General features: G+C 57.8%; 53 protein-coding genes, 1 other RNA gene and 1 riboswitch (1 of these 55 running past the window's edge). Of the genes, 32 read left to right on the forward strand and 22 right to left on the reverse strand.

Going from position 1 to position 55,605, the window contains the following annotated elements; translation table 11 throughout:
- Positions 1-100, reverse strand: partial view of a pseudouridine synthase gene (locus Q0955_RS10805; protein WP_299424163.1) — the start only. 779 nt of this gene lie to the left of the window's left edge; 100 of the gene's 879 nt are visible here — the first part of the coding sequence; the start codon lies at positions 98-100; the stop codon falls past the left edge of the window.
- Positions 101-161: 61 nt separating this feature from the next.
- Here Q0955_RS10805 and Q0955_RS10810 point away from each other — a divergent pair, with 61 nt between their 5' ends.
- Positions 162-611 (forward strand): nucleoside deaminase, encoded by a 450-nt coding sequence (locus tag Q0955_RS10810; protein ID WP_299424165.1) that lies wholly within the window; start codon positions 162-164, stop codon positions 609-611.
- Positions 612-615: 4 nt separating this feature from the next.
- Here the strand turns inward: Q0955_RS10810 and Q0955_RS10815 are convergent, their stop codons facing one another.
- Positions 616-1,308, reverse strand: a complete 693-nt coding sequence (locus tag Q0955_RS10815) for a metal-dependent hydrolase (protein ID WP_299424167.1) — start codon at positions 1,306-1,308, stop codon at positions 616-618.
- A gap of 189 nt (positions 1,309-1,497) precedes the next feature.
- On the opposite strand from Q0955_RS10815, the gene gatC reads away from it, so the two are divergent.
- The 9 genes from gatC (at position 1,498) to Q0955_RS10860 (ending at position 8,795) form a co-directional block, all read left to right on the forward strand.
- A complete protein-coding gene (gene gatC, locus Q0955_RS10820) occupies positions 1,498-1,785 on the forward strand; it encodes an Asp-tRNA(Asn)/Glu-tRNA(Gln) amidotransferase subunit GatC (protein WP_299424168.1) in 288 nt (95 codons plus the stop codon).
- Positions 1,786-1,847: 62 nt separating this feature from the next.
- Positions 1,848-3,335, forward strand: coding sequence for an Asp-tRNA(Asn)/Glu-tRNA(Gln) amidotransferase subunit GatA (gene gatA / locus Q0955_RS10825; RefSeq protein ID WP_299424170.1), 1,488 nt, complete (start codon positions 1,848-1,850; stop codon positions 3,333-3,335).
- A gap of 35 nt (positions 3,336-3,370) precedes the next feature.
- Positions 3,371-4,213, forward strand: a complete 843-nt coding sequence (locus tag Q0955_RS10830; RefSeq protein ID WP_299424172.1) for a hypothetical protein — start codon at positions 3,371-3,373, stop codon at positions 4,211-4,213.
- A 2-nt stretch (positions 4,214-4,215) separates the two neighbouring features.
- A complete protein-coding gene (locus Q0955_RS10835; RefSeq protein ID WP_299424173.1) occupies positions 4,216-4,881 on the forward strand; it encodes an N-acetylmuramoyl-L-alanine amidase in 666 nt (221 codons plus the stop codon).
- 33 nt (positions 4,882-4,914) lie between these two features.
- Positions 4,915-5,290: RNase P RNA component class A (rnpB, locus tag Q0955_RS10840), an RNA gene on the forward strand.
- Between the two features lie 48 nt (positions 5,291-5,338).
- Complete coding sequence (locus tag Q0955_RS10845) at positions 5,339-6,037, forward strand: lysoplasmalogenase (RefSeq protein WP_299424175.1); 699 nt, start codon at positions 5,339-5,341, stop codon at positions 6,035-6,037.
- A 48-nt stretch (positions 6,038-6,085) separates the two neighbouring features.
- Positions 6,086-7,180 carry a signal recognition particle-docking protein FtsY gene (gene ftsY / locus Q0955_RS10850; protein ID WP_299424177.1) on the forward strand — a complete coding sequence of 365 codons (1,095 nt, stop codon included), beginning with the start codon at positions 6,086-6,088 and terminating at the stop codon, positions 7,178-7,180.
- A 79-nt stretch (positions 7,181-7,259) separates the two neighbouring features.
- Positions 7,260-8,165 (forward strand): DMT family transporter, encoded by a 906-nt coding sequence (locus tag Q0955_RS10855; RefSeq protein ID WP_299424178.1) that lies wholly within the window; start codon positions 7,260-7,262, stop codon positions 8,163-8,165.
- A 9-nt stretch (positions 8,166-8,174) separates the two neighbouring features.
- Positions 8,175-8,795 (forward strand): inner membrane-spanning protein YciB, encoded by a 621-nt coding sequence (locus Q0955_RS10860; RefSeq protein ID WP_299424180.1) that lies wholly within the window; start codon positions 8,175-8,177, stop codon positions 8,793-8,795.
- Positions 8,796-8,854: 59 nt separating this feature from the next.
- Here Q0955_RS10860 and Q0955_RS10865 read toward each other — a convergent pair whose 3' ends face one another.
- Positions 8,855-9,544: a glutathione binding-like protein gene (locus Q0955_RS10865; protein ID WP_299424182.1), complete on the reverse strand. Its 690-nt coding sequence runs from the start codon at positions 9,542-9,544 to the stop codon at positions 8,855-8,857.
- A gap of 37 nt (positions 9,545-9,581) precedes the next feature.
- Positions 9,582-10,493 (reverse strand): alpha/beta fold hydrolase, encoded by a 912-nt coding sequence (locus tag Q0955_RS10870; protein ID WP_299424184.1) that lies wholly within the window; start codon positions 10,491-10,493, stop codon positions 9,582-9,584.
- 119 nt (positions 10,494-10,612) lie between these two features.
- Positions 10,613-10,690: riboswitch (SAM riboswitch) on the forward strand.
- Positions 10,691-10,754: 64 nt separating this feature from the next.
- Here Q0955_RS10870 and metZ point away from each other — a divergent pair.
- From metZ to Q0955_RS10890, 4 genes are all read left to right on the forward strand, one after another.
- Positions 10,755-11,942 (forward strand): O-succinylhomoserine sulfhydrylase, encoded by a 1,188-nt coding sequence (gene metZ / locus Q0955_RS10875; RefSeq protein WP_299424185.1) that lies wholly within the window; start codon positions 10,755-10,757, stop codon positions 11,940-11,942.
- 181 nt (positions 11,943-12,123) lie between these two features.
- Positions 12,124-13,224: a GTP cyclohydrolase FolE2 gene (gene folE2 / locus Q0955_RS10880; RefSeq protein WP_299424187.1), complete on the forward strand. Its 1,101-nt coding sequence runs from the start codon at positions 12,124-12,126 to the stop codon at positions 13,222-13,224.
- A 127-nt stretch (positions 13,225-13,351) separates the two neighbouring features.
- Positions 13,352-14,800: a TrkH family potassium uptake protein gene (locus Q0955_RS10885; RefSeq protein ID WP_299424189.1), complete on the forward strand. Its 1,449-nt coding sequence runs from the start codon at positions 13,352-13,354 to the stop codon at positions 14,798-14,800.
- Positions 14,800-16,452, forward strand: a complete 1,653-nt coding sequence (locus tag Q0955_RS10890) for a thiamine pyrophosphate-binding protein (protein ID WP_299424190.1) — start codon at positions 14,800-14,802, stop codon at positions 16,450-16,452. Before Q0955_RS10885 ends, Q0955_RS10890 begins: the two co-directional genes overlap by 1 nt.
- A gap of 77 nt (positions 16,453-16,529) precedes the next feature.
- Here the strand turns inward: Q0955_RS10890 and Q0955_RS10895 are convergent, their stop codons facing one another.
- Positions 16,530-18,314, reverse strand: coding sequence for a serine protease (locus Q0955_RS10895; RefSeq protein WP_299424192.1), 1,785 nt, complete (start codon positions 18,312-18,314; stop codon positions 16,530-16,532).
- 164 nt (positions 18,315-18,478) lie between these two features.
- Here Q0955_RS10895 and Q0955_RS10900 point away from each other — a divergent pair, with 164 nt between their 5' ends.
- Complete coding sequence (locus Q0955_RS10900; protein WP_299424194.1) at positions 18,479-19,408, forward strand: glycine--tRNA ligase subunit alpha; 930 nt, start codon at positions 18,479-18,481, stop codon at positions 19,406-19,408.
- Between the two features lie 5 nt (positions 19,409-19,413).
- On the opposite strand, the gene Q0955_RS10905 is transcribed toward Q0955_RS10900, so the two are convergent.
- Positions 19,414-20,052: a MarC family protein gene (locus Q0955_RS10905; protein WP_299424195.1), complete on the reverse strand. Its 639-nt coding sequence runs from the start codon at positions 20,050-20,052 to the stop codon at positions 19,414-19,416.
- A gap of 107 nt (positions 20,053-20,159) precedes the next feature.
- Between Q0955_RS10905 and Q0955_RS10910 the strand changes: the two genes are divergently transcribed.
- From Q0955_RS10910 to glmM, 8 genes are all read left to right on the forward strand, one after another.
- Positions 20,160-20,687 carry a DUF6446 family protein gene (locus tag Q0955_RS10910; RefSeq protein ID WP_299424197.1) on the forward strand — a complete coding sequence of 176 codons (528 nt, stop codon included), beginning with the start codon at positions 20,160-20,162 and terminating at the stop codon, positions 20,685-20,687.
- Positions 20,688-20,692: 5 nt separating this feature from the next.
- Positions 20,693-21,904 (forward strand): sodium/glutamate symporter, encoded by a 1,212-nt coding sequence (gene gltS, locus Q0955_RS10915; protein WP_299424199.1) that lies wholly within the window; start codon positions 20,693-20,695, stop codon positions 21,902-21,904.
- Between the two features lie 9 nt (positions 21,905-21,913).
- Positions 21,914-24,139 carry a glycine--tRNA ligase subunit beta gene (glyS, locus tag Q0955_RS10920; protein ID WP_299424201.1) on the forward strand — a complete coding sequence of 742 codons (2,226 nt, stop codon included), beginning with the start codon at positions 21,914-21,916 and terminating at the stop codon, positions 24,137-24,139.
- A 137-nt stretch (positions 24,140-24,276) separates the two neighbouring features.
- The gene (locus Q0955_RS10925) at positions 24,277-26,769 is read left to right on the forward strand and encodes a putative PEP-binding protein (RefSeq protein ID WP_299424366.1); all 2,493 of its coding nucleotides are present in this window, start codon (positions 24,277-24,279) and stop codon (positions 26,767-26,769) included.
- Between the two features lie 147 nt (positions 26,770-26,916).
- Positions 26,917-27,561 carry a cell wall hydrolase gene (locus Q0955_RS10930; RefSeq protein ID WP_299424202.1) on the forward strand — a complete coding sequence of 215 codons (645 nt, stop codon included), beginning with the start codon at positions 26,917-26,919 and terminating at the stop codon, positions 27,559-27,561.
- Between the two features lie 128 nt (positions 27,562-27,689).
- Positions 27,690-28,622, forward strand: coding sequence for a dihydroneopterin aldolase (locus Q0955_RS10935; RefSeq protein WP_299424204.1), 933 nt, complete (start codon positions 27,690-27,692; stop codon positions 28,620-28,622).
- Positions 28,623-28,660: 38 nt separating this feature from the next.
- Entirely contained in the window at positions 28,661-29,680 is a 1,020-nt protein-coding gene (gene folP / locus Q0955_RS10940) for a dihydropteroate synthase (RefSeq protein ID WP_299424206.1), read from the forward strand.
- Positions 29,670-31,016 (forward strand): phosphoglucosamine mutase, encoded by a 1,347-nt coding sequence (gene glmM, locus Q0955_RS10945; protein WP_299424207.1) that lies wholly within the window; start codon positions 29,670-29,672, stop codon positions 31,014-31,016. Before folP ends, glmM begins: the two co-directional genes overlap by 11 nt.
- Positions 31,017-31,020: 4 nt before the next feature.
- On the opposite strand, the gene Q0955_RS10950 is transcribed toward glmM, so the two are convergent.
- From Q0955_RS10950 to ilvC, 3 genes are all read right to left on the reverse strand, one after another.
- Positions 31,021-31,941 (reverse strand): DMT family transporter, encoded by a 921-nt coding sequence (locus tag Q0955_RS10950; RefSeq protein ID WP_299424209.1) that lies wholly within the window; start codon positions 31,939-31,941, stop codon positions 31,021-31,023.
- Positions 31,938-32,291 carry a hypothetical protein gene (locus Q0955_RS10955; protein ID WP_299424211.1) on the reverse strand — a complete coding sequence of 118 codons (354 nt, stop codon included), beginning with the start codon at positions 32,289-32,291 and terminating at the stop codon, positions 31,938-31,940. The genes Q0955_RS10950 and Q0955_RS10955 overlap by 4 nt, the downstream gene beginning before the upstream one ends.
- 130 nt (positions 32,292-32,421) lie before the next feature.
- The gene (gene ilvC / locus Q0955_RS10960) at positions 32,422-33,444 is read right to left on the reverse strand and encodes a ketol-acid reductoisomerase (RefSeq protein ID WP_299424212.1); all 1,023 of its coding nucleotides are present in this window, start codon (positions 33,442-33,444) and stop codon (positions 32,422-32,424) included.
- A 131-nt stretch (positions 33,445-33,575) separates the two neighbouring features.
- On the opposite strand from ilvC, the gene Q0955_RS10965 reads away from it, so the two are divergent.
- The 3 genes from Q0955_RS10965 (at position 33,576) to Q0955_RS10975 (ending at position 35,701) form a co-directional block, all read left to right on the forward strand.
- Positions 33,576-34,031: an Lrp/AsnC family transcriptional regulator gene (locus tag Q0955_RS10965; protein WP_299424214.1), complete on the forward strand. Its 456-nt coding sequence runs from the start codon at positions 33,576-33,578 to the stop codon at positions 34,029-34,031.
- Entirely contained in the window at positions 34,028-34,483 is a 456-nt protein-coding gene (locus tag Q0955_RS10970) for an Lrp/AsnC family transcriptional regulator (RefSeq protein ID WP_299424215.1), read from the forward strand. The genes Q0955_RS10965 and Q0955_RS10970 overlap by 4 nt, the downstream gene beginning before the upstream one ends.
- Positions 34,484-34,582: 99 nt before the next feature.
- Positions 34,583-35,701 (forward strand): aminotransferase class V-fold PLP-dependent enzyme, encoded by a 1,119-nt coding sequence (locus Q0955_RS10975; protein WP_299424217.1) that lies wholly within the window; start codon positions 34,583-34,585, stop codon positions 35,699-35,701.
- 106 nt (positions 35,702-35,807) lie between these two features.
- Here Q0955_RS10975 and Q0955_RS10980 read toward each other — a convergent pair whose 3' ends face one another.
- The 4 genes from Q0955_RS10980 to Q0955_RS10995 form a co-directional block, all read right to left on the reverse strand.
- Positions 35,808-36,506, reverse strand: a complete 699-nt coding sequence (locus Q0955_RS10980) for a M50 family metallopeptidase (RefSeq protein ID WP_299424219.1) — start codon at positions 36,504-36,506, stop codon at positions 35,808-35,810.
- A 3-nt stretch (positions 36,507-36,509) separates the two neighbouring features.
- Complete coding sequence (locus Q0955_RS10985) at positions 36,510-37,712, reverse strand: UbiH/UbiF family hydroxylase (RefSeq protein WP_299424220.1); 1,203 nt, start codon at positions 37,710-37,712, stop codon at positions 36,510-36,512.
- Between the two features lie 62 nt (positions 37,713-37,774).
- Positions 37,775-37,981, reverse strand: a complete 207-nt coding sequence (locus Q0955_RS10990; protein WP_299424222.1) for a hypothetical protein — start codon at positions 37,979-37,981, stop codon at positions 37,775-37,777.
- Positions 37,982-38,195: 214 nt separating this feature from the next.
- Positions 38,196-38,840 carry a pyrimidine 5'-nucleotidase gene (locus Q0955_RS10995; RefSeq protein WP_299424224.1) on the reverse strand — a complete coding sequence of 215 codons (645 nt, stop codon included), beginning with the start codon at positions 38,838-38,840 and terminating at the stop codon, positions 38,196-38,198.
- Between the two features lie 126 nt (positions 38,841-38,966).
- On the opposite strand from Q0955_RS10995, the gene Q0955_RS11000 reads away from it, so the two are divergent.
- Complete coding sequence (locus Q0955_RS11000) at positions 38,967-39,605, forward strand: GntR family transcriptional regulator (RefSeq protein ID WP_299424225.1); 639 nt, start codon at positions 38,967-38,969, stop codon at positions 39,603-39,605.
- Here the strand turns inward: Q0955_RS11000 and Q0955_RS11005 are convergent, their stop codons facing one another.
- Together Q0955_RS11005 and carA are read right to left on the reverse strand one after the other, a co-directional pair.
- A complete protein-coding gene (locus Q0955_RS11005) occupies positions 39,606-41,561 on the reverse strand; it encodes a glycosyltransferase family 2 protein (RefSeq protein ID WP_299424227.1) in 1,956 nt (651 codons plus the stop codon).
- Positions 41,562-41,674: 113 nt separating this feature from the next.
- Entirely contained in the window at positions 41,675-42,829 is a 1,155-nt protein-coding gene (gene carA, locus Q0955_RS11010) for a glutamine-hydrolyzing carbamoyl-phosphate synthase small subunit (protein WP_299424229.1), read from the reverse strand.
- Positions 42,830-43,011: 182 nt separating this feature from the next.
- Between carA and Q0955_RS11015 the strand changes: the two genes are divergently transcribed.
- A complete protein-coding gene (locus tag Q0955_RS11015) occupies positions 43,012-43,482 on the forward strand; it encodes a GatB/YqeY domain-containing protein (RefSeq protein WP_299424230.1) in 471 nt (156 codons plus the stop codon).
- A gap of 61 nt (positions 43,483-43,543) precedes the next feature.
- Here the strand turns inward: Q0955_RS11015 and Q0955_RS11020 are convergent, their stop codons facing one another.
- From Q0955_RS11020 to Q0955_RS11035, 4 genes are all read right to left on the reverse strand, one after another.
- Entirely contained in the window at positions 43,544-44,134 is a 591-nt protein-coding gene (locus Q0955_RS11020; protein ID WP_299424232.1) for a hypothetical protein, read from the reverse strand.
- Positions 44,135-44,222: 88 nt separating this feature from the next.
- On the reverse strand, positions 44,223-45,029 hold the full coding sequence (locus Q0955_RS11025) for a phytanoyl-CoA dioxygenase family protein (RefSeq protein ID WP_299424233.1): 807 nt from the start codon (positions 45,027-45,029) through the stop codon (positions 44,223-44,225).
- A 64-nt stretch (positions 45,030-45,093) separates the two neighbouring features.
- Positions 45,094-45,918, reverse strand: coding sequence for an IclR family transcriptional regulator (locus Q0955_RS11030; RefSeq protein ID WP_299424235.1), 825 nt, complete (start codon positions 45,916-45,918; stop codon positions 45,094-45,096).
- A gap of 40 nt (positions 45,919-45,958) precedes the next feature.
- Positions 45,959-47,611, reverse strand: a complete 1,653-nt coding sequence (locus Q0955_RS11035) for a long-chain-fatty-acid--CoA ligase (protein ID WP_299424236.1) — start codon at positions 47,609-47,611, stop codon at positions 45,959-45,961.
- A gap of 191 nt (positions 47,612-47,802) precedes the next feature.
- On the opposite strand from Q0955_RS11035, the gene Q0955_RS11040 reads away from it, so the two are divergent.
- Genes Q0955_RS11040 through Q0955_RS11050 form a run of 3 tightly spaced genes read left to right on the forward strand, consistent with a single transcriptional unit; the run spans position 47,803 to position 52,151 of the window.
- On the forward strand, positions 47,803-49,887 hold the full coding sequence (locus tag Q0955_RS11040; RefSeq protein ID WP_299424237.1) for a 3-hydroxyacyl-CoA dehydrogenase NAD-binding domain-containing protein: 2,085 nt from the start codon (positions 47,803-47,805) through the stop codon (positions 49,885-49,887).
- 4 nt (positions 49,888-49,891) lie between these two features.
- Positions 49,892-51,079: an acyl-CoA dehydrogenase family protein gene (locus tag Q0955_RS11045; protein ID WP_299424238.1), complete on the forward strand. Its 1,188-nt coding sequence runs from the start codon at positions 49,892-49,894 to the stop codon at positions 51,077-51,079.
- Between the two features lies 1 nt (position 51,080).
- Positions 51,081-52,151, forward strand: a complete 1,071-nt coding sequence (locus Q0955_RS11050) for an acyl-CoA dehydrogenase family protein (protein ID WP_299424239.1) — start codon at positions 51,081-51,083, stop codon at positions 52,149-52,151.
- A 50-nt stretch (positions 52,152-52,201) separates the two neighbouring features.
- Here Q0955_RS11050 and Q0955_RS11055 read toward each other — a convergent pair whose 3' ends face one another.
- The gene (locus tag Q0955_RS11055) at positions 52,202-52,657 is read right to left on the reverse strand and encodes a YHS domain-containing (seleno)protein (protein WP_299424241.1); all 456 of its coding nucleotides are present in this window, start codon (positions 52,655-52,657) and stop codon (positions 52,202-52,204) included.
- Positions 52,658-52,912: 255 nt separating this feature from the next.
- Here Q0955_RS11055 and Q0955_RS11060 point away from each other — a divergent pair, with 255 nt between their 5' ends.
- On the forward strand, positions 52,913-53,677 hold the full coding sequence (locus Q0955_RS11060) for a transporter substrate-binding domain-containing protein (protein ID WP_299424243.1): 765 nt from the start codon (positions 52,913-52,915) through the stop codon (positions 53,675-53,677).
- Between the two features lie 71 nt (positions 53,678-53,748).
- On the opposite strand, the gene Q0955_RS11065 is transcribed toward Q0955_RS11060, so the two are convergent.
- Both Q0955_RS11065 and Q0955_RS11070 read right to left on the reverse strand, forming a co-directional pair.
- The gene (locus Q0955_RS11065; protein ID WP_299424244.1) at positions 53,749-54,951 is read right to left on the reverse strand and encodes an acetyl-CoA C-acyltransferase; all 1,203 of its coding nucleotides are present in this window, start codon (positions 54,949-54,951) and stop codon (positions 53,749-53,751) included.
- 75 nt (positions 54,952-55,026) lie between these two features.
- Positions 55,027-55,509, reverse strand: coding sequence for a MaoC family dehydratase (locus tag Q0955_RS11070; RefSeq protein ID WP_299424246.1), 483 nt, complete (start codon positions 55,507-55,509; stop codon positions 55,027-55,029).
- Positions 55,510-55,605 lie beyond the last annotated feature (96 nt).

The following is a 55,605-nucleotide window of genomic DNA, read 5'->3' on the forward strand; positions in this document are numbered from 1 at the left end:
AGGCAGGTTGCGCGGGCGCCTTGCGCGGCTTGGACGGGCGTGCCTTGGCGGCGTTTGGTTTCGCATTGGGGCGACGGGAGGAGGGGGGCTTTTGAGACATGTCTCCGTTTACCTGCGAAACGGGGATTGCGAAAGGGGGCTTGGCAGGGCAAGTCTTCGACATGACGTTCACCTCTTATATGGATCTTGCGCTTGAACAAGCGCGTGCGGCAGCCGAGCGAGGTGAGGTCCCCGTGGGGGCTGTGATTGTAGGGCAGGATGGCACTGTTCTGGCAGTGGCGGGAAATCGTACAAGGGAAGACTGTGATCCAACTGGGCATGCCGAGGTGCTGGCAATGCGCGCGGCCTGTGCCAAGATTGGCAGCGAACGCTTGGTCGGGTGTGATTTGTATGTGACGTTGGAGCCGTGCCCGATGTGTGCCAGTGCCATCAGTCAGGCGCGGATTGCGCGCGTGTACTATGGCGCGGCTGACCCCAAATCTGGCGGCGTGGCGCAGGGGCCGCGTGTGTTTGCTCATCCGCAAAGCCACCATGTTCCCGAAGTCTATGATGGCCTTGCGGCAGAAGAGTGTGAGGCGTTGTTGAAGGCGTTTTTTGCCAAGCGCCGGTGAGGCCTTAAAGGTCGATTGCTGTCATCACCTCAGGTTCAATCACGTCTACATTGGGAAGGGCTTCAATGAGAGTGTCGGCGGATTGCTCCAGCATTGGAAACGTCTTGTAGTGACAGGGAACCACGGTTTTGAAGTTGAAGAATTTGTTGGCTGCGTAGGCGGCGCGGCGCATGTCCATGGTGAAGTATCCGCCACAAGACAGCAGGCCGATGTCGGGGTTGTGAAGGTCGTTGAAGATTTCCATGTCGGCCATCACATCCGTGTCACCGCTGACATAGATGGTTTTGCCTTCACCTGAGATCATAAAGCCCGCTTCGGTCCCGATGTATTGCCGCGTTTCATTGTGGACCAGAGAGGATGAATGGGTCGCATTCACAAGCGTAACCGCAACATTGCCCAGGTGAATGGTGCCACCTTTGCCAAACCCAATCCCGGTGAGATCATGGGATTTTTCCATCCACTCGGCCAGCTCATAAACACCCGCCACCGGTGCCCCGGTTTCCGAAGCAATGGCGGGAATGTCTTCGATGTGGTCCGAGTGGCCGTGCGTCATGAGGATTGCGGTGGTTTTTTGGATGGCACGCTCCCGTTCTGCGTCCGGAAACGAGGGGTTGTTTGTGAGCCAAGGATCGATCAGCAACACTTGGTCTTCGATTTCGATGCGAAATCCCGAGTGGCCGAGCCAGATAATCTTCATATTCAATCTCCATATATCATGAGGTAAGCCTAGCGGCGCAGCCAAAATTGGCAAATGCACGCGCTGCGTTGCCTTTTCTGGCGGCAAGATAGTCGGGGGTAGGGGGCGAAACCACGTTGCGTGGCTTGCACCATATTCCCGTGCAGGATAAAGGCTGAGGGCACGTCCGCAACGAGAGAGTCTTGCCCCATGTCGATTGACGAAAGCACCGCCGCCAAAGTGGCCAAACTGGCCCGTATCAAGGTTGAAGAAGATGCCCTGCCTGCGCTGGCGCAAGAATTCAACGCTGTGCTGGGTTTCATTGAGCAACTGAATGAAGTTGACGTGGACGGCGTGGAACCAATGGTGTCCGTTACCCCGATGCGTTTGAAGCGTCGTGTGGACGTGGTGACCGATGGTGACCAGCAGGAGAAAATCCTGAGCAACGCGCCAGATGCGCGCGAAGGCTTCTTTGCTGTTCCCAAAGTGGTGGAGTGATCCGGCCCGTTTGCCGTTGATCCCCTGACAATAGATTTTGCCCCACATAGAGAGGCGCCGATATGACCGATCTGACCAAACTCACCCTGGCCGAAGCCCGCGACAAGCTGCGCGCCGGTGATGTGACATCCGTTGAGCTGACTGAGACCTTTTTGAAGGCGATTGATGAGGCGGACGCGCTCAACGCTTTTGTGCACAAGACGCCTGAGATTGCGCTGGAACGCGCCAAGGCGGCGGATGCGCGGATTGCCCAAGGTGACGCGCCGGACATGTGCGGCCTGCCGATTGGCATCAAGGACCTGTTTTGCACCAAAGGTGTGGCGTCTCAAGCGGCCAGCGGCATTCTGGAAGGCTTTACGCCGGAATATGAATCCACCGTGTCCCAGAAGCTGGAAGATTCCGGTGCGGTGATGCTTGGCAAGCTCAACATGGATGAGTTTGCGATGGGCTCCTCCAACGAGACCTCGGTTTATGGCAACGCAATCAACCCGTGGCGCCGTGGTAATGACGATGCGGCGTTGACACCTGGCGGTTCGTCTGGTGGGTCTGCTGCGGCTGTGGCGGCGGATCTGTGTCTGGCGGCAACCGGCACCGACACTGGCGGCTCGATCCGCCAGCCTGCGGCGTTTACTGGCATCACTGGCATCAAGCCGACTTATGGCCGGTGCTCGCGTTGGGGCGTTGTGGCTTTTGCCTCTTCGCTGGATCAAGCGGGCCCGATGACCAAAGACGTGCGCGACGCGGCAATCATGCTTGAGGCGATATGTGGTCACGATGAAAAAGACAGCACCAGTGTCGACTTGCCGGTGCCAAACTTTGAAGCCATGCTGACCGGCGACATTCGTGGCAAGAAAATCGGTATTCCAAAAGAGTATCGTATGGACGGTATGCCCGCGGAGATCGAAAAGCTCTGGTCCGAAGGTACTGAGATGCTGAAAGCGGCGGGGGCGGAGATCGTTGATATCTCCCTGCCGCACACCAAATACGCGCTGCCAGCTTACTATGTGATTGCGCCTGCGGAAGCGTCTTCGAACCTCGCGCGCTACGACGGTGTACGCTACGGCCACCGCGCCACTCTGGCGGCGGGTGATGGCATCACCGAGATGTATGAAAAGACCCGCGCCGAAGGCTTTGGTCATGAGGTGCAGCGCCGTGTGATGGTGGGCACCTATGTGTTGTCCGCCGGTTTCTATGACGCCTACTACAACCGTGCACGTCGCGTTCGGACGCTGATCAAGCAGGACTTCGAGAACGTCTTTGCACAAGGTATCGACGCGATTTTGACGCCGGCGACGCCGTCGGCGGCCTTTGGTCTGGGTGAAATGACCGATGCCGATCCGATCCAAATGTATCTGAACGACGTGTTTACCGTGACAGTGAACCTTGCTGGTTTGCCTGGTATTTCCGTTCCGACAGGCGTTGACAGCCAGGGTCTGCCGCTCGGTCTGCAGCTGATTGGCCGTCCTTGGGAAGAGGGCGATCTGCTGAACACCGCCTACGCGCTGGAGCAGGCGGCAGGTTTTGTGGCCAAACCGGGCAAATGGTGGTAAAGCTGCTGCAAAACTAAGAGCAGTTAAGGCAGATCATGAAACGTAGCATTGGGGCCATTTGTGCGCTGGTCGCGCTGAGCGCGTGCCAGCCAGCCGTGCCAGACAGCGCCGCGGGCGTATTTTACGACGAAAAAACCGGTGAACATCGGCGGACGGCATTGCCACCCGCCAATGCGGTATCCCAAGAGACTATTCCGGACGCACCGCAGATCGCGACGATTGAGCCGGCGCCTGTGGTTGCCACCGTGCCGCCCGCGCAATCTGTTGCTGCGACGCCCTTGATCACCACCACAACTGCACAGCCGCAAACTGCGGCAGCGGCGGCGGCCACTGTTCCTTCCACAAGCTCTACTGCGTCAGCAGCCAACGATGCGGCCAGCATTGCCAGCGAAACCACGGCCGCATTGGCGGCGGCATCGGCCAACTCTGGGGAGCAGCCGCTACACGCCAGTCCCAGTAATCCTGCGCCTCAAGTGTTCTCTAATCCCGGGATTTCGGACGAGAATGATTTTTCGGCGGTAGATGGACGGCGCTCAATTGAAGCGGACGCGGCACGGCGGGCGCAGAACAAAGCCAACTATACGGTGATTCAGCCAACTGCGGTGCCAGTGCGTACCGGCGACGGTGGGCCAAATATAGTGGCTTATGCACTTGAGACCAAGCACCCGCGTGGGACCAAGATGTACAGCCGTTTGAAAATTGGCGGCGCGTCACGTTATGAGAAAGCTTGTGCGAAGTTTAGCAGTGACGAGGCTGCGCAGCGGGCGTTTCTTGAGAAAGGTGGTCCTAAAAAAGACCGCCTTGGCGTCGACCCGGATGGCGATGGCTATGCCTGTAAGTGGGATCCCAGCCCGTTCCGCGTGGCCGCTGGCAACTAAGCGTGCTGTCCTCTTTCGAGATTCATCAGCGTCCCTCTCCGAATTTCGGGGAGCGGCGGGATGGACAGCGGCCTGAGCTGATTGTGATCCACTACACTGCGATGGACAGTGCACAGGCGGCGATTGACTGGCTGTGCACTCCTGAAGCCGAAGTGTCTGCGCACTACGTGATTGCTCCGGACGGACAGGTCACGCAGCTGGTGGACGAAGAGATGCGTGCCTGGCATGCGGGCGTTGGCAGTTGGCAGGGCCAAAGCGATGTGAATTCTCGCAGCATTGGTATTGAGTTGTCCAATAAGGGCGACCATCCGTTTGCTGCTCAGCAGATAGACGCGCTTGAGGTGCTGTTGGCTGGCATCATGAAGCGGTGGAGCATTGGCCCTGACGGCGTGATTGGGCATTCCGACATGTCGCCGGGGCGTAAGATTGATCCTGGTCCGAAGTTTGATTGGTTGCGGCTGGCGCGTCAGGGGCTGGCGGTTTGGCCGGATCAAGCGCCTGCCGAGGCGAATTGGGAAGGATGCGCCGCGCAATTTGGCTACGATCTGGAGAATCCGAATTGTTTCGCAGCTTTTCGCGCGCGGTTCCGGCCTTGGGCTGAAGGGGGCTGTGACGCTGAGGATGCGCGCATTGCGGCGCGGTTGGTACAGACCGCACAGAGAGATTGACGCTGTTGCGCCTAAGCCCTATTGCGGGGACGCGCAGAGAGTTGGATGGCCGCGGGGGCGTATGCCCGCGAGGAAAGTCCGGACTCCACAAAGCAACGGTGCCGGGTAACGCCCGGCCGGGGAAACCCGAGGGAAAGCGCCACAGAGAACAGACCGCTCTCGCTTGCGGGAGTAAGGGTGAAACGGTGGGGTAAGAGCCCACCGCGCGGCTGGCAACAGCGGCGGCACGGCAAGCCCCACCGGGAGCAATGCCAAATAGGGACCGCGTGTGCGCAAGCACAGGAGCGCTTTGCTCCGAGCAGGTCCGGGTTGGCAGCTTGAGGTGTCTGGTAACAGGCACCCTAGATGAATGGTCATTGAACCGGTTTCGGCCGGGGAACAGAATCCGGCTTATAGGCTCTCTGCGCGTCACTTACCCATTTTGAACAAGACAAACAGAGGTTTGGCACAATAGTGTGTGGGCAAAACATACGAGGCCTCCATGAGTATTGTCGAAGAAATTGCCCTGCGCCAAAGCATTCGGTTGGGATTGCTTGTGGTGGGACTGTTGGCGGCGTTGATTTATGCCGTCTCGTTTTGTCATCGCCCGCCAAGCGTCTGGAAAACATTGGTGAAGACCATTCCAATGCCGGCCTTTGCGGCGGCAGTGGCGGTGAGTTTCGGCTCTTGGGCGGTAGTTGTAGCGCTCCTGCTGTCGGCGCTAGGAGATCTGGCGTTGTCACGGGATGGCGAGAAGGCCTTTTTGGTCGGCTTGATCTCTTTTGCAGCGGCGCATGTGGCGTATGTGGTGTATTTCTGGGACATCGGAGCCGGGCCGCTGGCGGTGCCGGTCTTGTTGGCTGCTTTGGTGCTGTTTGCTCTATCGACTGAACGTTGGTTAAGCCCTTTTGCCGGCGATCTGCGTTGGCCGGTTAGGGCCTATGTGGTGATCATCTGTGCCATGGGGGCAACGGCCTTTGGGCTGGTGGATCGTTCGTTGGCGGTGGCTGGTGCAGTGGCCTTCATGGCGTCTGACACACTGTTGGCGATCCAGCTCTTCCGCATGAAACCGGATGCGTCCCTGCAACGTATGGTGTCTGTTGCGCTGTGGGTGCTTTATGCGGGCGGACAGTTTCTGATTGTGGCGGGCGTGGGCTGGGCGACCCCGCTCTTTTAAATCCCGCAAAATCAGACTAACTGGAGGCAAGCAGTTCCGGAGACCACCATGGCGTTTTTCTCAAAACTCAAAGACAAGCTGTTCAAATCGTCGTCCAAATTGGACGAGGGGCTTGAGGCGATTGTCGAAGATGGTGGCGAAGAGACTGAGGCGGTTGCGGTTGAGAGCCCTCCTGTAGAGCAGCCTGCGCCTGCGGCTGATGAGGTGGACGCGGTGCCTGTCGTGGAAGACAAAGCACCTGTTGAGGCGGCCAAGACCGGCATCTTGGCGCGCTTGACCGGGCAGAACCAAAGCGGTCCGGTTGTGAAACGCGTGCTCGACGACGATATGCTTGAGCAGCTCGAAGAGCTGCTGATTGCTTCGGATATGGGGGTAGACACCGCGCTGCGTGTGACAGCGAACATCGCAGAAGGTCGATTGGGGCGACGTGTCTCCACTCAAGAGATCAAGGATATTCTGGCCACCGAAGTGGCCCGCATCATGGAGACGGTGGCGCGTCCAATGCCGCTTTACCCGTCCAAGCCACAGGTTGTTCTGGTTGTGGGCGTAAACGGCTCCGGCAAGACCACCACCATCGGCAAGCTGGCTAGCCAGTTCCGGTCGGCAGGTAAGTCCGTGGTGATTGCGGCGGGGGATACGTTTCGGGCTGCAGCGGTGGAGCAGCTGCAGGTGTGGGGCGAACGCGCAGGCGTGCCGGTTTTGACAGCGCCAGAGGGCTCCGATCCCGCGAGCCTGGCCTTTGATGCGATGACCAAGGCGGAAGCCGAAGGGGCGGACCTGTTGATGATCGACACCGCCGGGCGTTTGCAGAACCGTCAGGACCTGATGGAAGAACTTGCCAAGATTGTGCGCGTGATCCGCAAGAAAGACCCGGATGCGCCGCACAACACTTTGCTGGTGTTGGATGCGACAACTGGGCAGAATGCGATCAGCCAAGTTGAAACTTTCCAGAAGCTGGCTGATGTGTCTGGCTTGGTGATGACCAAACTCGATGGCACGGCGAAGGGTGGTATTCTCGTGAGCTTGGCGGATAAGTTTGGCCTTCCGATCCATGCAATTGGTGTGGGCGAGCAAATTGATGATTTGCAGCCGTTTGACCCGGAAGAGTTTGCTGCGGCCTTAACAGGCTTGGAGCAACGGTGAGCTTCATTTGGCCCCAAATATCCTCCAGGGGGGCGGGGGTGGAAACCCCCCGGAGCTACCTAACCAATAAGGGTGACAAATGAGTGCGTGGCTGGTGTCCTTGGAGGGCACGGCCTCTGGTCAGCAACTGGCTTTAGTCTTGGCCTTGCTTGCCGCTTTTTTGCATGCCGTGTTCGGCGCGCTGCAAAAAGGCCGGCATGATCCCTGGCTGACGCGCGGGGCGATCGATTTCAGCTATGCGGCTATGGCGGCACCGTTTGCGTTATTTGTGGTGCCTTGGCCTGAGCCTCATATGTGGCTGATATTCTTGGGTGCCTTTGTCATTCATACCGGTTACAAGCTCTTGCAAAGCTGGGCCTACACCAAAGGCGCGTTCACGGTTGTCTATCCTGTGGTGCGCGGGGTGGGGCCATTTTTCACGGTCATTGGCGCCTATCTGATTTTTGGCGAGACCTTCAGCGGGTTGCAGTGGTTTGGCGTGGCGGTGTTGATGGCGGGTATTCTTGGACTGGCCGTCTACAACATGGTGTTCATGACCGACGGGCGCGAGACCTTGGTGGCGGCGATGGTAATTGCCGTGTTCACCGGTTTTTTTGTCGCGCTATACACCACCTATGACGCTTACGGCATTCGCGCGACCGCGGATCCGTTCACGTTCCTTGCGTGGTTCTTCTTGATTGACGGGCTGGTGTTTCCGGTGTTGGCGACGATGAAGTATCGCGCCATGGTCACCCCGCCCACACTTGGCCCATTGATGACACGTGGATTTATAGGTGGGCTGGTGGCCTTTGCCAGTTTTGGCTCCGTGATGTTGGCCACACGATTGGACAACGTGGGGGAGGCAGCGGTGCTGCGGGAAACCTCACCGGTGTTTGCCGCGTTGATTGGCTGGCTGGTGTTGAAAGAGACTGTTGGTCCGCGCCGGATTGCCTTGATGGCATTGATTGCGCTGGGCGCTGTGATAGTGGAAGTGGGCAGGCAATAGGGGCGCGACATGGCTGAGAGTACTTCTGAGAAAAAGATCAATCCGATGCTGAAGATGGGGTTGGAGTTGGGACCCATTGTGGTGTTCTTTGTCGCCTATCTGCGGTTGCGGGACCAAACCATTGAGATAGGCGGCACCGCCTATGATGGGTTCATTGTTGCCACCGCCGGGTTTATTCCGCTGCTGATTCTGACCACGGGAATTTTGTGGAAGCTGACCGGCAAGCTCTCGAAGATGCAGGTGGCCACCTTGGTGTTGGTGATCCTGTTTGGCGGGCTGTCGGTCTGGCTCAATGACGAGCGGTTCTTCAAGATGAAGCCAACCATGATCTACCTTCTGTTTGGTGGTGCATTGGGAGTCGGCTTGCTGCGCGGGCAGAGCTATTTGAAGTTTGTGATGGAAGAGATGATGCCCTTGAAAGAAGAGGGCTGGCTGCTTTTGACCAAGCGACTGACCGCGTTTTTCATCGGATTGGCGGTGCTCAATGAGGTGATCTGGCGCACCCAGAGCACGGACACTTGGGTGTATTTTAAGACCTTTGGCCTGACGGCTGCGGTGTTTGTCTTCTTCATGACGCAAGGCAAAATCTTCCAAGACTACGCCTTGGAAGAAGAGACTGACGAAGGGTAGGCTGCCTCCCCTTTCTGGTATCGACGCTTCTCCCGAGATTTCGGAAGAGAATTGCCCGTCTAGGTGTGTGATCCAAACAGATCGTTTTGCACCCAGGTGTCGGACCGGTCGGCACGCAGGTCTGCGTGTAAGGCGCGGCCGCGCCGCAACGCTGGGCGCGCCCATAGTGTTTTGAGCCAGCGGGCCATATGAGGTGTGTCGTCCAATGTTTGCTCCTGCCCTTCCCACAGTGAGGCCCAGCCCCAGGCGGCCATGTCCGCGATGGAGTAAAAATCGCCAGCCAGATATTCGGTTTGTGCCAATCGGCGATCTAGCACACCATAAAGCCGCGCGGTTTCGTCCCGATAGCGGGCCTTGGCGTAGGCGATGTCCTCAGGCGCATATTTGAGGAAGTGATGGGTTTGGCCCGCCATGGGACCAAGTCCGCCCATTTGCCACATCAGCCACTCCTCTACCGCCACCTGGTCTCGCTCTGAGGCGCCCATAAATAGGCCGGTTTTGCGGGCGAGGTAGAGCAGGATCGCCCCGCTTTCAAAAATCGAGATTGGCTGATCGTCAGGACCATTCGGGTCAACAATCGCGGGCATCCGGTTGTTTGGCGCGATCTTTAGGAAATCTTTGTCAAACTGATCACCAGCGCCGATGTTGATCAAGTGGGTGCCGTAAGGCAGCGCCATTTCTTCCAACGCGATGGAGATTTTCCAGCCGTTTGGGGTGGGCCAGTAGTAGAGGTCGATGGGCTTTTGCATGGATGCTCCTCACAGGTGGAGCGCAATGATGCCGGTTTCAGGCTGTGCTGCAAGAGGGCACGTTTGGGCTTGGGCGTACCGAAGCCAGGTATGAGCGAGGTGTGAGTTGTGCTTGTAACGTCTGCAATGGCAAAGACGCCGGATTGCGCAACAGATCTGCGTAAAAAGCCATAGCGCCGCGCCGCAGGTAAGGGGACCAGTGGCAGAGCCAATGGGCAGGTGGGTCGATAGTGTGCCCAAGGGCTGCAAGCCGTTTGAGGCCCGGTTTGTCGTCCAATCGAATGGTCAGAGCGTTTGGCGCGTCAAAGCCGCGGCCGATAGAGCGGTCGTGTGCGCGGCTCCGGCCCAAAAGCTGCTCAAAAAGGATGTCATAAAAGGCGTTTTCACCGCTGACCACGTTGAAGAGTTCTGCGCCCTGTCCGGCGTCCGTACGCAGAGCCATGGCGGCAGATGGACGAAAAACCGCGCCGTTCAAAAGAATGATACGTCCTATATCACCAATTGAGAGGCGGTGCAGGGCTTGAAGCGCAACATAGGCGCCCATTGAATGAGCCACCAGGTTCACCGGACGGTTCGGGTCTTGTCTGCGGAGCTGTTGCACCAGTGTAGCCAGAGCATGTGAGGCGCGGATCGCGGAGCGCAGAGCTTGTTTCAAGGAGCCGCGCGCATTCCAACCAAACGCAACTCCAACGCCGCTGTTTGGGATCGGTGAAAGGTAGCCAAGATGTTTGGGCCAACTCACGACCTTCGCGCTAGCGGCATCCAATGGGGCAAATATATGGGCGTGTGGGCATCGACCGGGGACATAGGGGCGAAACTTGTATCCATGCAACATGACGGTGATCGGGCCATCGGTCTCCAGCGTTCGATTTAGCACTGGCAACAGTGGGGCGTCTGTACCGTGCAACACCGGTTTGCGACCTTCTGCGTTGATCCGAATGAGTGCCATCTGTGCAATCCCTTTCACCTAATCTTAGTGTTGCGCAAAAATGTGCAGATTGCGTAAAGCAGGCGTTACAGGAAGGTGAACGGGCCCGTGTGGCTTGACGTTTGCGGCGTTGCGGCGTAATTCGCCTGTGTGGCGATTTGTTACCGGATTGCGGGCCACGTTAAAGATGCCGCTAAAGAGGTCAGGACGAAGGAGCCCCTTCCGCTTGGCCGGAACGGGGCTTTTTATTTGGGTCGGTCTGAGGGACCCGGGAGAGATGACATGAGCGATTGGAACAAACGCACAAAGCTGGTGCATGGCGGGACACGGCGCAGCCAATACAACGAGGTGAGCGAGGCGATCTTTCTCACGCAGGGCTTTGTGTATGAGAGCGCAGAGCAGGCCGAGGCCCGTTTTGTCGAGATTGGCGAAGACGAGTTCATCTACGCGCGCTACGGCAACCCAACGGTGGCAATGTTCGAGGAGCGGATTGCAGCGCTGGAAGGGGCAGAAGATGCCTTTGCCACAGCCAGCGGTATGGCGGCGGTCAGCGGTGCGTTGACCTCGATGCTAAAAGCTGGCGACCACGTGGTGTCTGCAAAAGCGCTGTTTGGTTCCTGTATCTATGTGTTGCAGGACATTTTGGGCCGCTATGGCGTCGAAGTGACCTTTGTGGATGGTACGGATCTGGCAGCTTGGAAGGCAGCGATGCGCCCGGACACCAAAGCGGTGTTTTTTGAAAGCATGTCCAATCCGACATTGGAAGTGATCAACATCACCGCTGTGGCTCAAATTGCCCATGAGGTTGGCGCGACGGTTCTGGTGGACAATGTGTTCTCAACACCTGTGTTCAGCAATGCGATTGCGCAAGGCGCGGATGTGGTGATTTACTCGGCCACCAAACACATTGACGGGCAGGGCCGTGCGCTGGGCGGGGTTGTTCTGGGTCGCAAAGACTTCATTCGCGGCACGCTTGAGCCGTATATGAAGCATACCGGTGGCAGCATGAGCCCGTTTAATGCCTGGGTGATGCTGAAAGGTCTGGAGACCATTGATCTGCGTGTGCGGGCGCAAGCAGAGAGTGCCTTGGCCATTGCTGCTGTTCTGGAAGGCCATTCGGCCTTGGAGCGCACGATCTACCCGGGGTTGGAAAGCCATGCGCAGGCCGCTTTGGTGAAAAAACAGCTGGGTGGTAAAGGCGGTACGGTTCTGTCTCTGGACATCAAAGGCGGGCGTGAAGCGGCGTTTAAGTTTCTGAATGCGCTGGAGATTGCGGTGATTTCCAACAATCTCGGTGACGCAAAATCAATTGCGACCCATCCGGCGACCACCACCCATCAGCGTCTTGAAGATGCGGTAAAGGCGGATCTGGGTATCACGCCGGGTTTGGTGCGCTTTTCTGTTGGGTTGGAAGACACGGACGATTTGATTGCCGATATCAAACGGGCGGTTGAGGCGTCACAAGCCTAAGCCTTTGGTGTGGTCGATAAAATTTCAAACGGCGCGCGGCGGAATAGTCGGGCGCCTTTTGTGTCTTACGTTAGAGATGTGAACCAAGGTGTCGTTTTTCACGTATAGGGTAGCGAAATTGGCATTTTACCGAGGTACGCATTAAGTTAATCAGGCGACAGCAGGGAAAAGGCGCTTGGCCATGAATGTTCAAAACTCCAAGACCCAAACTCAATTGACACGGGAAGACGCGGAAGAGGCGCTCGCGCGGTTACGGACTTGGGCTCAAGACGCGTCAGTGACGGAGATAGCAGAGTTGGACCCGGCGGTGGCGCGTTTGTTGCCGGATCAGCCGCTTGCCAACTACCCCGAGCTGTCGCGCCAGTACCCTGAGAGTTTTGAAGTGACGCCCGAATATCGGGCGACTCTGCCTGATCTGCAAAACGGTCCTGAAAGCCTGATCAAAGGTGAGAAACAGCAAATCCAGCATGTCGGGATTTCCAATTTCCGCCTGCCAATCCGGTTTCATACCCGTGACAATGGCGACATTAGCCTTGAGACTAGTGTCACCGGCACGGTTAGTCTTGAGGCGGATAAAAAGGGCATCAACATGTCCCGGATCATGCGGTCGTTTTATAAGCACGCCGAAAAGACATTTAGCTTCAGCGTGATGGAAGCGGCGCTTGCGGATTACATCACCGATCTTGAGAGTTTTGATGCGCGGCTTCAAATGCGGTTTTCATATCCGATGAAAATCAAATCACTGCGCTCCGGCCTTGAGGGCTATCAGTACTACGACATGGCGCTCGAGCGTGTGCAGCACGGTGGGCAGACACATAAGATCATGCATTTGGACTACGTCTATTCCTCGACCTGCCCCTGTTCGTTGGAGCTGAGCGAACACGCGCGTATATCGCGTGGGCAACTGGCAACACCGCATTCGCAGCGCTCAGTGGCGCGGATTTCGGTGGAGATTGTGGACCGCCCGCGGGTTTGGTTTGAAGACCTGATCGATCTGGCGCGGGCTGCGGTGCCAACTGAAACACAAGTGATGGTGAAGCGCGAAGATGAGCAGGCGTTTGCAGAATTGAACGCAGCCAATCCAATTTTTGTGGAGGATGCGGCGCGCTTGTTTTGTGAGAAGCTCAAGGCCGACCCGCGCATTGGAGATTTCCGGGTGATTGCCAGCCATCAGGAAAGCCTACACAGTCACGATGCCGTGTCAGTTCTGACAGATGGGCCGCTGTTTGCGTCCGAGAGCATTGATCCAAAACTATTCACCACGTTGTTTCACGTCGGGTAACGTGGCGATGTGGTTGAGCTGCGGTGTGCCGTTTACGCACTAAAACAGCACGTTAGCTGATGAAGGCCGTCTTTTGCATGAGGGAACGCGCTTGACAGCGGCTGGCGCAACCGCCAACCCTGCGGCCATGCTGGACTTACGACCCGTTGGATATGTGATCGGCCTTTTGGTGGCGATGTTGGGCGTGGCGATGCTGCTGCCCATGCTTGTTGATATGTTGGATGGCACAGCGCATTGGGAAGCTTTCTTTGTCAGTGCTGTTGTAACGTGTCTGTCTGGCGGGATGGTGGCGTTGTCGTGTCACAACGGGCGTGGTGATGGTCTCTCGTTGCAGCAAACCTTTTTGCTCACCACGGGGGTATGGCTGGCTCTGCCGATGTTTGGGGCGCTGCCCTTCATGCTTGGCGCCACAGAAGCCCGTGTTGTGGATGCATTTTTTGAAGCGATGAGCGGTCTGACCACCACCGGATCCACAGTGTTCTCCGGTTTGGCAGAGCTACCACGCGGCATGCTTTTATGGCGAGGTTTGCTCCAGTGGTTGGGCGGTATCGGTATCATTGTCGTGGCCATGGTGTTTCTGCCGGAACTACGCGTCGGGGGGATGCAAATCTTCCGCAGCGAGGGCTTTGACACCTTTGGGAAAATCTTGCCGCGGGCCACGGAGATCAGTAGCCGAATCTCAGTGATCTACATCACGCTGACTGTGGCCTGTGCGCTGGCCTATGTGATCACGGGAATGAGCGCCTTTGATGCTGTGGTGCATGCCATGACCACCATCGCGACCGGTGGATTTGCCAACTACGACTCCTCATTTGGCGCCTTTTCTATTGGCACAGAATATGTTGCGGTGATCTTTATGTTGCTCGCCGCGCTGCCCTTTGTGCGGTTTGTGCAAATGACCGCAGGCAGCGCCAAACCTCTTTTGCACGATTCGCAGATCCGAGTGTTTTTTACGACCGTGGCGGTGATTGTGATCATGTTGACCAGCTGGCAGGTGCTGAGCAACGGGATTGGCAGTGAGGCGGGGTTTCGGAAGGTTTTGTTCAACACCACTTCAATTGTGACTGGCACAGGTTACGCTAGTGCGGATTATATGCAGTGGGGCGGGTTTCCCGTTTCTGTGCTGTTCTTTGCGGGGTTGATCGGTGGTTGCGCAGGGTCGACGGCCTGTTCGATCAAAGTATTCCGTTATCAATTGCTGTTTGCCACGATCAAAACCCAAATTCTCAAAATTCAGCATCCCAGTGGTGTGTTCACGCCAAGCTTCCAGGGGCGTAAGATTGACGATGATGTGCTGAGCTCTGTCATGAGCTTCTTTGTGTTCTTCACCGTAACATTGGGTGGGCTCGCTGTTTTGCTTGGGATGACCGGGCTTGATTTCACGACTGCCCTTTCTGGCTCAGCAGCAGCGCTTGCCAATATCGGACCGGGGCTGGGCGACATCATTGGCCCTGCAGGCAACTTTGCGACACTCAACGATGCAGCCAAATGGCTATTGGCAGCGGGCATGTTGATTGGCCGGCTGGAGCTTCTGGCGGTCTACGTACTCTTTACGGTTCAATTCTGGAGGGCCTGATGGCGGCAATGGATCAGGAGATGCGTCCTTTGGGGGCGCAGATTTCGCACATGCTGAAAGCACGTGGTGTGGATGTCATTTTTGGCATTCCCGGTGTGCACAATGTGGAGATGTACCGCGGCATTGAAGAAGCCGGGATCACGCATGTTTTGGCGCGTCACGAGCAAGGCGCGGGGTTTATGGCGGATGGCTATGCCCGAGCCAGCGGCAAGCCCGGCGTGGCCTATGTCATTACGGGACCGGGAGTGTGCAACATCCTGACGCCGTTGGGGCAGGCCTATTCCGACAGTGTTTCGGTACTGACCCTGTCGAGTTGTCTCGATGAGCATGTTGGGCACCGTGGTCAATTGCACCAGATGCGCGATCAGCGGGGTGCGGCGGCGACAGTGTGTGATTGGTCGGAAGAGGCGCGCACGGCGCGCGCGGCCTATGATTTGATTGACCGTGCGTTGGTGGAGTTTGAGACACAACGCCCGCGCCCCAAACACATCCAAGTGCCAATTGCTCTGTTGGGCGCAATGGCCCCTGAGGCGCCAGTTGCGCAACCGGGCGCGATGGAGAGCCATGCGGGCTTTGCGGCTGGAGATATGCGGGGTGTGGCGCAGGACTTGCTCAATGCCAAAAAACCGTTGTTCATTTTGGGGGGCGGATTGGCGGCCTCCGGCGAAGCTGCGGCCTTGCATATGCGCCTGCTGCTCAAGGAGACCGGCGCGGCGGCCTTTATGACCTATGCGGGGGCTGGCCTTTTGGCGCCGGATGAAGCGATGAGCTTTGGCACCTATCTTGGTCGCGCGGAGAGCAAACGCATCATTGGCGACAGTGATCTTGTGATCTCAATTGGCACCGAGTTGAGTGAATGCGATTTGTGGCGTGATGAACTTGGCCATTCCGGGCGGCTTGTGCGCGTGGATATTGATCCGGAAGTGTTAGCTGATCGGCACCGGGCCGATACCACGGTGCAGGCGGACGCCTTTTCGTTTGTGATGAAGCTGCGGGCAGATTTTTCCTTTTTGCTGTCGATGAATGATGCGCTGCCGGATGAGGCGGTGCCGCCAAAATGGAACGCAGCAGAGATTGCTGCCGCAAAGATGCGCTTCCGCGCCGAAACTGATGCGGAACGCCCTGGCATTGCCGAGATCTGTGACGTGTTGTCAGATGTCATGCCGGAGGACGCGATGATCTATTCGGACATGACGCAGTTTGCCTATGTCGCAAAAGAGGTCTGGGATATGGCGCGACCGGGGTATTGGCACCATCCCAGCGGGTTTGGCACGTTGGGCTATGCTTTGCCAGCCTCGATTGGCGGCGCGATGGCGCGGCGTGGAAAGCCGACGGTCTGCATCGCGGGGGACTACGGGTTCCAGTATACTGTGCAGGAACTCGGTGCGGCGGTGGAAATGAAGCTGCCGATCCCGATTTTGCTGTGGGACAACCACAAGCTCAAGGAGATCGAAGACAGCATGGTGGCCAGCCAGATCGCGCCCAATGCGGTGGTGGCGGTGAACCCAGATTTCTGCAAGCTGGCGGAAAGCTATGGTTGTTTGGCGGTTGAACCAAAGACAGCTGCCGAGTTGCAAACCGCATTGACGCAGGCTTTTGACGCAGATCGGCCGACGTTGATCCGGATGACAGCGGCGCTGTCGACCTCCTGAAAAACGTGATCTTCAAAAAAAACAAAGGGCGGCTTCCAAAAGAGCCGCCCTTTGTTTTTTGAGGTGGTGGGAGCTGCTTACCAGCAGCTCACCAGAACCGTCATGTCGCTGGCCTGTTTGGTCAGGTCCTCCGGAGCCATGGACGCGCCATTGGAGGACAGGTCGGCTTGGATGCCTTCCTGCGCTAGTAGGGTGCGGATGGCGTCGCTGTTGACGGCGAAGTTCACTTCTTCCGGCAGTTGCTGCGCGGATTGCGCGTCGCGCGGCAGCAGCATGCCAAAGACGGAGCCGCCTGCGTCAAACACAGGGCCGCCCCAGTCGCCAGGCTGCACGTTCAGCGCCAGACGGGTGAGCTCTTGCTCGCCGCGCAGGCCTTTTACGTCGGCCAACTGGCCAAAGGTCAGAGTTGGCGCACCAAGGGCCCCTTCGTAGGAGTAGCCGGCAACAGCCACTTCGGACTGAATGCGCGGCGCGCCTTCCCGCAGGGTGGCGACGTCGATTGGCGCCAGCGAGGAGGTTGGGCTCAGGATTGCGATGCCGAGCGCTTCGTCGATCACAGACACTTGCGCGTCGTAGTCTTCCTCGATGGTGACCTTGGTGCAGTTCTGTACCGCTTCAGCAGTGGTTACAACGTGGCCTTTGCGGTCGATGAAGAAGCCGGAGCGGGACTGTTTTGGTTTGCGCACCTGCAGGCCGGAGATCAGGTCGATGTCCTGTGCCGTGTCGTCTCCGGCCGCTGGGTCCAACACGCCGCCGATGCGGGTGAAGCTGGCCTGCATCTCCCCGAGAATACGGGTGCGGCGCTCTTCATCGTTGGCAGGCCACACCAGTGTGAAGCCCTTGATTTGGCCTTCTTTCAAGGAGACCTCGGTGTGGCTGACGATGTTGGCGTTTTCACCCGTCAGAACAAAGCTGGACTTATTGCGCTCACGTGGACCGTCTAGCGGGACAATCTCAAGCGTCTGCATGATGTCATAGAGACCAAACAAGGTGTTCTGATCGCCTTCTTGGCTGATCAGCAGAACTTGTGCTGGAATGTTGCCGGAGGCTTGGTATTGCACAAAGGGATACTCGGAAGCGGCTTTTTTAACGGCACCCATGGGCACAATCATTTCGATGCCAGCGTCCAGATCACTAACCAATTGCAGGTTCATGCCTGCAAGAACGGCAAAGAATTGCTGGCGTAGCGTGTCTCGTTGCAGCGTGGTCATCACACCAGTCACGTCAAATCCGTTGTCAGCCTGCCAGTTGGACATGGAAGCACGTGTGCCACGACCAAAAGAACCGTCGATAGCGGAGTTGTAGTAGCCTGCCCACTTCAGCCATTCTTGTAGGGTTTTCTTTTCATCACGGGACAGAGCTGCTTCACTCGCGCGGGCCTCGCGCACAGTTTCGTCAGGCTGCTCGGGAATAACTGGCGCGACCTCTGCTTCCGTTGGTGTTTCTACAATCACCACCTGAGTTTCTTGTTGATCGCTTTGAGCCGGCTGCTGTCCGGAAAGAGCAGCTTGTGGGTTGGCCAATTGGTTGGCACCAACTGGCCAGAACTGGCTGCGATATTCGCGTGCGGTTGCCAGATAGGCGTCCACGGGAATCACGCCTTCAGAGCGGTAAACGCGCAACACGTTTTCCGCGTCTTCGCGGCGGTACGGCCCAACGGCGATGGCGTACCAGCCGCCCCCAAGGGTGAAACCGTTTACATCGTCCATACGCTGGGCGTAGGCGCGGATGTTTTCACTGGCTTGGGTTAAGCTGGGTTTGGCTTCGAGCTGAACCCAAACGATGTCATCGGAGGATTGGGCAGTGGCGGAGGTGACACTGAAAAGCAGTGCCACAAAAAGCGACAGAATAGTGCGCAGCATGTTGGTGGTAGTCCCTGAAACGCGTGACAATTGTTAATTAGAGGCCTTTTATCAGGTTCGGCGCAGCTTGCACTCATAATTTGGTGCGCTTCGTCAATGCCGCCATGTTGACCCCGTGCTAGCTTGCGCATAAGCAAGACCCGCGTTTGGAAAGGGCTTTCACCATGGCACATAGCGACAGCAAACCGCAGAGTTTCCAGGAGATCATCTTGCGGCTTCAGAATTACTGGGCCGAAAAAGGCTGCGCTGTTTTGCAGCCCTATGACATGGAAGTCGGCGCCGGTACGTTCCACCCGGCGACAACCTTGCGCTCCTTGGGCAGCAAGGCCTGGGCCGCGGCCTATGTGCAGCCATCGCGTCGTCCGACTGATGGGCGGTATGGTGAGAACCCGAACCGCTTGCAGCACTACTACCAGTATCAGGTGTTGATTAAGCCAAGCCCACCCAATCTACAGGAGCTGTACCTCGGCTCGCTGTCGGCGATTGGTATCGACATGGACATGCACGACATCCGCTTTGTTGAGGATGACTGGGAAAGCCCGACGCTCGGCGCGTGGGGACTTGGCTGGGAAGTGTGGTGTGACGGTATGGAAGTCAGCCAGTTTACCTACTTCCAGCAGGTTGGCGGCCATGACTGTCACCCGGTCTCCGGGGAGCTGACCTATGGTTTGGAGCGTCTGGCGATGTATGTGCTGGGTGTCGATCACGTGATGGACATGCCTTATAACGATCCACAATCAGAGATCGCTTTGACCTACGGCGATGTGTTCAAGCAAACTGAGCAGGAATACAGCCGCTGGAACTTTGACGTGGCCAACACCGATGTGCTGCTCAAACAGTTCGAAGAGGCAGAAGCGGAGTGCGGGAAAATCCTCGCGCAGGAGCACGTCGATCCGAAGACAGGTAAGCGCATTATCATGGCGCATCCGGCGTATGACCAGTGCATCAAGGCTTCTCACCTGTTTAACTTGTTGGACGCGCGCGGTGTGATTTCCGTGACCGAACGTCAAGCTTACATTGGCCGCGTGCGGGCACTGGCCAAGCAATGTGCAGATGCGTTTGTTCAGACAGAGGCCGGTGGCTACGCGGCGTGAGCCGTTTAAGCCAGACCGGGCAACAAGACTTTTGCGCCGTCGGCCACCATGCCGACGGCGATTGCAATCAGCACCATGCCCATCAGGCGGGTCATGATGGTGCGGGCGGTGTTGCTCAGGTAGCGGCCGATGTTGCCAGCGAAGTAGAACACCGCGGCGATCATCAACAAGACCAGAGCAACGCAGCCGGCGTAGATGCCCCAATCGGAGGGCTGTTGCACCTGTTGGGCATAGAGGATCAGGGTTGTGATCGTGCCTGGGCCAACCAACATCGGGAACGTCATGGGGTAAAACGCAATGTTGTCCGCGTCCGAATCGTGCATGACCTCGCGCTCCCGTTCGGTGCCATGGTGGGCCGTACTGCGCCGACCGTTGAGCATGACAAAGCCAATTTGCACCAACACCATGCCTCCCGCGACGCGGAAGGCGTCGACCGAGACACCAAAGAACTCAAGGATTGCGGTACCCGAGATCGCGATGATCACGCAGGACACAGCGGTGTAGGTGAGGATCTTGGTGGCGGCGCGGCGTTGTTCGGCTTGATGCAGGTCTTCCGTCAGGCCCAGGAACACGGGCAGGTTGATAAAAGGGTTCATAACGGCGAACAAAGCGCCAAACATGGCGATGGCGAAGCTTTCGGACATTTCCACCCCTTTGAAGGCCTGAAGAAATCACTTAAATCAGCGCCAACTGTGCCGTGGTCTCGTACAACGCGCAATAGAAACAATACCCGTTGGGGGAAGGTAAGAGCATGACTGGAAAATTGCTTGGAGGGCTAATTGTGCTGACAGCGTTGGTTGGCGGTGTCGCCATGTATTGGTTGCAGATCTATGGCTACTACGACGCGGTGCCAGCGTCGGACATGCAAGACGATGTGCAATTGACCCTTTTGGTGAACGGTCAGGCGGAGCCGATCCTCTATGAGAACTTTGAAGCGATCGACAGCGAGAGCTCACCAATCCGGTTTCGCGCGTGTTTCACCACTACAATGAGTGCTGGGATGCTGACGGAAACCTACGAGATGCTGGAGAAGGCCGAGCCGCGCAATGCGCCGGGCTGGTTTGAGTGCTTTGATGCCAAAGAAATTGGACAGTCGCTGGAGAATGGCGAGGCACTGGCGTTCCTAGGGCAGAAAGACGTGTTGTATGGCATTGACCGCATTGTGGCGATCCTTCCGGACGGGCGTGGGTTTGCCTGGAACGAAATCAACGCCTGTGGCGAGATTGCTTTTGACGGCAAGCGTTTGCCCGCGCATTGTCCTCCTCGACCAACGGAGTGAGCTTTATGGATCAGGTGTTTGTAGTCCCGGAAATGATCACGGCGACTTTGGGTTTTGCGGTGTTTCTGTTGGGCGCGCGCCTGACCCGCAAAGTGGCCTTTTTGCGAGAGTTTAATATTCCAGAACCTGTGACCGGTGGCTTGATAGCGGCAGCGATTTTTGCGCTGTTCACGGCGGTGTCGGGCATTGGTCTGAGCTTTGAGACAGCGGCGCGGGATTACTTTCTTGTGGTGTTTTTCGCCGGTATTGGCCTGAATGCTCGGTTGTCTGACCTGCTATCTGGTGGGAAAATTCTCGCGTTTTTGTTGATGTTAACACTGGGCACGATCATAGTCCAAAACGTCGTGGGCGTTGTTGGCGCAACCATGTTTGGTCTGCCTGCCCAATCCGGTGTGTTGTTTGGTTCCGCGGCGTTGATTGGCGGGCATGGCACAGCCATCGCCTGGGCGCCCAATGTGGCAACAGCCACGGGTTTGACCAGTTCTGCCGAACTTGGTGTTGCAATGGCCACACTAGGATTGATTGCAGCCTCTTTGGTGGGCGGGCCAGTCGCGAAGTTTCTTGTTGGGCGGTACCATCTGAAATCAACCCATGAAGGTGAAGGCGATGTTGTTGGGGTGTCGTTTGCAGAAGAAAACGATGCCACCGAGATTAGTCATGTAACCTTGATGCGGGTGATGCTCTCAATTCACGTGGCGATCATTCTCGGGTACATTTTGCACGAAGTGTTGGAAGAGATTGGGCTGATGTTGCCATTGTTCGTGCCGTGCCTGATTGTTGGCATTGTCTTGGGCAACTTGAGATTGTTGCTTGCCCCAAAGGCCCCCCCGGTTGCGCGAACGCCAACTTTGGCTGTGATCTCAGAGTTTGCGCTTGGAGTTTTTCTGGCAATTTCGCTGATGACCCTGGATTTTTCCACATTGAGCGGTGCTGGGCTCGCGATTATGGCGACCATTGGCGCGCAGACTTTGATAACTGTGGTTTTGGTTATTCTGGTGCTGTTCCCAATCCTTGGGCGCAACTATGATGCTGCCGTGCTGGCGTCTGGCTTTGCAGGGTTTTCGCTTGGTGCGACACCCACAGCCATTGCCAATATGACCGCTGTGACCAAGCGATACGGCCCTGCGCCCATCGCTTTTGTCGTTTTGCCCTTGGTTTCAGCCTTTTTTGTCGATATCGCGAACGCGATTGTCATCCAATCCATCGTGAACTTCTAAGGACCCGTCATGCCAGATCTGCTGATCGAACTTTTCTCCGAAGAAATTCCCGCGCGTATGCAGGCGCGGGCCGCTGATGATCTCAAGAAAAAGGTCACGGATGGTTTGGTTGAGGCCGGTTTGACCTACGCCCATGCGCGTGCGTTTTCGACGCCGCGCCGTTTGACCCTGGCGATTGAGGACCTTTTGGCGGAAAGCCCGACGGTCAAGGAAGAGCGCAAGGGGCCCAAAGTGGGCGCGCCAGACAAAGCCATCGAAGGCTTCCTGCGTGGTGCAGGTGTGTCGCGCGAGGACCTGGAAGAGCGCGAGACGCCCAAAGGAGCGGTGTTCTTCGCCTCCATCACCAAACCGGGCCGTGCGGCTTCCGACATCGTGGCCGAGGTTCTGGAAGACACCGTTCGCAACTTCCCATGGCCCAAATCCATGCGCTGGGGTGCAGGATCTCTGCGGTGGGTGCGCCCACTACATTCGATCCTGTGCATTTTGAGCGCTGAGGATGGTCACACGGTTGTGCCGCTCGATATTGACGGGATCAAATCTGGGGACACCACCGAGGGTCATCGCTTTATGGGCAGTGGTCGTTTCACCGTACACGGGTTTGAGGACTATGAGGTCAAGCTGAAGCGCGACCGCGTGATCCTGAACGCCGAGGAGCGGGCCGAAACCATCTGGAACGACGCCACCAACATGGCGTTTGCCCAAGGCCTGGAACTGGTTGAAGATAAAGGTCTGCTGGCCGAGGTTGCAGGTCTTGTGGAATGGCCGGTTGTCTTGATGGGGGACATTGCCGAGGATTTCCTTGGGCTGCCGCCCGAGGTGCTGCAGACCTCGATGAAAGAACATCAGAAGTTTTTCTCGGTAAAGAACCCAAAGACGGGTCGGATCGAAAAATTTATCACCGTCGCCAACCGCGAGACCAAAGACAACGGCGAGACCATTCTGGCGGGGAACCAGAAAGTGCTGTTTGCGCGGTTGTCTGACGCGAAGTTTTTCTGGGAAAATGACATTCGCGTGGCCTCAGCTGGGGCGGATGCGTGGCTTGAGAGCCTGAACAATGTGACCTTCCACAACAAGCTGGGCAGCCAGGGCGACCGGATCGCGCGCATTGCGGCGTTGGCGAGCGAAGTCGCTCCAGTAACCGGAGCGTCCTTTGGTGAGGCGGACAAAGCTGCGCGTTGGGCCAAAGCGGACCTGAGCTCCGAGATGGTTTATGAATTCCCTGAGCTGCAGGGCTTGATGGGCCGGTATTACGGCGAAGCGGCAGGGCATTCTGCAGCGGTTGCCGCAGCGGCAGAAGAGCATTATTCGCCGCTTGGCCCGTCTGATGACGTGCCAACCGCGCCAGTGTCGGTGGCGGTGGCCATGGCGGATAAGCTCGACACGCTGACAGGTTTCTGGGCGATTGACGAGAAGCCAACCGGCTCCAAAGACCCGTTTGCGCTGCGTCGTGCGGCGCTGGGCGTGATCCGTTTGGTTTTGGAGAACAACTTACGTTTGTCTCTTGATGCGCATGTGGATCGCCAATTGTTGCGCCACAAAGCGCATGAGACACAGGACGACAAGCTGGCGGCGGTTCTTGCCAAGGATTTGGAGCAAGAGATTGCGGAGCACGGTGTGCTGGGTGCTGTTGTGCACACGGTCAAAGCGGCCATTGATGGCGAGCTGCCGAAGCACATCGAGGCGCTACGCGATATCTTGCCAGATACTTCGACAGACCTTCTCTCCTTCTTCCACGATCGTCTCAAAGTCTATTTGCGTGAACAGGGCGTGCGACATGACGTGATCGACGCCTGCATTGCGATGCCAGGCAACGATGATCTCGCGCTGCTGGTTGCGCGGGCAAAAGCACTGCAGGATTTTGTCGGCACCGAGGATGGTGAAAACCTGCTGCAAGGCTTCAAACGTGCCAACAACATTCTGAGCCAGGCCGAAGAGAAAGACGGTGTGGAGTACTCTTATGGCGCAGATGTGAAATTTGCCGAGGACGATAGCGAGAAAGCGCTGTTTGCGGCGCTGGATGCTGCGGAAGGGGCGATTGCGTCGGCGATTAAGGCCGAAGACTTCGCTTCTGCGATGGGTACCATGGCCACGTTGCGCGCGCCGATTGATGCGTTCTTTGAGGCAGTGCAAGTGAACAGCGACAACGACATCGTGCGCCGCAACCGCTTGAACCTGCTGTCGCGCATTCGCGTGATCTGTCTTCAAGCTGCAGATTTGACTCGCGTCGAAGGCTAACTGCCTCAAAATTGTCGTGGCGGAACAGCAAAGGCTTGTTTCGTCGCGACGGCTGTCTATGCTGCATTGCACAACAAATAGGTGCCGCAGTGCAGCAAAGCGATCCGCATATCACCCTGATCACCCCTGATGCGCCGATGAGTCCCGCGACCCATGGCGGACGTGCTAAGTGTTTGCAGCGATTGGTGCGATTGGACCTACCGGTGCCAGAAACCGTGGCGCTGTCATTTGATGCGGTGCATGGGCTTGCGGCCGGTGAGCTACCGGATGTGGCACGTATGCTGGCGCCCTTTTCTGATGATCAGCTGTTGTGCGTGCGGCCCAGCTCCGAAGATCCGGATTGGGGTGGTCCCGGGGCGATTTTGAACATCGGTATAAATGATGTGTTGTTTGGAAAGCTGAGCGACAGCATCGGCGCGGAGGCAGCAACCAAGCTTTACCTGAAATTTATTCAGTCCTATTCGACCCATGTTGCGCGGCTGGATCCTGATATATTTGACGACCTGGATAGTGGTTCGGCAGATGCTGTGTCCGATTATCTGGCGGCTTATGAGGATGAGGCGGAAGAACCGTTTCCGCAATCTCTCGAAACCCAATTGATTGGTGTGTTGCGCTCCATGGCGAGGGCTTGGGAAGGCACAACCGCACGGTTATTGCGCCAGGCCAAAGGGGCGCCGGCGGATGCCGGACTTGGGTTGGTCATTCAAGCGATGGCGCTGGGCGTTGGCAAAGGCGAGAGTGGCAGTGGCGTGCTGCAGTTGGTGAACAGCGACACTGGATTGCCGCAAATCACCGGGCGTTACATGAGCCAATCTCAGGGACGTGACGCCATGCAGACCGGTGCCGCCGCGTTGTTTCTCAAAAAGGATGAGCGTGGGGCTTCCCTGGAAGAACAGGCACCGCAGGCCTTTGATCAGTTGATCGAGTTTTCCATTTTGATGCGCAAACGCTTGCGTGAAGAAATGCAAATCGAGTTCACGCTTGAAAACGGGAAACTCCGTATCTTGGACGGTGTACGCGTACAACGCAGCGCACGGGCTGCGGTGCGGATTGCGGTGTCTTTGGCAGAGGATAAGATCATACCGCGCGAAGAGGCAGTCATGCGGGTGGAGCCGCGTGCGCTGAACGAGCTGTTGCATCGTCAGGTCGATCCGGAGGCAGAACGGGATGTGTTGGGGACCGGTATTGCGGCCAGTCCCGGAGCGGCCACAGGTAAGATTGTTTTCACGGCGGCCGAAGCGCAGGCAAGCGCGGCCCGTGGCGAAGCCTGTGTGTTGGTGCGGCGGGAAACCAATCCCGAAGACATTCGCGGAATGCATGCTGCGAGTGCTGCTTTGACAGAACGCGGCGGTATGACCAGCCATGCGGCGGTAATCGGCCGTGGCCTTGGTTTGCCTTGTGTTGTTGGCGCGACGTCTATGCGCTTTCAAACGCGAAAGAAGCGCATCGTTGCTGCAGATGGACGGATTTTTCAGGAAGGTGACGTCATCACCGTGGATGGCACCAACGGGCAGATTTTGGCCGGTGCGCCCAAGATGCTGGAAGCGGCTTTGGACGACTCGTTTCAGACTTTGATGGAATGGGCGGATGAGAGCCGCGACATTGGGGTGCGCGCCAACGCGGATACGCCCGCCGATGCCAAAACCGCGCTGACCTTTCAGGCAGAAGGCATTGGCTTGTGCCGGACTGAACACATGTTCTTTGAAGCAGATCAGCTGATTGCGATGCGTGAAGTCATTTTTGCCAATGGGCCGGAAGATCGCAGCGTGGCATTGCAGGCGCTGTTGCCGATGCAGCGCGACATGTTTGTTGAGTTGTTTGAGTTGATGGACGGGCGGCCGTTGTGCATTCGTCTGTTTGACCCGCCGCTTCACGAATTTCTGCCGACGGATCGCGCGGGATTGCGCGATTTGGCGGAGGCATTGAACTTGCCGTTGTCGGATGTCACTCGACGTGTTGAAGCCTTGGTGGAATACAACCCAATGCTGGGCATGCGCGGTGTTCGGCTTGGAATTACGGTTCCTGAAATTCTTGACATGCAAGCTCGGGCGATCTTTGAGGCGACCTTGGATGCCTGTGGCGATGAGGATCCCGTGGTGCCGGAGATCATGATCCCGCTGGTATCGGCCAAGCGGGAGGTTGAGCTGGTCAAAACCCGCATTGATGCGATTGCGGCAGCGGTGAAAACCGAGCGTGGGCGAGATTTTGACTATCGGCTTGGCGTCATGGTGGAAACGCCGCGGGCTGCGCTGCGCGCAGAGGATATCGCACCTCATTGTGAGTTCTTCAGTTTTGGCACCAACGACCTGACCCAAATGACCTATGGTCTGTCACGAGATGATGCCGGGCGGTTTATGAGCCCCTATGTGCAGCAAGGTGTCTTTCCTGAGGACCCGTTCCACACACTGGATCAGGAAGGTGTGGGCGAGTTGTTGCGGCTTGGGGCTGAGCGGGGACGTCGCGCACAGCCCGGTTTGACGCTATCAGTCTGTGGTGAACATGGCGGTAGCCCCGAATCGATTGCCTTCTGTCGTGAGATTGGTTTGGACTATGTGTCCTGCTCTCCATTCCGGGTGCCCGTCGCCCGCTTGGCGGCGGCCCAATTGGCGATTGCGGATAAGCTACAATAAACTAAGGAAAAAATCGCTCTAAATTTGCTGAGTTTCTGCCACACCTTTGGTGCGGCATTGTGCATTAGTGGACCATTTACGCTTTTTCCTTTAAGAGACGCCTCGTTAACAGCTGCCAGGGGCGCCTTGCCCCGCCATGAGGTTCCGATGCGCCAACTGATTGTTAGTGTTATTGCATTTGCTTTGACTGCCGGTCTGGCTTCCGCAGAAGCGACTCCGTCCAACGTCAAAAACAAAGAGAAACCTCGCCAGCTGGTGCTGTTTGACGGCAAGTCCCTGCGCGACATTTTTGGCGCCAAGAAGAAACAAGCGCCAACCGAAATCAGCTACAGCCGGGCGTTTATTGATAGTCAGCCAAAGGTGGCGGAGGCGAATCGTACGGCGGAATGGCAGTGTCTTTCCGAAGCGTTGTATTTTGAAGCTCGTGGCGAAAGCGTGAAGGGGCAGTTTGCGGTGGCAGAGGTCATCATGAACCGGTCCAAACACGCCTCCTTCCCTGACAGTGTCTGTGGCGTTATCAATCAGGGCACTGCGAGTGGTCGCAAATATCAGTGTCAGTTCACCTATAACTGTGACGGAATTAGCAACAAAATCCGCGAGCACGGTGCGTATGAACGCGTCGGCAAAGTGGCGCAGCTGCTTTTGGACGGCGCGCCAAAACAGCTGACGGATGGCGCGACGCACTATCACACCAAAGCGGTGAACCCACGTTGGGCGCGCACTTTCCCGCGCACCACGACAATTGGGGTGCATCATTTCTACCGGATGCCGACGCGTCTTTCCCAAAACTAAGTCATTGCGCGAAATCGGGCGTTTCAGCGGCGTATTGCGCCGCTTTCCGCTATGGTTTGCACAGGGCGGGCCTGATAAAGCCTGCGCATACCCTTAAAAGGGGACAGACAACTGCGCGGACCTGACCTATGAGCAACGAAATTCGACTGGCCTTTGCCCACCCTTCGGAACGCGCGGAGGCGACGTCCGGATCTGATCCGCTGGATCGGATCTCTTTGCGGGATCATATTGTCGAAGTTGAGATTGGGGCGTTTCAGGCGGAGCGGGGTGCCACGCAGCGCGTGTGTTTTAATGTCGTCGTTGAAGTGCTACCGACAAACGCTGCGGTGGCTGATGATGATGTGGACCGCATCTTGTCCTATGACAAAGTTACGGAAGCGATCGCTTTTGAGTTGGCGGCAGAACGCCTAAATCTCCTGGAAACCTTGGCGGCACGGGTGGCTGACCGGGTGTTGCTTGAACCTCAGGCGCAGCGGGTTTTTGTTCGGATTGAGAAACTGGATCGTGGTCCGGGCGCACTTGGTGTGGAAATTGTGCGCTCTCGAAAAGCACATTTGTTGCCAGTCGAGACTTTGGTTGACGAAGAGCCAATAAAGCCGCGCGTAGTCTATGTCTCCAATGAAGCGCGGAACTCTGAAAATCTGCCTGGTTGGATCGACCAGCTTGAAGAGTCGGGTGTTCCGTTGATTTTATGTGTGGGCGCACCGGATGTGACGGCGCCGCAGACTAGTCAAGATCTGACACAGAGGCGTGTGGACCTGCTGGCGATAGAGCAAAATGCCTGGATGCTGGCGGCGCGAGACAAGCGGTGCGTGGTTGTGGATACGCGCACTGAGCTGGATTGGGCGATGAAGAATGGCCAAATTTGCGTGTGGGCGCCTTCTAAGATTGTGCTGGATGCAGTGGAAGGGCCGGATGCTCTGCCCAGCGATCCTCTGGGGCTTGCGTCGTGGTTCGCCGCTGAGATGCAGTCGGAAGCGTTTTGGGTCATTGGGGATGCCGACGTTACCGCAGGGGACACCGCAAGCCGGTACGTTGCGATCTCCCAGAAATCCCTTTGACTCTTGATTTTTGAGCCGGGTTTGCGCAAGCAGCCGATATGAAACTCTATTTTCGTCCCATCGCTCAAACCGATGCCGCGCGCCCCCAAAGTGCCAGAACATTGGCCGGTGGCTGGTGTTGGTTTACCCATGTTGAAGTGTTGCAACGTGGTCGTGCTGCGTATGTAACCCCGGTGACAGATGTTCCAGCTGACGTCCTGACACGGCTTTGCGCCGCGCGTGCCCCGATTTGTGGTTTGGATATGGGCATCGCTCATCTTATGGGGATTTTGAACGTGACGCCGGACAGCTTCTCGGACGGCGGGCAGTTCGACGGCGTTGCACCGGCTTTGCGACAAGCAGAGGCTATGGCTGCGGCGGGGGCGTGCCTGATCGACGTTGGGGGTGAAAGCACGCGTCCAGGTGCCGATTTTGTGCCGATAAAGGATGAGATCGCACGGACCGCGCCTGCTATTCGCGAGATTTCTGGCAGGCTAGATGTACCGATCAGTATCGACACACGTAAGTCTGAGGTGGCGCTTCAGGCTTTGTCAGCAGGAGCGTCACTGGTGAATGATGTGTCCGGGTTCACTTATGATCTGCAATTGGCAGAGTTCGCCAGAGCCGCAAGCGTTCCAGTTTGTGTGATGCATGCGCAAGGTGACCCGGCGACGATGCAGCAAAACCCAACCTATGATGATGTTTTGCTTGATGTTTATGACTTCCTTGAAACACAAGTTGAGCATCTGACATCTCGGGGAATTGCGCGCGACCAGATCGTCGTAGACCCCGGCATTGGCTTTGGCAAAACCCTTGCGCATAACCTTGCTTTACTGGCGCGACTGAGCCTGTTTCACGGTTTGGGCTGTCCCATTCTGTTGGGCGCGTCACGGAAGAAGTTTGTCGGCACCATCGGCAAGGCTTCGCTTGCACAGGAGCGGATGCCGGGCTCTGTGGCGGTTGCGCTTGAAGGTGTGGCGCAAGGCGCGCAAATTGTGCGCGTACATGACGTGGCGGAGACCCGTCAGGCTTTGAATCTGTGGCAGGCAGTGACGACAGGAGACTACAATGACGCGTAAATTCTTTGGAACCGACGGGGTTCGGGGCACTGCCAATATTTATCCAATGACTGCCGAAATGGCGCTGCGGATTGGGGCAGCCGTTGGCCGGTATTTCCGCAATGACGGCACCAACCAGCACCGGGTGGTGATTGGCAAAGACACCCGCCTCTCCGGTTATATGTTTGAGAACGCGCTGACCGCGGGTTTGACCTCCACCGGCATGAATGTGTTTTTGCTTGGCCCGGTGCCAACGCCGGCGGTCGGCTTGCTCACAACTTCCATGCGGGCCGATCTTGGCGTGATGATTTCCGCCAGCCACAATCCGGCCGATGATAACGGGATCAAATTCTTTGGGCCGGACGGTTTTAAGCTGTCCGACGAAGTTGAACTTGAGCTGGAGAAGTTGATTGAAAGTGGTGTGGAGCCTGCGCAAGCGCAGAATATTGGTCGGGCGCAACGGATTGATGATGGGCGGTTCCGCTACATTGAGCGGGTAAAAAGCTCCTTGCCACGTGATTTGCCTCTGCGTGGTGTGAAGGTTGTGATCGACTGTGCCAACGGTGCGGCCTACCGCGCCGCGCCGGAAGCTCTTTGGGAACTTGGGGCGGAAGTGATCACCGTTGGCGTCACGCCTAACGGCTACAACATCAACGAGAACTGTGGGTCTACCAGCCCGCGCACCGCGCAGGAAACTGTTGTTGCGCATGGCGCTGATGTCGGGATCTGTCTGGACGGCGATGCGGATCGCGTGATGATCATCGATGAGAAGGGCAAAGTGGCTGACGGTGATCAGATCATGGGGCTTCTGGCCAGCCAATGGGCAGAGCAAGGCCGCTTGAAAGGTGGTGCGCTTGTAGCCACCGTGATGTCCAATCTCGGCTTGGAGCGTTTCTTGGAAGGCAAGGGCCTACGGTTGGAACGCACGGCGGTTGGTGACCGGTATGTCGTGGAAGCGATGCGCAAAGGCGGCTTCAATCTGGGTGGCGAGCAATCCGGGCATATCGTGATGACGGATTATGCCACCACTGGAGATGGTCTGATGGCTGGTCTGCAGTTTCTCGCTGCGATGGTGGAAAGCGGAAAAAAAGCGTCTGAGCTGGCGCAGGTGTTTGAAACCGTGCCTCAGATGCTCAAGAATGTGCGCTATGGCGCAGGGCAGACACCGTTGGATGCTGATACTGTAAAGGCTGCGATTGCGGATGCGGAAGCAGCCTTGGTTGGGCAAGGGCGTCTGTTGATCCGTAAATCCGGTACGGAGCCGCTTGTACGGGTCATGGCCGAATGTGAGGATGCGCAGCTTTTGGAGCGCACTGTTGACAGTGTCGTGGATGCGGTTCAGGCAGCTGTGGCCTGATCCATCACACGGTTTTTGAGCCAAACAGGCGCTGCAAAGCGCCCAGTTGGCTTAATGCAACACCCGACAAAATTAGAAGTGTTGCCCACACCATGGAGCCTGGTAGCGCTTCTCCCATCAATGTGACACCAAACACCACCGACCAGAGCGGCACCTGATAATTGGTGAGGCTCATGAACACCGGACCAGCAGTGCGGATCACCATGATGCGCAACAATGTGGCACCAGCCGTGGGCACGAGGCCAAGCAAGGCAACCAATGCGAGGCCCTCAAGCGGCGGCATCGGAGGCGGGCCGTGCTGAATGAATGCCAACGGGATGACCATACAGCTGCCAAAAATCAGGGTTGCAGCGGCTAGGCCAACCGGATCGAGCGGTGGGAGCTTGCGCAGCACAATTGAGGAAACGCCGTAGCAACTCGCGGCCGCGAGGCAGGCAACTTGTCCCGCGGTTTCCAGTGGACTGTCGCTGGAAGCAAAGGCTGCAGGTCCAATCAGGACAAGCACGCCCGCAAAGCCGATGAGAAAGCCGAAGGTGCGGCGCAGGGTCATGCGTTCGCCTGGGACAAAGAAATGTGCAAGCGGCAGGACGATCAAAGCGACGGCGGCCATCGACACACCGGTGAAGGCCGAGGTGACGTATTGTTGCGCCCAAGCCAGCAGCATGAACGGCACAGCGGCACTAAACACCGAGACAAAACCCAATCTTGTCCAGTCCGTTTCTTGAGTGGTGAACATACGCCCCCCACGCAGCTGCCAAATCGCGATGGTGATCACCGCCGCAAAACCGATCCGGCCAGCGGCGACCCAAAAAGGTGGCATGTGGCCAAGCGCGAGTTTCTGCACCATGAACGTGCCACCCCAGATCAAGCCGAGCAGGGCGACCATAATCCAGCTCTTGATCGTGATCTCAGGAGTAGAGGTCATGTGTTACCTGCAAAAAGTGACAGAGCAAGAAATGTAAAAAGAGCAGCGTGCCCAAGGGTGACGAGGACGCCTGCGATCTTCCAGCCCAAAGGAGTAGGAACGCCGGGGCGAGATCGGGCGACAGCAACTGTCAGGGCAAGTTCGTACAGAGCCAACAATGCAGCCAATACCCCAGGAATGGCCTCATTGATTGGCAACACTAACAGGAGCGCCATGAGAGGTTGATGGAATAGGGCAGTCCCGTAGTTTCCGACCCAAAAAGTTTCTCCAGAGGGGCGTTCTCCACGCAACACTGCCTGCAACCATTTGGGGGTAAACAGGGTCACTTTTTTGTTTGTGTCGTTGGTCATGCAGGGGTCCCTTAATCAACGGATGGACCATGCTTCGTGGCGACGAAAAGGTCAAATAGGTGATTGGAAAGTGATAGCTTTAACCAAAAAAGGGGAGCCGAAGCTCCCCTTTTCCCAAGCGGAGAGCCGCTTAGTTTTTCGCTTTGTCGACCATTTTGCCAGCGGAGATCCAGGGCATCATGCCGCGCAATCTCTCGCCGGTGGCCTCGATCTGATGCTCGTCGTTTGCACGGCGAGACGCTTTGATGGTTGGTTGACCAACAGCGTTTTCCAGCATGAAGTCACGTACAAATTTGCCGGACTGAATGTCAGACAGAACGTCTTTCATGCGTGCTTTGGTTTCGTCGTAGTTCAGAATGCGTGGGCCGGTGACGTACTGACCGTATTCTGCGGTGTTGGAGATGGAGTAGTCCATGTTTGCAATGCCGCCTTCGTAGATCAGGTCCACGATCAGCTTCACTTCGTGCAGGCACTCAAAGTATGCCATTTCAGGGGCATAGCCGGCTTCTACCAGGGTTTCAAAACCACAGCGGATCAGCTCTACCAGGCCGCCGCAGAGAACGGCTTGTTCGCCGAACAGGTCGGTTTCGCATTCTTCACGGAAGTTGGTTTCGATGATGCCGGAGCGGCCGCCACCGATGGCAGAGCAGTAGGATAGGCCGATTTCCAGCGCTTTGCCGGTTGCGTCGGTGTCAACGGCCACGAGGCAAGGTACGCCGCCGCCTTTGGTGTATTCGCCGCGCACGGTGTGACCTGGGCCCTTAGGCGCCATCATGATCACGTCCACACCTTCTTTTGGCTCGATCAGGCCGAAGTGTACATTCAGGCCGTGGGCAAACGCGATGGCAGCGCCTGGCTTGATGTTGTCGTGGACGTATTTTTTGTAGGTTTCTGCCTGAAGCTCATCGGGCATGGTGAACATGATCACGTCACACCAGGCAGCGGCTTCAGCGATGCCCATAACTTTCAGACCTTCGCCTTCAGCTTTCTTTGCGGAAGGGGAGCCTTCGCGCAGAGCAACCACTACGTTCTTTGCGCCGGAGTCACGCAGGTTCAGCGCGTGGGCGTGACCTTGGGAACCGTAGCCCAGAATGGCAACGTTCAGGTCTTTGATCAGGTTAATGTCGCAATCGCGATCGTAATAAACGCGCATGATGGGCGCTCCTTTGACTGGTTTCTGGAGGCAGAATACGGTTTTTGAGGTGAGGGGCGACCATATTTGGCTGGTAATTCGCGTGATTTTGCGAGTATTCATTCTCAAAGAGGTAAAATTTCGGATAATTCATGCTCGATGATCTTGATCGCCGCATTTTGCGCTACATGCAAGCAGACCCGACTCAATCTGTACCTGATTTGGCAGATCAGTTGTCGCTGACCACGTCACGCCTGACGCGACGGGTGGAGAAGCTCAAGGAGGCGGGCGTGCTGCGCGGGCAGCGGGCGGTGATTGATTGGCAAGCGTTGGGGTATGCAGTAGAAGTTTCGCTGCGGGTGACGTTGGACAAGACACAGGCGCGGGCGTTTGATGAGTTTATAGGAGCTGCGCGCGGCATTCCTGAAGTCACGGAGATTCAAACCTTTTTGGGCCGAGTGGATGTGCGGCTTTCGGTGATTGCCAAAGATATGGGGCATTATCAGGAGGTGTATCGAAGCCGTATCCTGACCCTGCCGCATATCGCGGATATTGAATCACTCATGCATGTGGCGCGGATCAAATCAGATGAAAGCCTGCCGATATGATTGAGTTGGATGAGGTAGATCGTCGTCTTCTCAAAGCGTTAGCGGAAGATGCCACGCAGAACGCGGGCGCGTTGGGGCGGCGGTTTGGTCTGTCGCAGCCGGCGACGTGGCGGCGGATTAAGCGGTTGCAGGACAGTGGGGTGATTGCGGGGCGGAAGCTGGATCTGGATTATGAGAAGCTTGGCTTTGGCGTGACGGTGTTCCTTGGGGTGAAGCTGGCCACCAAAGGGCGGGTGAGTTTGGACGACTTTGAGCGGGCGGTTTCGGCCATTCCAGAGGTGCAGACGGTGGAACATGTGTTGGGTCTTTATGACTACCGGCTGCGGGTCACAGCGCGCGATATCTCTGATTTTGAACGGGTTTTGCGGCGTCGGGTGATGACTTTGCCGGGGGTGGGCAATGTGGAAGCCAATGTGTTGTTGAGCGAGGAACGACGGCCGGGACCGCTGTAAGCGCTTGATGGAAATGACGAAGGGTCTTGAAGGCTTTGGGTGATTGGTACGCGCGCTGCTTTGCGTTAGACCTTAGGTAACATGATAAGGAGTTTCCCGATGGCGCATGATGTCGATCCCGGTGGGTTGAGCGAGTTTTCCGTGGTGTTCACGGATCGGTCTTTGAACCATATGTCCAAGGCTTTTCAGCAGGTTATGCGGGATATCTCCGGCCTGTTGAAAGAGGTGTATAACGCAGACGCTGTGGCCTTGGTACCCGGTGGAGGTACCTACGGTATGGAAGCCGTGGCGCGGCAGTTTGCGGCGGGGCAGAAAACACTGGTGGTACGCAACGGGTGGTTCTCTTACCGCTGGAGCCAGATTTTTGAGGCTGGCGGGTTTGCCGCGGAGAGCACTGTGATGAAGGCGCGGCAGACTGGGAACGGGGCCACTGCGCCGTTTGCGCCAGCGCCGATTGCGGACGTTGTGGCGGAAATTCATAAGCAAAAACCGCAGGTTGTCTTTGCGCCACACGTGGAAACCAGCGCAGGTGTGATCTTGCCGGATGACTACATCAAAGCCATAGCTGAGGCCGCGCATGAGGTTGGAGCCTTGATGGTTCTGGACTGCATTGCTTCGGGCTGTGTCTGGATCGACATGAAAGCGCTGGGTGTGGATGTGTTGTGCTCTGCACCACAGAAAGGTTGGAGCGCGTCGCCGTCGGCTGGTCTGGTGATGATGTCGGATAAGGCGCTGGCAAGGTTGGAAAATACCCAGTCTGATAGCTTTGCGCTCGACCTGAAAAAGTGGCGGGACATCATGGTGGCCTATGAGAATGGCGGCCATGCCTATCACGCGACCATGCCAACGGATGCGCTGCGGGCGTTCCGCGATACGATGCTGGAAACCAAAGAATACGGCTTTGACAAGCTGCGTTTGGCGCAGTGGGCGCTGGGTGATGGTGTGCGTAACATGCTGAAAGGCAAAGGTATTCAGTCAGTTGCGGCAGATGGTTTTGGCGCGCCAGGCGTGGTGGTGAGCTACACCAGTGATCCGGGGGTTCAGAACGGCAGTAAGTTTGCGGCAGAGGGTATGCAAATTGCCGCCGGTGTGCCGCTGGCCTGTGATGAGCCTGAAGGCTTCATGACCTTCCGGCTTGGACTGTTTGGATTGGACAAACTGTACGACGTGGACGCGACAATAAATCGTTTACGAAATGTGCTTGATACCGTGATTTAGAACGTCGGTATCGCGTCTGTATTACGACTGTTTTGCGGAGGTGGCGTTTTTGGCGCTGCCTCCGTTTCATTTTGGTGTTTGTTTTGCAGAAATAGCCGAATGGGGGCTAAATCGTCTTTGTGCGGCGCAGCGCGATGTTGCTGTTTTGAGGCAATCCGTAGCGTAAGGTCAGGGCAATCACTGCGAGGCTGATCGCTAACCAAAGGCCGCCCCAAAGAAGTGTGGATCCGCCAACTTGTTCCGCCAGGATGCGGGCGTCAGAGCGCAAATGGGCGCGGCGGATAGTGTCGTCGAATATGTCGAGCGGCGCGTAGATCATGCTGCTGATGCCAATGGTGCGCAGGATCATGTCGTTGAATTCGAGGCTCATGTATCGGCTTGCCGCCAGCATGGCTGCGCCTGTCGCCAGTGTGAAGCCCAAGGCAAAGAGGTCGCGGACGTAGAAGGCGGCCACGGCGAGGGTGATTATGCCAAATCCTGCAAGGATTACGCGGTCCCAATGGGTGCGCAGCGCCAGGAGAAAAAGTGCCGCACCAATCAGCAGAGACCCGAGGTATCCGGCGGAGGTGATCCAGAACGGGCTGCCACCCAGCGCAGTGACATGGCCGCCTTCGTTGGCGTTTATGGTGAGGCTGAGAACCTCGCCGCCGGTGACTATTGCGGCGACTGCATGGGACAGCTCGTGCAGGAACACCGTGAGGATGCGCAGGGGCAATAACACATCGGTGTTCCAGAGGAGCGTGATCAGCACCGTCAGGATCAGAAGCTGCCAATGGTTGGTTACAAACGTGTGGAGGGCGCGCATCGGTTAGCGCACGCCCAGCCCCATTTGCATCAGCGTTTTGCGGACAGGTCCAAGCGAATAAAGCGCGTTCAAGCCAAGGGCGCGGGCGTTGCGCAGAGGTTGGGCTTCGGCCATGGAGGCACGGTTTAGCAGGTCGATGCCTTTTACGCGCAGTTTGACCTCGGTGAAGCGTTTGCGGTGATAACGCTCCAGCATGCGGTCACTGCCCAGATCGGACGGGTCAGCTTTGACCAGTTCCAAAAGAACCCGCATATCGCCAAGGCTCATGTTCAGACCCTGCGCACCGATGGGGGGCACGACGTGGGCGGCTTCGGCGACCAGCGCGAGGCGTTGGCTGTAGAGCCGGTCAGCGGATTGCGAAATGATGGGCCAGATGGTGCGGTTGGACGCCAGCGTGAGCGGGCCAAAGAGAGCGCAGCTGCGCTCCGTCATTTCCGCTTCAAAGTCCGCCTTCTCCATCGCAAAGAGCTCTTGCGCCCGCGGGCCGCGTTCCATCCAGACCAAAGCTGAAGAGGGCATGCCGTTGTGGTCCGGCAGGGGGACAAGCGTGAAAGGCCCGCCGGAGCGGTGGATTTCGGTAGAGACATTGGCATGCGGGATTGGGTGTGTCACGGCCAGCGCGAGCGCTTTTTGCCCGTAACGCGTGGTTTTGGTGCCGATGCCTGCGGCTTCGCGCATCGGGGAGTTGCGGCCATCAGCGGCAATCACCAGACGGGCGCGGGTTTGGCTGCCATCCGACAGGCCAACGCGGGCCTCATGTGTGCGGGTGAACAGTGTGGTTGTGCCACAGCCCATGCGCAGATCGACGTTGGGCAACTCTTCCAGGCGGGCGATCATTTCGCGGCGCAGGAGCCAGTTTGGCAGGTTCCAGCCAAAAGGCTGTTCAGAGATGTCGGAGGCGTCGAAGTCTTTTACGATGCGCGGCTCAGCCACTTCGCCGCCTGCATCGACAATGCGCATGATTTGAAGCGGGGCGGCGTGGGCATCGAGACGTTGCCAAAGACCAGCCTCTTCCAACAGCGTGCGGGCCGGTTGCAGGAAGGCTGTTGTGCGCATGTCGGCGCCAGCCGCGTCCCGCTCGGTCACTGGCGGGGCCGGGTCGACGCATTGCACGGAAAATCCAGCTGCGCCAAAGGCAGCGGCGGCAGTCAATCCGGCGATGCCGCCGCCGGAAATCAGGATGTCCACTTGGGTTGTCTCAGTCATGGCAAAGGCCTCCTGCGCGGCACCTTACGCCTGGCTCAAACCAGTTCCAAGGGGATGAAATGTCACCCGCGTGAAATCAGGATCAGGGCGAGGTAAACCACGGGAACCAAAGCCACAGCCGGGAGGTAGAGGCCCGGTACGCCAAACATGGCAACCGAGGTGCCCCAGAGGGCGACAAGCAGGGCGATGCCAGTCCAAACCCAGGTGGCCGGGTCCAGTTTGGTTTTGGTTTTTGGAGCGGAAATGTCTGACGCAGAGGCGAGGCTCATGATGGCAGTCCTTTACAGGGCCCGCGCCGGGGGGGGGCGGGGAACAGGGAGGATAACGCTAAAAGATAGCACTGTGGGACACGACACTGCCGCGCTCCCCCGATCCATCAGACCTGTCAGAAAGGCTCTCCTGCCGCATGCGTTAGATATTCATCTGGGTTGCATGTTTAAACTGGCACCTTGTCGCACTGCGACCACATGCCCGACCCGACTTTTAGCGTAGTTTTGACAGAAAAGCCGTGAGATCGTCAGTGTGGAAGTGGATGTGATCGTGATCCAGCGGATCCGGAGCGACATGTACGGTGCGCATGCCCATGTCGTGCGGCGCTTGCAGGTTACGCGGATCGTCTTCGAACATGGCGGCGGTTTTGGTGTCCACGCCGTCTTTTGCAAAAATGGTTTCAAAGGCAGCGCGTTCCGGCTTGGGCAGGAAGTTGGCGTGTTCAACGCCGTAGATGGCGTCAAACAAGTCATCCAACCCACGGGACGCCAAAACGCGCTCCGCGTAAGGCGCCGTGCCGTTGGTGTAGACAATGCGGCGGCCGGGCAGCTCTTTGATGTATTGTGCCAGCAGGTGATCGGCCTGCATGTGATCCAGCGAGATGTCGTGCACATCAATCAGGTAGGGTGCGGGGTCAACATCATGCTCGCGCATCAGTCCGGTGAGCGTGGTGCCGTAGCGCGCCCAATAATCTTGACGCAACTGGTTCGCCTTGGGGCGGTCCACGCCCAAAGCGTTCATCACGTAGTTGGTCATCCGCACCTCGATCTGATCAAACAGGCGGGCTTCGGGCGGATACAGGGTGTTGTCGAGATCAAACACCCAAGTTGTGACATGTGAGAAAGACTGCTTTGGCATAGGTGGGTGATACGCGGCGCGGAAGTCTGGTGCAACGGGGAAACAGATTCTTCAATGCGCCGTTGGGGTTGCATCAAATGGTGCAGCGCGTAGTCTGGCCTGCAAGACAATAAAGGACCGCGCCAGATGTCGCAGACGACCCGCCCGAACAAAGACGCCTATACGCTGATTCTCGAAGCGATCGATGTGGGTGTGTACAAACCCGGTGACCGGTTGGTGGAGAGCGATCTGGCGGAGAAATTTGGCATGTCGCGCACCCCGATCCGCGAAGCGTTGCAGCGGCTGGAGACACAGTCTTTGTTGGCGCGGGATGGGCGCAGCTTGATTGTGAACTCACTGGATCACAACCAGATGGCCGAGTTGTATGTGGTGCGAGGCGAGCTTGAGGGCTTGGCGGCGCGACTGGCGGCACATCATGCAACGGCGGAAGAGGTTCAGGTATTGCAGGACATGGTGACCGCCGACAAAGAGCGGGTGGATGATCCATCAGCATTGGCGCGCTCCAACCGCCGGTTTCACAAGCAGATCCATTTGGCGAGTCACAACCGGTATCTGGTGCAGCAATTGGATCTGGTACACCGCTCAATGGCATTGATGGCGACCACGTCGATTGCTGTGGAAGGGCGCGGCGAGGACACTCTGGTGGAGCATCAGGCGATTGTGGATGCGATCACCGCACGCGATGGCGACGCGGCAGATGCGGCCCTGCGGGCGCATATTTCGACTGCCTTTGTGACGCGTTTGAAGCAGGAAAACTCCGAGTAATCAGTCACCGTTGCTCGCATGGCAGGGGCTGTGGTCTATGGCCTCGGCGGTTTTGCCGTGGCTGGTTTTGTCCCAGTAGAATGGGGCGAGGACCATTTCGATCAAGCCTTTGTAGGCCGCCAGCGTGGCCAGCGGGAAATAAAGCAGCATAGATAGGATCCATAGGTAGAGACGGGGGCGTTTGCTTTTGTGGACGGCGGTGATCCAGAGCGCGCCGTTGGTGGTGCCGGATAGCAGCAGTGTGGCGACGAGGATCAGCAGGGTTTCCCGTGGCATCGTCTCGGTCAATGGATGAGGCAGGCCAAAGGCAGCGCCCCAGAGCAGCCACAGGAAAGGGGCCAACAGAAACTGGCTGATTGTGCAGAGGAAGAGCGTCTGGAAGCCGAGAAATTGCCATGGGCCGAGGTCGCGCCATATCTGGCGTGGGTTGCGCATGTGTACGATGTAGGTGGCCATGTAGCCTTTGAGCCAGCGCGAACGCTGCCGGATCCACGGGATCACATGGCAGTTGGCCTCTTCTTTGGTGATGGTGGGGATGAGCTCCGTGCGATAACCGCGTCGGGCGAGGCGCATGCCAAGATCCGCGTCTTCGGTGACGTTGTGACTGTCCCAGCCGCCCACCTCTTCGATGACGTGTCGGCGCAAAAACAGTGTGGTGCCGCCCAGCGGGATTGGAAGTCGCAGGCGCTTTAAAGCGGGCAGCACCAATCGAAACCAAGCGGCATACTCAATGGAAAAGCAGCGGGAGAGCCAGTTGGTATAGGGGTTGTAATAGTCCAGAACGCCTTGCAGGCAGGCCACCTCCGGGGCGGAATGGGCAAAATGATACGCCACATGTTCCAACTGATCCGGGGCGGGGGCGTCTTCAGCGTCCCAAATGCCAATGATCTCGCCGCGGCAAAACGGTAGGGCATAGTTGAGCGCGCGGGGTTTGGTGGTGATGCCGGCGCCAGTGGGCACCTCGACCACGCGCATCCAGCGCGGCAGACGGGTTTGGGCGATGGTGGCTTGGGTGAGTTGATCTTTTTCTTCGAGCACCAGAACCACATCCAAAAGGGCGCGGGGATAGGTCAGGCGTGTAAGCCGGCGGATGAGGGCGGTGGCGATTTCGGTTTCCCGATACAGTGGCACCATTACCGAGATACGGGGCAGACGTGCGCGGCGGCCGTTGCGGGTGAGGTGGGCAGGTAGGGTAAACGGCGCGGCGGCGGACCAGCGCAGCGGAGGGATCGGCGGTGTTCCCTCTTTGGACCAGAGGTGAAAGCAGAGAGCCGCGACGCGCAGGCTGGTGGCGGCTATCAGGGTGACAATGGTCCACCAAGTGAGCAGGTGCAGTGCCAGGTTGGGAATGGGCACGGCGGCAAATACCAGGAGGAGCAACAGGCTGACAAACAGGCAGTGACGCAGAGCTTTGCCATGGGCAAAGCGGCGGCAACTCTCGACTTCCGGCACACATGACTCGGCGGCTTCGGTCAGGGCGCGGCGGTGATGTAGGGCAACATGTGCTTGCAGCTGCTTGGCATCGGTAAGCGCAAAAAGCGACTCGCGCAGATGGGGAGGCAGGACGGCGCGCAGGTCATCGAGATGATCTGCGCGGCCGGTAACCAAAATAACGGTGCCGCCAATCTTGGCCCAAGGCAGCACGTTGTGCTCGAGGCAGAAGGCGGGCGGCAACAGGTCCGCCGCCGACTCTGAGGGGGGCGTGCGGGTCAGGTCGACTTGGCGCAGATCTTCGGATTGGGCTTTGAAGCTCCGGAAGGCCGCATTTGTGACCCAGCCTTGGGCGGTCAGGATTTCAGTAAGGGTGGCATTCCAGGACGATTGGCAGCGCAAGGCGAAGAACAACTGCCATGGGGTGACCAAGCCGGCTTCGATCAGGGCGCGGGCCAACGGCAGTCGCGCCGCGTCTTGCGGCTGATGTCGTTTGGGGGATTGCTGAAGGGGCGTGGTGCCCATACCGCACACCTAACTCGCTAAAACACACCGTTTCAGCCTGTGCGCGTATGGTTAATGCAAGGTTAACGTATGGCGGGATTGCCGCCATACGTCGGGATTTCCAGACCTGTGGTTCAAGCGCGTGCGGCCATGGCGGCGGCAAAGTTCTCAAAGAGGTAGAAGCTGTCCTGTGGGCCGGGGGAGGCCTCTGGGTGGTGCTGCACGGAGAACACCGGACGATCCGCGAGGCGGATGCCGCAGTTGGAGCCGTCAAACAGGGACACGTGGGATTCCACCACACCTTCGGGCAGGGTTTGTGCGTCCACTGCAAAGCCGTGGTTCATAGAAGTGATTTCCACTTTGTCGGTGTCATGGTCTTTCACAGGGTGGTTTGCCCCGTGGTGGCCGTGATTCATTTTGATGGTTTTTGCCCCCAGCGCCAGCGCCAGCATTTGGTGACCCAGACAGATGCCAAACACCGGAATGTCAGCTTTCAGAACCTCTTGGATCATCGGTACGGCGTATTCACCGGTGGCTGCCGGGTCGCCCGGGCCGTTGGAAAGGAACACGCCATCTGGCTTGTGTGCGAGCACCTCTTCGGCGGTTGCTGTGGCTGGCAGCACGGTCACGTCACAGCCAACAGAGGCCAGGCAACGCAGGATGTTGCGTTTGGCGCCAAAATCCACGGCCACAACTTTGTGCTTTGGGTCGGTCAGCTTTGGGTAGCCATCTGGCCATGCCCAGCGCATCTCGTTCCAGTGGTAGCTTTGTGCGCAGGTGACTTCTTTGGCCAGGTCGAGACCTTCCAAACCGGAGAAAGCACGCGCCTTGGCAACCAGCGCCTCGGTGTCAAACTCGCCATCCGGGTTGTGCGCCAGAGCCACATGCGGTGCGCCTTGTTGGCGGATCGCGCGGGTCAGGCGGCGGGTGTCGACACCGCCAATGGCAATGCGGCCACGAGAGGCCAGCCAGTCAGACAGGGTGTTCACGGAGCGCCAGCTGGACGGTGTGGTTGGATCCCACTTCACCACCATGCCAGCGGCAACGGGATCAGCTGTTTCGTCATCTTCCGGGGTCACGCCGGTGTTGCCGATGTGCGGGAAGGTGAAGGTCACAACCTGGCCAGCATATGATGGGTCGGTCATGATCTCCTGATAACCGGTCATGGCAGTGTTAAAGCAGAGCTCCGCCACTGTTTCGCCGGTGGCGCCAAAGCCACGGCCGTAAAACAGAGTGCCATCAGCAAGAGCGAGGCAGGCGGTCGGGTGATCGGGGGTCGATGCGGTCATGGGCGAGTCTCCGGCTGGCAAATTGGCCGATGCATATGTCGGCGCGTCACGGGCGTCAAGCAGATGTGTGTTCTCAATGACCCCTTATTTTAAAGGGCTTCTTCAAAAAATGCGATGGTTGCGAGTCACGAGGCGTTTATATAAGGTCTCATGCTTATGTTTGACAGCAATTGGCAAGAAGAATGGCACTCAGAGAAGACATCAACAGCGCGCTGAAACAAGCGATGCGTGACCGCGCGGCGGACCGGCTCTCCACTTTGCGCCTGATCATGGCTGCGATCAAGGATCGGGACATTGCGGCGCGTGGCGAAGGTGAAGAAGGCAGCAGCGGCGTGTCGGATGCAGATATCCTGTCGATTCTCGCCAAGATGGTGAAGCAACGTCAGGAAAGTGCACGCACCTATGAAGAAGGTGGGCGACTGGATCTGGCAGAACGGGAACTGTCCGAGATCACCATCATCGAAGAATTCCTGCCCAAGCAACTCAGCGATGACGAGATTGTCGAAGCGGTAAAAGCGGCTGTGGCCGAAGTCGGAGCGGAATCCATCCGTGACATGGGCAAGGTCATGGGCGCGCTGAAGGCGAAATACACCGGCCAGATGGATTTTGGCAAAGTGGGGCCAATGGTGAAAGACCAACTCGCCAACGGGTAAGTTGATCGTGTGAGATTGGAAACGGCCTCGCCTGAAATGGCGGGGCCGTTTTTGTTGAGGGTCAGTCCACAACCCCTGCACCGGTGAAGCCACATTCATCCATGGCTTTCACATAAGCCGCGGTGAAACCGTCCAGAAAGAAGCTGGAAAACACGTGTCCCCCAACTACCGCGTCGAGTTGGTGGTTCTTGCGCATGGCGCGCAGCACCCATTGGCTGTCGGGGTGGTCAAAGCGGAAAAAGGCGTGGGCAAAGCCGTCTTCGTCAAAATATCCGCTGACAACGGCGTCCATGCTGTCTTCGTCATCAAAGCGGATGTAAACGGCTTGACCGTCCTGCATCACGGTTGGGTAGCCACGGATGGCGTGCTCGCTGACTGAAACACCTGGAAAATAGCGGGGAGGACCGCCGTCGCCGTTGCTGATTTCGATGCTCAGGGTTGGTTCACCGTCTCCGCCGGTAAGGGCCGTACACGTGCGCCGCAGGTCTTCGCCGGTGTCGATGGTTTCGGCAAACACGCGCCAGGAGCCGTATTCCCAAAAGCCACTGTCAATTGGGGTGGGGACTGGCGGTGGTGCGCTGTTGGATGGCGCTTGTGCCGGGGCGGTGGTGTTGGCGGTGAAGGCCAAAAGGCCAACGGCAAAAAGCTTCATAAAAATGTGTCCCTGTTCTGTCTTGTGGCAGAGTTTCAGAAAAACCCTGCCAAACCTTTGACGAGAATAAAGCTTTAGGGTGCTTTTCCTAGGATTGATTTGAGGATGCTGGCCACAGCTCTGGGAACCAATCCTCACGCAGCTTTTGGCCTTCGGTCATGTTGTGGCCGGGGAAAGGCGGCGAGGTGGGGCCGGAGCGTTCGACATAGCGGGCATCATCCCCAAGCAGGCGCAGAGAAAAGGCACGGCGGCGCTTGGTGGCGGTGTTGCCTCGGGCGCCGTGTAAAATATGATAGTTGAAGGCCACTGCGTCGCCCGGCTCCATTTCCCATTCCAGCACGCGCATGCCCTCTGCGTCCGGATCGGGGATCGGCATGTAGGCATCTTCGTTGGGGAAAAAGCTCTCCTCGCTGACCCAGCGCGTGGGCAGCACAGGTTTCTCCCATTTGTGGCTGCCAGCCACCATGCGCAGTGTGGCGTCTTTCACCGGATCAAGCGGCGACCAGAAGCTGATGGTTTGCTGGCCTTCGACAAAGTAATAAGGCCCATCGGTGTGCCAGGGTGTGGCCATGGAGGTGCCGGGTTCTTTCACCAACACGTGGTCGTGGAACATCTGCACGGTTTGCGACTGCATCAGTTGCGCGGCGACCTCGGCGGCCTCGGAGGTTTCGATCACCTCCTGAAACTCCGGGATGCGCTGCCAGTTGCAGTAGTCGTCAAAGAAGCGGCCGGTTTGTCCCGCTTTCTCGTTGTTGGACGCATAGGGGCCGGGATCGGCCATGTTGCGCTCCACCCCTTTGCGCAGGAGCTCGATGTGATCCGCAAACAATCCGCGGATTAGGACAACCCCGTCCTGCTGATAGGTTTCGATGTCTTTGGCTGTGACCGTGATCATGATTTTGCCTCCCCAAAACTGCGACGAGCACGTTGGGGTGGGACAGAAAAACCGTCAAGTGGTTTTAGACCTGGGTGGCGTGCAGACGAAGCGACTGTGCGATTTGGAGCAAGCGCGGGCCAAGGTCGTTTTCCATGCGGTCTTTGGTTAGAAACGGGGCAGGGCCGCCAAGGTTTAGGGCCATGTCTGGTGCGGCGTCGCTTGGCAATGGGAAGGGCACCGCAAGGGAATGCACACCTTCGTGCCAGTCGCCATAGTTCACGTAGAAGCCTTTTTCCGCGATCTGCGCGGCGGCGGCGTTGATGCCGTCGAGAATGGCGGGCCAGCGCTCCGGGCCGTGGTGCTCGGACAAAGCTTCAAGGATTTCGGCACGCTCGTCTGGTTTGCAGCCAGCGATATAGGCACGACCCATGGCGGAGCGGGCCAGGGAAATACGCGAGCCAACGCCGAGTTGCAGCGACATCATGCCTTGGTCAGCACGGGCGCAGGCGAGGTAGGTCACGGTGTGATCATCCCGCGCACCAAGAGCGACTTGCACGCCATCACCGGCGTAGTCGGCGAGGCGTTGCATGTGATCTTTGGCGGCGTCGCGGATCGGCATGGAGCCAAGGCAGGCAAATCCAAGGCTCAGCGCAGGTACACCGATGCGGTAGCGGCCGGTCTGGTCATCATACAGCAGGTAGCTGGTTTGCAGCAGGGTGTAGGTCAGGCGTGAGATTGTCGAGTTGGGCAGGCCGGTGCGTTCAGCAATGTCGCGATTGGACAGGCCCGCGCGGTCACGTGGGCGGAAGCAGCGCAGCACATCGAGACCGCGCGACAAAGCAGTGACAAACTGACGGTCTGTTTCGGGGGCTGGGGTGTCGCTGGCGAGAGGCGTACGTTTTCTCATTGGGTTGTGTCTATTTCCGCATGGTGGAATTTTCTATGCGTCATGAGAGCTCTTTCCACAAGACCTTGCCGACGCCGGATTTGGGCAATGCGTCGATGAATTCCACAATGGTGGGGCATTTGTAGGCGCTCATCTGGGTTTTGCACCATGTGATGATGGCGTCTTCTGTGAGGGAGTCGCGGGCCTCGGCCTGAGGCACCACAAAGGCTTTCACACATTCGCCGCGCCGAGCGTCTTTGGCGCCGACCACGCAGCATTCGGCGATCTCGGGATGATGCAGCATCAGCATTTCGATCTCCGCGGGCCAGACTTTGAAGCCTGCGGCGTTGACCATGCGTTTTACACGATCGACCATGAAGAAGTAGCCATCGGTGTCGCGGTAGCCGATGTCACCGGAGCGGAAAAACGGCACTCCGTCGATTTCCACAAAGGCCTCGGTGGTGGCTTCGGGGCGTTGCCAGTAGCCGGTGAAGTTCTGCGGCGCGTGCATGACAATTTCGCCTACTTCGCCATGCGGCAGCTCAGTGTCGCCGCCGATTTCCAGAACGCGGCTGTCGACCTCAAAGATGGGCTGGCCCAGGCACTGGCGTTTGGGCGCGTCAATCGGATTGATGTGCGTGGCTGCCATGGTTTCCGACAGTCCGTAGCCTTCGATGTAGTCTAGCCCGGTCATGTCTTTGAGGCGTTTGGCAATGGCGTCTGGCATGGCTGCACCGCCGCCACCAATCATCTCCAGCGTGGAGAGGTCGTAGCTGTCAAAATCCGGATCGTTCACAAGATCAATCGCCATGGTGGCAATCGAGCGCCAGCGGGAGATTTTGTAGCGTTGGATCAGTCCAGCGGCCAGTTTGGAAGACCAGCGCGGCAGGATCACGTTGCGCCCGCCGGTGAGGATCGGTCCGCACATGCCGCCAACCAATCCGGTGACATGGAAAAACGGCAGTGCGGCGAGGTGGACGGTGTTTTCATGTGGCGGGTTCCAGAGCGTGCTGGCGTGAAGAGAGGCCAGAAACGTGCGGTGAGTGTGCACGCAGCCTTTAGGCTGGCCGGTGGTGCCGGAGCTGTAGGGGATGACGGCAAGGTCATCGCCGGTGGTGTTGCGGGGGGCGGGCACATGGCCTGCGTCCAGTGCCGATTGGAAGCCGGTGATGCCATGGGCCTCGACCTCTTGTTCCGACATGGCCTGCGCCAGATTGGGCGGGGTCAGGTCAAAGTCGGCTTGGCCCATATCGGTCATGCGGGTGCCGATCAGGGTTGTGAGGTCGCCATGCCTGAGGGCAGGCAAGATGTGCTCCGACAGCTCCAAGGCGCAGATCGCGATTTTGGCACCGGTGTCTTCGACGAGATAGTTGATCTCCGTCTGTTTGTTCATCGGGTTCACGGGCACCACGGCGCCGCCGGCGCGCAGGATGGCAAAGAAGCTGATGATGTATTGCGGGCAATTCTGTGTGTAGAGCAGCACGCGGTCGCCTTTGGTCAGGCCGACGTGTTGCAGATAGCCTGCCAGTGCGGTCACGCGGGCGGCGATGTCACGGTAAGTATAATCGGCACCGTTGTAGGTGACTGCAATACGGTTGCCCCACTTAACCGCAGCCTCATCCATGCTGATATCAATCGGCTGGTCTGGCTGCGCAAAGGTCCAGTCTTTGCCGGTGGGCCAGAAATCCGGGATGCGGGCGTTTGGGTGGGGCATGGGGCCGTCCTTTGATCTTGCATGTCCGCACGGGGCGTAAGCCAGCCTAGCGTGGCTTTGCGGGATTTTAGCGGGAAATTTTGGACAAGTGTCGTCGCGTCGTTTTTTTCCGCAGGGATGCGAAACAGATGTTCGCATGGCGGAAGCCACCGTAGACTGGGGGCAACAGTTATATGCGAGGGAGGCTCACGATGGGCGAGAAAAAGGTCACCGTGGAATTTGTGGAAGATGTGGCGTTGATCTGCATCAACAACCCGCCGGTGAACGCCAGTGGCGTGGCTGTGCGGCAGGGGATTGTCGATGCTTTGGAAGAGATCAAGACAGCGGGTTCCGCGAAAGCGATTGGTCTCTACTGCGCGGGCCGGACGTTTATTGCCGGGGCGGACATCACCGAGTTTGGCAAGCCGCCGCTGGAGCCGGGTTTGCCCAAGGTCTGCAACATCCTTGAGGACAACGAAACGCCAATTGTGGCGGTGATCCATGGCACGGCGCTGGGCGGTGGGTTGGAAACCGCGATGGGCTGTCACGCGCGGGTGGCGGTGCCTTCGGCGAAGGTGGGCCTGCCCGAGGTGCTTTTGGGGATTCTGCCGGGGGCCGGTGGCACACAGCGCGCACCGCGGTTGGCGGGCATTGCCAATGCGTTGGACTTGATCCTGTCCGGGCGCCATGTGCCTGCGAAGGACGCGTTGGAAATGGGGCTTGTGGATCGCATCGACGAGGGAGAGCCGCGCGATGTGGCTTTGGCGGCGGCGAAAGATGTCGTGGCGGGCACGCTGGCGACGCGCCGGACCGGTGAGTTGACCACCACGCCGGATGATGCGGCGATTGAGGCGACCATGGCGGCGGTTCAAAAGAAGCACCCGCATCTGATTTCTCCGCAGAAATGTGTGGAATGCGTGGCGGCCTCGACTGAGGACTTCCAAGAAGGGCTGGCGTTTGAGCGGGCGCGGTTCATGGAGTGTTTGCCGTCGCCGCAATCCAAAGGCTTGATCCACGCCTTCTTTGGTGAGCGGGCTGTGGCCAATATCCCGGAAAGGAAAGCGCAGGCGAGGGATATCGGGTCCATTGGTGTGATTGGCGGCGGGACCATGGGCTCCGGCATTTCCACATCAGCTTTGATGGCGGGGCTACCGGTGACATTGATTGAAGTGTCACAGGAAGGCTTGGATCGTGGCGTTGCGACCATCACCGGCAATCTGGATGGCGCGGTGAAGCGCGGTAAGATGAGTGCGGAAAAGCGCGATGCAGCGCTGGCCAAGCTGACGGCGTCTACCGAGATGGAGAGCCTCGCAGAGGTCGATCTGGTGATCGAGGCGGTGTTTGAGAAGATGGAGATCAAGAAAGAGATCTTCACCAAGCTGGATGCAATTTGCAAAGACGGCGCGGTGTTGGCGTCTAACACGTCCTATCTCGACGTGAATGAGATTGCGGCGATGACCAAGCGACCACAGGATGTGTTGGGGCTGCATTTCTTCTCGCCTGCGCACATTATGAAGCTGCTCGAGGTGGTTGTGGGTGAGAAGTCCGCGCCGGAAGTTGTGGCAACGGGTTTTGCGCTGGCCAAGAAGATGCGCAAAGTGGCTGTGCGGGCTGGCGTGTGTGATGGATTCATCGGCAACCGTATTCTGGGGCACTACCTGAAAACCGCGAGTTATCTTGTATTGGACGGGGCGCACCCGGATCAGGTGGACAAGGCGCTGGAGAGTTTTGGCTTTGCCATGGGGCCGCACCGTGTGGGTGACCTTGCGGGGCTGGATATTGGTTACATGACCCGCAAGCGGTTGGCGGCAACGCGTCCAGCGGAAGAGCGCTATGGCGGGGCGATTGCTGATCGGCTGAGCGAGAACGGCTGGAACGGGCGTAAGACCGCCAAAGGCTATTTTGTTTATGAAGGCCGCGAGACGCTGGAGAACCCGGACCTGAACGCTATCATCGATGAAGAGCGCGCCAAAGCAGGCATCACGCCACGGGCGTTTAGCGATGAGGAAATTGTTGAGCGCTACATGACTGCGATGATTTCGGAGGCCACACGTGCGGTTGAAGATGGCATTGCGCTGCGGCCAGTGGATGTCGATGTGGTGTTCTTGATGGGCTATGGCTTCCCGCGCTTCCGGGGTGGGCCGCTACATTATGCCGACACTATTGGCGCGGCAGAGCTGGTGAAGCGGATTGAGGCCTACGGCCAAGAGGACGCGCATTACTGGCAAGTGCCTGCGTTGCTTCGGAAAATGGCCGAGGATGGCGGCAGCTTTGCAGATTTGAACAAAGGGAAGTGATGCCATGGACCTGAGCTATTCCAAAGAAGACCTGGCGTTTCGCGATGAGGTGCGGGCGTTTCTGGCCGAGCACCTGCCGGAAGAGGTTTCCAGCGCGGTGCGCTCCGGAGGTGAACTGACCAAAGCGATGATGGAAGAGTGGCACGCCATTCTGAACACGCGTGGGTGGTTGGCGACGATCTGGCCCAAAGAGTTTGGTGGACCAGGTTGGAGCCCGGTGCAGAAGCACATCTTTGAGGAAGAATGCTGTCGGGCTTACGCGCCGCGCATTGTGCCCTTTGGCCTGAATATGCTCGGGCCGGTGCTGATCAAATTTGGGTCCAAAAAGCAGCAAGACCATTACCTGCCGCGTATTTTGGACGGCACCGATTGGTGGTGTCAGGGCTATTCGGAACCCGGCGCGGGGTCGGATTTGGCCTCGCTCAAGACCAAGGCCGAACGCGATGGTGAGGAGTGGGTGATCAATGGGCAGAAGACCTGGACCACCCTGGGGCAGCATGCCGATTGGATTTTCTGCCTGTGTCGGACCGACCACGATGTGAAGCAACAGGCGGGCATCAGCTTTATCCTTGTGGATATGGCGACGCCAGGCATCGAGGTGCGTCCGATCAAGTTGATCGAAGGCGGGCATGAGGTGAACGAGGTGTTTTTCACCGACGTGCGGGTGCCGATTGGCAACCTTGTTGGAGAGGAAAACAAAGGCTGGACCATTGCCAAGTTCCTGCTGACCCATGAGCGGACCGGTATTGCGGGTGTTGGCTTCTCCATGCAGGCGTTGGAAGAGGTCAAGAGCATTGCGCGCTCGACAATGCGCGGTGCGCGGCCGTTGATTGAAGACCCACTGTTTGCGGCGCGGATTGCGCAGGCGGAGATTGACCTTGAGGCGATGAAAATCACCAACCTGCGGATGCTGTTCAAAGCGCAGGAGCAGGGCGCGCCGGGGCCGGAGACTTCGTTGTTGAAAATCAAAGGCACGGTGATCAATCAGGAACTCAAAGACCTTGCTCGGCGCGCACTTGGCCCGGCGGCGACGCCGTTCCCCGGCCACGTGAGTGAAGGCAACCTGATGTTTGGGCCAGCCGATACTGAGCACAACGCGGCGCGGTATTTCAACAACCGTAAGACGTCGATTTTTGGTGGGTCCAACGAGATCCAGCGCAATATTGTGACCAAAACCATGCTGGAGCTTTGAGATGGACTTTAATCTGACCGAAGATCGCCAGATGTTGGCAGATACGTTGGGCCGGTTTTTGGGTGAGAAATACCCGGTCGAGCATCGCATTAAGGTGGCCTATGACGCACCATTTCAAGATCCCGCGCTGTGGGATCAATTGGTCGAGTTGGGGGCGCTGTATGCGCTGGCGCCTGAGGATGCCGGCGGTATGGGCGGCAGCGGATTTGATATTTCCGTTGTGTTTGAGGCGCTTGGCAAGTCGCTGTGTCCGGAGCCTGTATTGGGTGCGATGATGGCCTCGCGTATTTTTGCGGCAGCGGGGGCGGATCAAGAGACGTTGCTGACGGGTGCGACCAAATATGCCGTTGGGATCACCGAGATTGATGCGCCTTATGAGCTTGATCAGATCTCCACGGTGGCCACGGCCAAGGGGGATGGCTTCGCGCTGTCCGGGCGCAAGTCGACGGTTTACGGCGGGCAGGTGGCCGATGTGGTGCTGGTGGCGGCCAAACATGGCGGCGGATTGGGTGTGTTTGCGGTGAACGCGCGCGATGCCGATGTGACCGGTTACGGCATGATGGACGGCGGTGGTGCGGCCGAGGTGCTGCTTGATGACACGCCCGCGACGTTGGTCTTGGCGGACGCCTCTGCGGCACTGGAAGACGCTGTAAACGCAGGGATCGTTGCACTATGTGCTGAAGCTGTGGGCGCGATGGATGTGACACATGCGACCACGGTGGATTACCTCAAGCAGCGCAAGCAGTTTGGCATTCCGATTGGTAAGTTTCAGGTGCTGCAGCATCGCGCGGTGGACATGCTGACCGAAATTGAGCAGGCGCGCTCTATCACGATCAAGGCGGCGGCGGAGCTGGGTGGTGCGGATGCCAGCCGGTATGCGTCCATGGCAAAAAACATGATTGGTCGGGCGGCGCGTTTGGTGGGGGAAGAGAGCATTCAGATGCACGGCGGGATTGCCATGACCTGGGAATATGCGGTGAGCCACTATGCCAAGCGGTTGATCATGTTGGATGCCCAATTGGGTGATACGGATTACCACTTGAGCCAAGTAATGAAAGGCTATGCAACTTAAACGGTTGCCTCTAAACGAAAAGGCGCGCCCGAAGTGGCGCGCCTTTTTTGTTAGCCCAAGATGCCCGGCCAATTGGCGAGGCCTTTGGTGATGTTGCCGGGAATGTCCTGACGCCAGAGTTCCTGTGCGCGCAGGTTGGCGTTGAGATAGAGCACATCTTCGTGGATGGTCCAGGCTTCAGGGATGGTCGGCGCGAGGTAGCCTTTGGACGCGGCATAGGCGCAGTATCCGCCAAAGCGAGGGGCGTAAGCTTCTGGATTGGCTTGGAATTTCGCTGCGTTTTGCGCGGAAGCAAAGCGCCAGGTGGCCCCGTTCCAGTCCACCAGATTGGCGGCAGATCCCTCGACCGGTTTCTGCTCGCTGAAATAGGCCACTGGGTCATAGCCATTGATCGCGATGGGGTTTTGAAACACCTCCGGTTCGCGGGCCAAGGCGGCTTGGGGGGTGAGGGCGTAAGCCAAAGGTGTTGCTGCAAAAAGGCCTAGGGCGGCACGGCGTGTGAGCATGTTTGTTCCTCCTATGTTGGAGGCAATATACGGGTCAGTCGAGATTTGGGGAGGAGGTTTCACCCGGCTGTGATTGCCTGTGAGGGGAAAGTCAGGTGGATGTCGCTTGGATCGAGACACGTTTGACGGTGAGGTCAGTGAGTCCAAATCGGCCTTCAGTATGGATCCAAAACCAGAAATAAACGTCGTTTTAACGCCCTCAGTCGAGCGTTTTATCCAGCTTTGAAGCGCTTTCATATCTGGAGGATATTTGAAATGTTGAAACGTGTAATCTACGCCGCGACTCTGGCCTGCGCGACGGCAGCGACTGCGGTTACTGCTGCCCCAATCAAGCTGGTTCAGGATGAGGCGTATGCGCCCTACATGGGGCTGGAGAACGGGCAACCAACTGGAATCTGGGCCGAATTTATCAATGAAGCCTTGTCGCGCGTCGGAGGGGAATATGACGTGGTGCTGGAGGCCGTGCCTTGGTCGCGCGCTGTTAAATTGGTCGAGTCCGGGCAGGCACACGGTTTGATTGGAACCTACTATCGACCTGACTCCCGTCCGTGGATTGGAACGTATTCAACTTCGCCGGTGACCGAGAAAGTCTCTGTGTATTGCCGCGAAGGTGTGGCACAGTCGGATTGGGCTTATCCGGCCGATTTTGCTGGTCTGACCTTTGGCAATAACGCCGGGTTTGGCACACCGGGTAAGGCCTTTTTTGAAATGGTGGATGCCGGGACGATCACTTTACAAGAGGCACAGACCACTGAGCAAAATCTGAAGAAGCTCGAGAAAGGGCGCATTGATTGCTATGTACAGGAGCAGTTGGCGGCTGAAATGGTCATCAATGGCAAGGGCCTTGAGGGCGTGGTGCGCGTTTTGGACGCCTCTGCAGAGACCGCCCACATTGGGTTTCGCGCGGATTGGCAGGATGAAGAATCCAAAAAGTTCATTGCAGACTTCAACGCTGCTTTGCAATCCATGATGGATGACGGCACCGTGGAAGAGATTGTGTCACGCACGGTTGGTGGCTAGGACGGTCAAATCTGACTAAAAGGCGCAGTGCCCGATTGAGGCATTGCGCTTTTTCTTTTTAGGTTAGGAAGTTACAGAACTTCGAATAGGCCAGCTGCGCCCATGCCACCGCCGACGCACATGGTGCAGACGACGTATTTTGCGCCCCGGCGTTTGCCCTCGATCAGGGCGTGACCGACCATCCGCGCACCGGACATGCCGTAGGGGTGACCGATGGAAATGGCGCCGCCGTTGACGTTTAAGATCTCGTTTGGAATGCCCAGCACGCGGGCGGAGTGCAGCACCTGACAGGCGAAGGCTTCGTTGAGTTCCCAGAGGCCGATGTCGTCCATTTTTAAGCCATGGGCACTCAGCAATTTGGGCACAGCATGGATCGGGCCGATGCCCATTTCGTCAGGTTCCAGCCCTTCGGCCATCACGCCAACGTAACGGCCCAGCGGTTCAAGTCCTTGTTTTTCGGCCATTTTGGCTTCCATGATCACCGAGGCGGAGGCGCCGTCAGAGAGTTGGGAAGCGTTGCCGGCGGTGATGAATTGGCCTTCTTTGACCTGTTGCCCGTCTTTGAAGACGGGACTTAAGCCTTGCAGGTTTTCCAAGGTGGTAGACGGGCGGTTGCCCTCGTCTTTCTCAAGCGTCACCTCTTGAAAGGTCACCTCTTTGGTCTCTTTGTCCATCACGCCCATGGTGGAGGTCAGTGGCACAATCTCGTCGTCAAACCTGCCCGCGGCCTGTGCGGCAGCGGTGCGGTGTTGGGATTGCAGCGCGTAGGCGTCTTGATCTTCGCGGGTCACGCCGTAGCGTTCCGCGACGATCTCGGCGGTCTCCAGCATGGACATGTAGAGCGCTGGTTTGTGCTCCTTGATCCACGGATCCACGCGGCGGTCCATGCGCATTTTTTCGTTTTGTACCAAGGAGACAGACTCAACACCGCCGCCAATCGCCACGTCCATGCCATCGTGCACAACCTGTTTGGCCGCTGTGGCGATGGCCATCATGCCCGAGGCGCATTGGCGGTCGAGCGACATGCCTGCCACCGTCACTGGCAAGCCTGCACGGATCACAGCCTGGCGGGCGATGTTGCCGCCAGTGGCGCCTTGCTGAAGCGCAGCGCCAATGATGCAATCTTCGACTTCGTGGCCTTCCAAACCGGCGCGGGAGACCGCGTGAGAGACAGCGTGGCCGATCAGCTCTTGTGCCTGGGTGTTGTTGAATGCACCGCGGTAGGCCTTGCCAATTGGGGTGCGGGCGGTGGAGACAATGAGGGCGTCGCGCATGGGGGAAATGTCCTGATTTTTCACGTCGGTATTGCGTCTGTATCGCGGCTGTTATGCGGAGATGCGTTTTACGCCCTAGCTGGCCTGTGCGTAGGTCTCGACACCCTGTTCAAAGCGCAGATTTTTCCATTGTGCGACCAGTGCGGGTTTGTCTTCGCCCTTGATTTCGACGGTCACGTTCCACTGCATCTCGATCACACCGGGCTGCGGTTCGGAGTATTTTGCCAAGGTGAAGCGACCGCGAATTTCGGCGCCAGCTTTGACCGGGGCAACAAAACGGACGCGGTCAAAGCCGTAGTTGATGCCGGTGCTTTCCGCTTCGGTGCGGGGCACGGCGTTGGCGATCATCTGACTGAGCAAGGAGAGGGTGAGAAAGCCGGGGGCTACGGTGCTGCCGTAAGGCGTGTCTTTGGCCGCATCCGGATCTGTGTGAATATCCTGAGCTTCACCGGTGGCGAGGGCAAAGGCGTCAATCATGGCCTGGTCAATCTTGACCCATTTGGAGAGGCCAAATTCGCAGCCCACACCGTCTTCGAGTTTGAGGATTCTTGAAATCATATGACCGGCTCCCAACCCATCTTAGAATGAGAAATTCCGCAATGCAGAATATGCTTTCGCACCTGCCTAGAAGACGGGATTCGGAAGGGTCTGTCA

The sequence above is a fragment of the uncultured Shimia sp. genome (genome assembly GCF_947493595.1).
Classification (GTDB): domain Bacteria; phylum Pseudomonadota; class Alphaproteobacteria; order Rhodobacterales; family Rhodobacteraceae; genus Shimia.

Bases quoted from the DNA above. Each gene is read 5' to 3' on its own strand.
- Q0955_RS11060 (WP_299424243.1), top strand. From the start codon at position 52,913: ATGTTGAAACGTGTAATCTACGCCGCGACTCTGGCCTGCGCGACGGCA.
- Q0955_RS11015 (WP_299424230.1), top strand. From the start codon at position 43,012: ATGGCACTCAGAGAAGACATCAACAGCGCGCTGAAACAAGCGATGCGT.
- Q0955_RS10955 (WP_299424211.1), bottom strand. From the start codon at position 32,291: ATGACCAACGACACAAACAAAAAAGTGACCCTGTTTACCCCCAAATGG.
- Q0955_RS10950 (WP_299424209.1), bottom strand. From the start codon at position 31,941: ATGACCTCTACTCCTGAGATCACGATCAAGAGCTGGATTATGGTCGCC.
- Q0955_RS10905 (WP_299424195.1), bottom strand. From the start codon at position 20,052: ATGTCCGAAAGCTTCGCCATCGCCATGTTTGGCGCTTTGTTCGCCGTT.
- metZ (WP_299424185.1), top strand. From the start codon at position 10,755: ATGAGCGATTGGAACAAACGCACAAAGCTGGTGCATGGCGGGACACGG.
- Q0955_RS11005 (WP_299424227.1), bottom strand. From the start codon at position 41,561: ATGGGCACCACGCCCCTTCAGCAATCCCCCAAACGACATCAGCCGCAA.
- Q0955_RS10930 (WP_299424202.1), top strand. From the start codon at position 26,917: ATGCGCCAACTGATTGTTAGTGTTATTGCATTTGCTTTGACTGCCGGT.
- Q0955_RS10810 (WP_299424165.1), top strand. From the start codon at position 162: ATGACGTTCACCTCTTATATGGATCTTGCGCTTGAACAAGCGCGTGCG.
- Q0955_RS11055 (WP_299424241.1), bottom strand. From the start codon at position 52,657: ATGCTCACACGCCGTGCCGCCCTAGGCCTTTTTGCAGCAACACCTTTG.
- Q0955_RS11020 (WP_299424232.1), bottom strand. From the start codon at position 44,134: ATGAAGCTTTTTGCCGTTGGCCTTTTGGCCTTCACCGCCAACACCACC.
- Q0955_RS10925 (WP_299424366.1), top strand. From the start codon at position 24,277: ATGAGTCCCGCGACCCATGGCGGACGTGCTAAGTGTTTGCAGCGATTG.
- Q0955_RS10870 (WP_299424184.1), bottom strand. From the start codon at position 10,493: ATGGCACTCATTCGGATCAACGCAGAAGGTCGCAAACCGGTGTTGCAC.
- Q0955_RS10865 (WP_299424182.1), bottom strand. From the start codon at position 9,544: ATGCAAAAGCCCATCGACCTCTACTACTGGCCCACCCCAAACGGCTGG.
- Q0955_RS10895 (WP_299424192.1), bottom strand. From the start codon at position 18,314: ATGCTGCGCACTATTCTGTCGCTTTTTGTGGCACTGCTTTTCAGTGTC.
- Q0955_RS10890 (WP_299424190.1), top strand. From the start codon at position 14,800: ATGGCGGCAATGGATCAGGAGATGCGTCCTTTGGGGGCGCAGATTTCG.
- Q0955_RS11050 (WP_299424239.1), top strand. From the start codon at position 51,081: ATGGACTTTAATCTGACCGAAGATCGCCAGATGTTGGCAGATACGTTG.
- Q0955_RS11070 (WP_299424246.1), bottom strand. From the start codon at position 55,509: ATGATTTCAAGAATCCTCAAACTCGAAGACGGTGTGGGCTGCGAATTT.
- Q0955_RS11040 (WP_299424237.1), top strand. From the start codon at position 47,803: ATGGGCGAGAAAAAGGTCACCGTGGAATTTGTGGAAGATGTGGCGTTG.
- folE2 (WP_299424187.1), top strand. From the start codon at position 12,124: ATGAATGTTCAAAACTCCAAGACCCAAACTCAATTGACACGGGAAGAC.
- Q0955_RS10995 (WP_299424224.1), bottom strand. From the start codon at position 38,840: ATGCCAAAGCAGTCTTTCTCACATGTCACAACTTGGGTGTTTGATCTC.
- gatC (WP_299424168.1), top strand. From the start codon at position 1,498: ATGTCGATTGACGAAAGCACCGCCGCCAAAGTGGCCAAACTGGCCCGT.
- Q0955_RS10935 (WP_299424204.1), top strand. From the start codon at position 27,690: ATGAGCAACGAAATTCGACTGGCCTTTGCCCACCCTTCGGAACGCGCG.
- glmM (WP_299424207.1), top strand. From the start codon at position 29,670: ATGACGCGTAAATTCTTTGGAACCGACGGGGTTCGGGGCACTGCCAAT.
- Q0955_RS10900 (WP_299424194.1), top strand. From the start codon at position 18,479: ATGGCACATAGCGACAGCAAACCGCAGAGTTTCCAGGAGATCATCTTG.
- Q0955_RS11000 (WP_299424225.1), top strand. From the start codon at position 38,967: ATGTCGCAGACGACCCGCCCGAACAAAGACGCCTATACGCTGATTCTC.
- Q0955_RS10815 (WP_299424167.1), bottom strand. From the start codon at position 1,308: ATGAAGATTATCTGGCTCGGCCACTCGGGATTTCGCATCGAAATCGAA.
- ilvC (WP_299424212.1), bottom strand. From the start codon at position 33,444: ATGCGCGTTTATTACGATCGCGATTGCGACATTAACCTGATCAAAGAC.
- Q0955_RS11035 (WP_299424236.1), bottom strand. From the start codon at position 47,611: ATGCCCCACCCAAACGCCCGCATCCCGGATTTCTGGCCCACCGGCAAA.
- Q0955_RS10885 (WP_299424189.1), top strand. From the start codon at position 13,352: ATGCTGGACTTACGACCCGTTGGATATGTGATCGGCCTTTTGGTGGCG.
- Q0955_RS10985 (WP_299424220.1), bottom strand. From the start codon at position 37,712: ATGACTGAGACAACCCAAGTGGACATCCTGATTTCCGGCGGCGGCATC.
- folP (WP_299424206.1), top strand. From the start codon at position 28,661: ATGAAACTCTATTTTCGTCCCATCGCTCAAACCGATGCCGCGCGCCCC.
- glyS (WP_299424201.1), top strand. From the start codon at position 21,914: ATGCCAGATCTGCTGATCGAACTTTTCTCCGAAGAAATTCCCGCGCGT.
- Q0955_RS10980 (WP_299424219.1), bottom strand. From the start codon at position 36,506: ATGCGCGCCCTCCACACGTTTGTAACCAACCATTGGCAGCTTCTGATC.
- Q0955_RS10910 (WP_299424197.1), top strand. From the start codon at position 20,160: ATGACTGGAAAATTGCTTGGAGGGCTAATTGTGCTGACAGCGTTGGTT.
- Q0955_RS10975 (WP_299424217.1), top strand. From the start codon at position 34,583: ATGGCGCATGATGTCGATCCCGGTGGGTTGAGCGAGTTTTCCGTGGTG.
- Q0955_RS11045 (WP_299424238.1), top strand. From the start codon at position 49,892: ATGGACCTGAGCTATTCCAAAGAAGACCTGGCGTTTCGCGATGAGGTG.
- ftsY (WP_299424177.1), top strand. From the start codon at position 6,086: ATGGCGTTTTTCTCAAAACTCAAAGACAAGCTGTTCAAATCGTCGTCC.
- gltS (WP_299424199.1), top strand. From the start codon at position 20,693: ATGGATCAGGTGTTTGTAGTCCCGGAAATGATCACGGCGACTTTGGGT.
- gatA (WP_299424170.1), top strand. From the start codon at position 1,848: ATGACCGATCTGACCAAACTCACCCTGGCCGAAGCCCGCGACAAGCTG.
- Q0955_RS10860 (WP_299424180.1), top strand. From the start codon at position 8,175: ATGGCTGAGAGTACTTCTGAGAAAAAGATCAATCCGATGCTGAAGATG.
- Q0955_RS11030 (WP_299424235.1), bottom strand. From the start codon at position 45,918: ATGAGAAAACGTACGCCTCTCGCCAGCGACACCCCAGCCCCCGAAACA.
- Q0955_RS10965 (WP_299424214.1), top strand. From the start codon at position 33,576: ATGCTCGATGATCTTGATCGCCGCATTTTGCGCTACATGCAAGCAGAC.
- carA (WP_299424229.1), bottom strand. From the start codon at position 42,829: ATGACCGCATCGACCCCCGATCACCCGACCGCCTGCCTCGCTCTTGCT.
- Q0955_RS10990 (WP_299424222.1), bottom strand. From the start codon at position 37,981: ATGAGCCTCGCCTCTGCGTCAGACATTTCCGCTCCAAAAACCAAAACC.
- Q0955_RS10970 (WP_299424215.1), top strand. From the start codon at position 34,028: ATGATTGAGTTGGATGAGGTAGATCGTCGTCTTCTCAAAGCGTTAGCG.
- Q0955_RS11025 (WP_299424233.1), bottom strand. From the start codon at position 45,029: ATGATCACGGTCACAGCCAAAGACATCGAAACCTATCAGCAGGACGGG.
- Q0955_RS11065 (WP_299424244.1), bottom strand. From the start codon at position 54,951: ATGCGCGACGCCCTCATTGTCTCCACCGCCCGCACCCCAATTGGCAAG.
- Q0955_RS10855 (WP_299424178.1), top strand. From the start codon at position 7,260: ATGAGTGCGTGGCTGGTGTCCTTGGAGGGCACGGCCTCTGGTCAGCAA.
- Q0955_RS10830 (WP_299424172.1), top strand. From the start codon at position 3,371: ATGAAACGTAGCATTGGGGCCATTTGTGCGCTGGTCGCGCTGAGCGCG.